Origin of the sequence: Vibrio sp. Isolate30 (assembly GCF_022397975.1) — a bacterium.
GTDB lineage: Bacteria > Pseudomonadota > Gammaproteobacteria > Enterobacterales > Vibrionaceae > Vibrio > Vibrio fortis.
Map to the genome: position 1 here is coordinate 1 of NZ_JAKEUS010000005.1, position 57,671 is coordinate 57,671.

Consider the following 57,671-nt stretch of genomic DNA (forward strand, 5'->3'; position numbering starts at 1 on the left):
CGCTCGACGCCGTTATCGTTCCCCGAAGGTTCAGATAACTCGTTTCCGCTCGACTTGCATGTGTTAGGCCTGCCGCCAGCGTTCAATCTGAGCCATGATCAAACTCTTCAATTTAAGATTTTGTCGACTCAATGAATACTGATTACATTACATAGTAATGTTGAATTGACTGTGCCGAATCTTACGATTCGAATTGGTCACTCAGTTCATTGAAATCAAKKTGAWWCCKAAGWWTCAWTTTTGATATTCATCAACGAGTGCCCACACAGATTGATAGGTTTAAATTGTTAAAGAGCTTACTTCTAAAGTTCCGCTTGGAGCCTCTCGAAGTGGACGGCCATTCTAGCGAATTAGCTTTCAGTGTCAAACACTTTTTAGCGCTAATTTTTCAAAGCATCTTAAATGCTTAATACCGTCTTAGTTGCTTCGTTCAAACCGCTTGGTTATCCCTGACAACGGAGGCGCATTATAGAGACAAATCCGATCTGCACAAGAGGTAAATCCAAATAAAATCACATTTCCGCTCCGTTCGAACACAAAGCAAACAAAACGCACAAAATAAAAGCGAACCAGCCCATTTTTCTTGGTTCGCTCTTTTAATTACTCTGATTTTTATTGATGAGCAACGATTCGATCGTTATGAACTAGAAGCTGGACTTTTTTATCCGGATTGACCTTTCCAGCCAATATTGCTTTCGCTAACGGGTTTTCAACACTCTGCTGAATCGCGCGTTTCAATGGTCTTGCACCGTAAACTGGGTCAAAGCCTACTTGAGCAATCAGATCTAGTGCTTTATCTGACACCTCAAGCTCATAGCCATTATCCTCCATTCGCTTACTCAAGTGTTTTAGCTGTATAGAGGCAATTGACTTAATGTGTTCTTGTCCTAGTGGATGGAACACCACACTTTCATCAACACGATTTAAGAACTCAGGACGGAAATGCTTACTCACCACTTCCATCACTTCATTCTTAATTCCTTGATAGTCCAACGCCGCAAAGTTTTCTTGGATTCGAGAAGAGCCTAGATTCGACGTCATAATGACAACTGTATTTCTAAAATCGACAGTTCGACCTTGTCCATCAGTTAAACGGCCATCATCAAGCACCTGAAGTAGAATATTGAATACATCAGGGTGCGCCTTTTCCACCTCATCTAGCAAAATCACCGAATATGGCTTACGTCTTACGGCTTCTGTTAAATAGCCACCTTCTTCATAACCCACATAACCGGGAGGAGCACCAACCAAACGAGCCACCGAGTGTTTCTCCATGAACTCAGACATATCAATCCGAACCATAGCGTCATCACTGTCGAACATAAAGTTAGCTAGAGTTTTACACAGCTCGGTTTTACCCACACCCGTTGGACCTAAGAATAGGAATGAGCCAATAGGTTTATTTGGATCAGACAGGCCTGCTCTGCTTCGACGAATCGCATTAGCTACCACTTCTACTGCTTCAGCCTGACCAATGACGCGCTTATGCAGTACTGACTCCATTTGCAGTAGCTTCTCTTTCTCAGCCTCAAGCATTTTGGAAACAGGAATACCGGTTTGCTTCGACAACACTTCGGCAATTTCAGTATCCGTAACTTTGTTTCTAAGAAGCGTCATTTCTTGCATTTCAGCTTGAGTAGCAAGATCTAACTGTTTCTCCAATTCAGGAATACGCCCGTACTGAAGTTCAGACATACGGTTCAAATCACCAGCACGACGAGCAAAGTCCATATCCATACGAGCCTGTTCTAGCTCTGACTTAATATGTTGGGTGCCAGATAGTGCTGCTTTTTCTGCATTCCAGACTTCTTCTAACTCAGCAAACTCGCGCTCTTTATCAAGCAATTCGTTTTCTAGAGTTTTCAGACGCTTTTCACTGGCATCATCATTCTCATTTGTCAGCGCCTGCTGTTCAATTTTAAGTTGGATGATTTTGCGTTCTAGCTTATCCAGAGATTCAGGCTTGGAGTCGATCTGCATACGGATACTTGATGCAGCTTCGTCAATCAGGTCGATAGCTTTATCCGGTAACTGGCGGTCCGAGACATAACGATGTGACAGACTTGCCGCTGCTACTATCGCAGGGTCAGTAATCTCAACATGGTGATGAAGCTCATAACGTTCTTTCAGACCACGTAAGATTGCCACTGTGTCTTCAACTGTTGGTTCATCCACCAGCACTTTTTGAAAACGACGCTCTAGTGCAGGATCTTTCTCAATATACTGGCGATACTCATCCAAGGTAGTTGCGCCAACACAGTGAAGCTCACCACGAGCTAATGCCGGTTTGAGCATGTTGCCGGCATCCATTGAGCCTTCGCCTTTGCCGGCACCAACCATGGTATGAATCTCATCAATAAAGAGGATGATGTTACCCTCTTCTTTCGATAACTCATTGAGAACCGACTTTAAGCGCTCTTCGAATTCACCACGATACTTAGCGCCAGCGACCAGCGAGCCCATATCAAGAGACAACACGCGACGACCACGCAGACCTTCAGGTACTTCATTATTAATGATGCGCTGAGCGAGACCTTCAACAATCGCTGTTTTACCAACACCTGGCTCACCGATGATGACTGGGTTGTTCTTGGTACGACGTTGCAGTACTTGAATGGTGCGACGAATTTCGTCATCACGACCAATGACAGGATCGAGCTTACCTTGCTCCGCGCGCTCAGTAAGGTCTACCGTAAACTTCTCCAAAGCTTGACGCTTATCTTCTGCGTTTGGATCATCCACTTTCTGACCACCGCGAATCTGCTCGATAGCTTGAGATAGCTTTTGCTCGGTTAAGCCAAGCTCTTTCAACAAACTACCCAGAGGGCCACGGTCTTCAATTGCTGCCAGTAGGAAGATCTCTGAAGAGATGTAGGTGTCTTGACGCTTTTGAGCTACCTTGTCACACATGTTAAACAAGGTACCCATTGCACTTGATAACTGTACATCACCACCAATGCCACTCACTTTTGGCACGCGGTCAAGGATCTCGCTCAATTTAGAGCGCAGCTGAACCACATCAATATTCAACATGGTAAGTAACGGACGAATCGCACTACCATCTTGATTTAACAACGACACCATTAGGTGTACAGGTTCGATATATTGGTGATCACGACCTAATGCGAGAGACTGAGCATCAGATATCGCAATTTGAAATTTACTGGTGAATCGATCGAGACGCATTCCAACCTTCCTACTTATAGATATGTTTATCTTATGAATAGAAGATGGATACGGTATCGGTCATTTTCAAGGGGAAAGGAGTGAACTATCACGCAGAAAGTTCACTGTTTTTAAATCAATCTAACCAGATGAAGGTGGCTTGACGACCTGTTACTCCATCGCGGCGATAAGAGTAAAAGTTATCAGGGTCAGCAAAGGTACATAGGTTACTATCAAATACTTGTGACACACCAACATTCGCAAGGCGTTGGGTTGCTAAGTGAGACATATTAGCCAGCCACTTCTGCGTATTTGGTTTTGCACGAAACGCCTGTTCAGCCTTTGCATCGAAACCAACAAACGCTTCCAGAACATCTTGCCCCACTTCGAAGGCGTCTTGACCAATTGCAGGCCCTAACCAAGCCAATACAGGATTGCTGTCATCAATATTTGTGAACTTCGCTACGGCGTTTTCGACAATCCCACCAGCTAAACCACGCCAACCGGCATGAACCGCAGCAACTTGTGTACCCTTACTGTCAGTTAACAATACTGGCAGACAGTCCGCAGTCATCGCAGATAACACCACACCTTGTTGAGTTGTAAAACTGCCATCTGCATCAAGCACCTCAGATGTTGGCTCAAAGACTGACACAACATCCGTTGAATGAGTCTGGTTAAGCCAAATAGGTGCGCTAGGCATCTTAGATTGTTGCTGTAACCAGTCTCTATTCTTATTTACCAAGTTAATGTCATCCCCAACGTGGCTGCCCAAGTTCAGACCTTGGTACTGAGCTTGTGAAAAGCCATTGACTCGAGTTGAGGCAAAGGCTTTTACATTATTAGGCGCATTCCAATTCGGGATAATCATCGTCATGGTTAGATGTCGTCTTCTTTGTTGTCTCTTGCGTCAACGCGCAGCGCTTCTGCCATCACAATCATATCTTGAGGAACAGGAGCGTGGAACTCCATCTCTTCACCTGTGATTGGGTGCTCAAAGCGAAGCATTACCGCGTGAAGTGCTTGACGATCGAATGAACGAATCATTTGAGTTAGCTCTTCAGATGCACCTTTTGGAATACGAGCACGGCCACCATAAGCAAGGTCACCAAGAAGTGGGTGCTGTAGGTAAGACATGTGTACACGGATTTGGTGAGTACGGCCTGTTTCTAGGCGTAGACGAATACGCGTGTGCTCACGGAAGTGCTCTGCAACACGGTAGTGAGTAATCGCAGGTTTACCCAACTCGTTCACTGCCATTAATGTACGTTTAGTTGAGTGGCGACCAATTGGCTTTTCAACCATACCACCAGCTGTCATTTTACCAATCGCAATCGCCTCGTATTCACGAGTAATGCGACGCTTTGATAGAGCACGAACTAAACGAGTCTGCGCTGGTACTGTTTTCGCAACCACCATTAGGCCAGTTGTGTCTTTATCAAGACGGTGAACAATACCGGCACGCGGCACTTCTGCGATTTGTGGGTAGTGGTGTAGGAGCGCGTTTAGCACGGTTCCATCCGGCGTACCTGCACCAGGGTGAACAACAAAATCACGTGGTTTGTTGATCACTAATAAATCGTCATCTTCGTAAACGATATCCAAAGGAATATCTTGTGCTTCCCAGCGCTCTTCATCTTCAAGTTCAGCTTGTAAGATGATCTCTTCGCCACCCATAACCTTGATTCGAGGTTTAGTAACAACTTCGCCATCCACTTGGATTTTGCCGTCAAGAAGCCACTCTTTAATACGAGAGCGAGAGAAATCGGTAAAGAGTTCAGCGACAGCTTGGTCTAAACGTTGACCTAACTGGCTGCTTTTTACTGTGTCTGTTAATGTGATCTGCTGAGCCATATCGAACTTTTTTAAAAACCGTGAGACTAATACCCATTAGTATGGATAAAATAGATTAATTGCATCATTGTATCTGTTACTGGTTAGAAAGTAACGGAAGCGAACAAAATATTTAAATTCAAGGAATCGACGCCTGACATGAAACACCTCACTTTATCGGGTCTATTGGCCGTATCACTGTTGGTTGGTTGTAGTAGCAGTGAAGAGATCGTCCCAGATGTACCGCCATCGGTTCTCTATTCTGATGCACAAGAATCTCTACAAAGTGGTAGCTGGTTATCTGCGATTGAGAAGCTAGAAGCTCTAGACTCCCGTTACCCATTCGGCGCGTACTCAGAACAAGTACAGCTGGATCTGATCTACGCCTACTACAAGAACGACGACCTAGCGCTAGGATTGGCGACTATTTCTCGATTCTTACGTTTAAACCCAACGCACGAAAAGCAAGACTGGGTTTTGTACATGCGTGGTCTAACACACATGGCACAAGATCGTAACTTCATGCACGACCTGTTCAACATCGATCGTAGCGATCGTGACCCTGAGCCTGTGAAGCTTGCTTTTGCTGACTTTAAAAAGCTACTAGAGCGCTTCCCAACAAGCCCTTATGCTGAAGACGCGCAGAAACGTATGTTTGCATTGAAAAACCGTCTGGCCGATTACGACTTGGCCACCGCTGATTTCTATCTGCGTCGCGAAGCGTGGATTGCAGCAATCAACCGTACACAAGAGCTACAGAAGACTTACCCTGATACAATTGCGGCACGCAAGTCTCTAGAGATTCAGCTAGAAGCGTATAAACAACTTGGTCTAGAAGACGCAGTAGCAAGAACAGAAAAATTGATTGAGCTAAATCCTCTTCCTTAATCAAATCTCAACGTTTGTTAGAAAAGCACATCCATTGCGATGTGCTTTTTTTTGGACTGCGTGTTGTAAATCTTGATGAATTAACCAGCGAAAGGTATCTTTAATAAATAACCATTAACAAAACATCAACATGGAGCGTGGATGTGAGCAGGTTGTTATTACTGATTTTGATGGTGGTCTATGTCCCCATCTCAAATGCCTTAGAATTATCTCCCTTGAGCAATGAGCCTTACCAAGGCGATCTAGATACGCTCAGCAATAAGGGAATGGTCCGAGTGCTGGTTGCCGCAGATTTAGGTTTCTATTTTATTGAAGATGGTAAGCCGAAAGGCATCATTGCAGAGATGCTTTATCACTTTGAAAAGAGCCTAAGAAAGAAGTACCCATATATTAATGTGCAGATCATTCCTGTTCAGCGCGATGATCTCCTTCCTTCTCTACAATCGGGGCACGGTGATGTGGCGGTTGCTAATCTCACCATCACCGAAAAAAGACTGCAAGTCATCGACTTCTCAGATCCCATGATCAAAGACGGTAAAGAGTTAGTGATCACTGGCAACAGCGAAACTCCCCTTAAAGAGCTATCTCAATTAAGCGGAAAAGAAGTGTGGATTAGGGCAAGTTCAAGTTACTTTGAAAGCGTTCAACGCGTGAATAAAGAGTTGGACGAGATGAATCTCCCACCACTGTATGTGCATTTTATCGAAGAGACACTGCAAGATTATGAGCTGATCGAAATGGTCAACCAAGGCTATATTCAAGCAACGATACTCGATAGCCACAAAGCCAAATTGTGGACTAACGTAATGGACAACATACAAGTCCATCATGACCTGCCGCTGCGTGAAAACAGCCAGATAGCTTGGGCACTGCGTAAAGAGAGCCCAATTCTTAAAAGGGAGCTCAACAAATATGTCCGCCAAGCCCGCAGTGGAACCTTATTGGGGAACGTAATCTATCAAAAATACATCGACAATACGCGCTGGTTAAGCCGAGCAATGAATCCAAACAAGGTTGACCGCGTAGCCAAGCTATCGGGCGTATTTGAAAAATACTCAAGTCGCTATGAGTTCGACCCATTGATGATGTCCGCACAAGGATTTCAAGAATCTGGGCTTGATCAAAGCCGTGTCTCTCACAAAGGCGCAATTGGCGTGATGCAAGTACTGCCTAGTACCGCGAGAGACAAAAACGTTAACATCAAGAACATTCATAAGGTCGACAATAATATCCATGCAGGCGTGAAATATATGCGCTTTATTAAAGATCGCTACTTCGATGACCCGGATATTTCACCCGATAATCAGCTCTACTTTACTCTAGCGGCCTATAACGCTGGCCCAGCGAAAATCCGTAAAATGCGCTATCTGGCTAAAAAACATGGCTACGACCCGAATGTCTGGTTTAACAACGTTGAGATCATGACGAGAAAATATGTTAGCCGTGAACCAGTAACCTATGTCACGAACATCAATCGTTACTTTGTTATCTATAAACAGCTAGAGGCGATTGGCGCAATACGCGGAATTGGCCCCACTGCCGCGAACAAGCCCAAATAGATAAAGATACCGATAATACGAAGTGAACTATCCTGCGTGTAAATTCGGTGTCGAAATGTTAACTCGTAAAAACGAAAAGCCGCTTGAGATGACACCCAAGCGGCTTTTTCAATTTGGCAGATTATCAAGGGAAAACCTTGGTGTGACCTTAATCACAAAAAACCAGTGTTCAATTATTCACCGCACACCTTTTAAAGGCTGTACGATTTCCCTAAAAACTGAAGTAATTTTTAGCGAACCCTTGGTTTCAATTTATCCTTTTTATTATTGATAACAAGCATTTTTCTCGAAAAATATAACAATTTATGCGTGAGATCACATTTGATTTTAATCCTAAAAAACGCCCACCAAAAGACGATCTATATCACATTTTTTCCCGTTTAAAAACGTAATCTGGAGTTAACCCATGAGGGATACAACAGAGGAAAACTTCTATGAAAATGAACATCACTGGTAAGAATATCGATATCACCTCTGCAATCCGTGAGCACATAGAAAGTAAATTTAAGAAGTTAGAAAAATGGCAAGTAGACATCATCGGCTGCCAAGCAAGCTTTAGTGAAGAGCCTAACAAGAAGAAGAAATTTGAAGCGGTCATTACCGTACCAAAAGGCAAGCTTGTTGCTTCATCCATCCACGATGACCTGTACGTTGCCGTTAATGAGGTAGAACAAAAATTAGAACGACAACTGAATAAGCTAAGACACAAACCTGAAGCTCGCCGAGCTGAAAAGCCTCAAATTGAAGAGCTAGAAGCTGAAGTAGAATAATAGAAATAAAAGGATTCGAAGATAGCGCCAATACGGCGCTATTTTTTTGCTTGACGCTGGTAGCTCGCTTGCTTATTGTGTTTAAACATTCAAAAAACAAACCATTTTTATGCATATTCAAACTCTGTTTATTTTTGACTTCTTTTTCCTTCCGTAAACCGGAGGCTAAGTCGTTTTAGAAAAACAAGTCAAAAACGAACAGAAAGCCTCCCACTCAAGGGAGGCTTTTTTATAAGGACACATTTATGACTGACCAACCCATTTCGCTTGATGAAATTCGCCTTCGCTTAAATGATCTTGATGATCAGCTGCTAAGCCTACTGTCTGAACGTCGCAAACTCAGCATTGAAGTGGCTAAAAGCAAGGTAGAGACATCAAAGCCAGTTCGAGATGCCGTTCGTGAACAACAGCTACTCGTTAAGCTGATCGGTAATGGAAAAGAAAAGTACGACCTTGATGCGCAATACATCACTAAATTGTTTCACACCATCATCGAGGACTCAGTACTCCTTCAGCAGTCTTATCTACAGAACCTTGCTAACCCGCAAAGTCGTAAACCTCTAGCGCGTGTTGCTTTCCTTGGTGCTAAAGGCTCATACTCGCACCTTGCAAGCCGTGAATACTTCAGCCGACGTAACACCGAACTCATCGAGCTCAACTGCAGCCATTTCAAAGAGGTCACATCGACGGTCGAATCTGGTCATGCTGACTATGGTGTGCTTCCTATTGAGAATACCAGTTCAGGCTCAATCAACGAGGTATACGACCTACTTCAGCACACAACGCTTTACATCGTGGGTGAGCTTTCACAACCGATTGAACACTGCTTAGTCGCCAAAAACGATATTCGTTTAGAAGACATTACGACCCTTTACTCACATCCACAGCCGCATCAGCAGTGCAGTGAGTTCTTAAGTCGCTTGAAAGGCGTCACGTTAGAGTCTTGTGCGAGCACGGCTGACGCTATGAAGAAGGTTAAAGACCTTGACGACGACACTGTGGCAGCGATAGGCAACTCTTCAAGTGGTAAACTTTATGGCCTTCAGCCAATTCAAGGCAACATCGCAAACCAAACTGAAAACCATACTCGCTTCATCGTAGTAGCACGTAAGCCTGTTGAAGTTTCAACTCAGATCCCAGCGAAAACAACGTTGATCATGTCGACGTCGCAAGAAGCTGGCTCTCTAGTGGAAACACTACTGATTCTACAGCGCTACGGTATCAACATGACCAAGCTAGAATCACGTCCTATTATGGGGAACCCTTGGGAAGAGATGTTCTATGTGGATCTAGAGGCACATCTAGACTCAGACAACATGCAACAGGCGATAACTGAACTAACAACCATTACGCGCCACCTGAAGGTTCTAGGTTGTTATCCAAGTGAGAATATTAAAGCGACACAAGTTAAGCTTCCGTAGCTTGTAAACCCAAGCTTGCAAACAGTAAGTTTGTGAACAATCAGCTTGTTAACAAAATGCGTATTTAGTTAAAAAATAGAATAAGTAACTACTGACTTATTAGTATAGAAACCGTACAATAACCTCATTACGAGGTGATGTATGCGCGTTCTGTCTTTATTAGTGAGTGGCTTACTTATTCTATCTTTGCCATCTTTTACACAGGCAAAGAGCAACCCGATCCTTACAATCTTCAATTGGCAATACTACCTTTCTGATCACGTCATCGAACTCTGGGAGAAAGAGACAGGTGTCACCATCAAATTGGTGTACTTCGACAGCGACACCAAACGCGACCGAGTCATCAACCAACTAACACGTAATGACATTGATATTGCGATTCTAGACGAAGTCTCCGCGCGCAACTTTTCTCGACAAAATAGACTCAATAAGCTCAGTGATAATCCCCTGATTACTAACCAGTCTTACATTCCTGAATTATGGCGCAATCAATGTGGTGAATATAGCATCCCTTACTTTTGGGGCACTATCGGTCTTATCTACCGTAAAGATGTCTTCCCCGAACCACCGACCAGCTGGAATGAAATCCTGATACCAAAGCCAGAACATCAAGGGCACTTGGTGATGCAAAGCGACTATATTGACTTGTTGCTGCCGTCACTGTTTGTGCGTGGCGTATCAGCCCATACCACCAATAAATCTGTGCTGAAAGAGGTTTATCAAGAGCTAGTAGCGCAAGTCCCTTATGTCAAAACTTATGAATATCTGCTGACCTACGTAGAGCAAGATCCGTCGAGAGCAAAAGACATCCACCTTTCAATGGGTTACAGCGGCGACGAAGCCACCTTGCAAACTTTTACTCCAGACTATGAATGGGGCTTCCATGTTCCCGATGAAGGGACGATTCTTTGGGTTGACTGTCTTGCCGTACTTAATAGTGCACCTAACCCTGAATTAGCAGCTCGATTCTTAAATTTCCTACATCGTCCAGATATCGCAGCGCTCAACGCTCTCGACTTATCAATGCCGACCACCAACAGCCAAGCTCATCAGCATGTGCCGCCCTACGAAAAGCAGCACTTAGCCCTCTACCCTGATCAAAGCTTGCTCCAAAAAGCGCAGTTCTACTCGACGTTGATTAACACATCAATGACCCTTCGTAATCGAATCAGTCATGCCGTTATCCAGCAACATAGGAAGCTTACACAAAGTGATTGATTGACCTAGCAATCAGTCTCATAGATTTTTTCTTAGATAAATAGCGCAAAACAAAGTGCTTGAGAAACCATGGAAATAACCGTTGAAGCCTGTTGTTTTTGTTTTGCTTTCTGAGTTCTATACTCAGGGCAACACACTGTTCCGTTCACAGGAAATCAATAACAATAGTGCAATTGATAGAAGGCTCACTCCAATTAACATAAACTTACTAACTAAAATCATTAATAATGTTGTGAAAAGTCATGAAGCTCAGCACTAAAATATTACTTCTCATAACGCCTGTTATTCTGTGTAGCGCAGCCGCGTCGAGTTACATTATTTATACTACGCAGAAAAATAGCTTCATTAAGCGTGAAGACAACGCTCTCCAGCTCAGTATGGAAAAGCTGGCTGGGCACTTTCGTCAATCTCGCTCTTTTCTTAATAGCTACTCTTACACTCTAACCAAAAGTGACATCATTAAACGCTACTTCTTGGTCGGTGATAATCCTTATCGTGAGCTTGAGCTTATCGATAACCTGCAGCAAACCATTCAACTGCTGCAAGATGGCAACGAGAGCTTTACCGGATTGGCCATACTAGACGGCAACCGTAACCTAAATTACTACGCCGAAAACAGCAGCGATCCATTTGCCGAAATGGATCCTAAAATCATCAAGTTTATCAACGACAAATACCTCGAAACCTCTGCGACATCCAACATCAGTTACACTCAAAACTCACAAGGTGAAGGGATGTTGGTGCGTTATGAGCTTCTCGATAAACGTACAATATCGACACCACTTAGCTACCAACTTGACGACGTATTTTTTGTGGTGGTGTCGGTCTCTCTAGACAAATTCAATGCACTGAGAAAGCAAATTGAGTTTGAGTATCAAACTAGCCTATTTTTTACATCCGCTCCTGTTGCACCGGAAAGTGATTTAACTCAGTCAGTGAAACTGGCACCAGGCCTCTATGTCACTGTAGACCCAGCCAAATTTTTGCTCGACAACAAGTTACGCTCTATATGGAATGAGATCAGTTTCTCTTTTGCTTTATCAGCCTTAGTTACCGTTATTCTGTTGCTTATGCTGCTATCTCGCAGTGTGACCAACCCGATCGCACGCTTAGATCGCCAACTACAACAAGTTGAAAAACGCCAACGGAAGAACATAGAGCCTCAAAGCAGTAATGATGAGATCGGTCGTCTGTCTGAGCGTTTTTACGATATGTATCAAGAACTAGACGATACATACCAGCAAACAAAAATACTGGCTGAGAATGATCCTTTAACTAAAATCGCTAATCGTCATCAATTTCAGTCATTCGTCGAACGAGCACTACCAGAGACCAATACCACCAGCAATACGTGGATTCTCTATCTGGATCTCGACAATTTTAAGTTCGTGAATGACAAGTATGGACATCAAATCGGAGACTCTATTCTGATCGCTTTTGCAGAGCGAATCACGGCGCTATGTCGCGAGTATCAGACACGCTATTTCGCCAGCTGCATGCCTGCTCGCCTGTCTGGCGATGAGTTCGTGGTTTTCATTAACGCCCCCGCTGTTTCAGGAGATATTGAACGCTCTTTCTCAGAACAACTGCTTACGCCCTTGCGACAAGGGTTCGTCACTCATTCTGGTAGTTTTCCGATTACGGTGAGCATTGGTGTTGCGACCTACCCTAATGACGGTATCAACATAGAGAAACTACTATCGAGTGCCGACACTGCGATGTATCAAGCCAAACGGGCGGGGAAAAATCAGTCGGCTTACTATTCACGTGATTTGGACGCGGTAATACAACGTCAGGCCAATATCGAACGAGCATTGCGTGAACAAAACTACAATGATGAGTTCAAGCTTGTCTATATGCCTTATGTGAGTGCGTTGGGTAACAAGGTGGTAGGCTTTGAGGTTCTACTTCGTTGGCATTCAAAGCAGCTTGGTTTTGTGCCACCAGATGAGTTCATCCCCATTGCTGAGCAAACCGGGTTATTTGAGCAAGTCGACAAATGGGTCATTGAGCACGCTTTTCGTGATTTTGAACAACTGCAATCCCAGTTTGAACATCCTGTGCAGCTATCAATCAATCTATCCTCTGCAGGCATTGCTAGCACACACTTGGCAGAGTTTATTGATTGTCATGCTGATGTGCACAATATACCTCCATACCTCATTGATTTTGAGATCACAGAAACATTCGAATCGGGTTCTCAAGAGTTCCCTCTACTCAACGAATTATCTCGAATGGGTTATATGTTGGCGATCGATGACTTCGGTTCCGGCTTTACTTCGATAACTCAGTTGGTTCAATACCCAACTCAGAAAATAAAACTGGATAAGGGCTTCTTGGAAACCTTGATTGAAACGGACAATCAGAACATAGTAAAACCTATTATTGAGTTGTGCCATGCGCAAGGTAAACAAGTAACGGCAGAAGGCATTGAAACCCAAGCCATGCACCAGTGGTTACTTGAAGCAGAGTGTGATCTACTGCAGGGCTACTATTTTGGTAAACCAATGCCTCTCGAAGAATTAGGAACTTGGTACAAGCATCATCAAGTTCAATATACGGCACTCTCACCACAACCATTGACAGAACCTAGATAAGAAAACTATGAAAACAGTCACTATCGCGTCACTCAACCCGGCTAAAATCAACGCGGTGAAAAGTGCTTTTGAAGCTGCTTTCCCGCAACAAGAATTTGACTTCAAGGGCGTTAGCGTCGCAAGCGGCGTTGCTGACCAGCCCATGAGCAACCAAGAGACTTATCAAGGCGCGATCAACCGAGTCCACAATGCTGCACAAGCTATCCCAAATAGCGATTTTTATGTCGGCTTAGAAGCGGGGATTGAAGACAATGTGACCTTCGCGTGGATGGTCATTGAGTCTAACGGCCAACGAGGAGAATCTCGTTCAGCGAGCCTAATGCTGCCACCTCAAGTCATTGAGAAACTTGCCCATGCCAATGAGCTAGGTGATGTTATGGATGAAGTATTTGGTACTGACAATATCAAACAGAAAGGTGGCGCTATTGGACTGCTTACGCACAACCAACTCACGCGCAGTTCGGTTTACCACCAAGCACTGATCTTGGCTCTCATCCCATTTGTAAACCCAGAACACTTCCCAAACCATTAAAGCTAAACTGGTAGTGTGAATAGCCAAATTGTAGAAAGTAAAAACGCTAGCCGAGGCTAGCGTTTTTTAGGTTGTGCTGACGGATAAATATCATTACTTCAGCAACAACTGAGCAATCTCTTGCTTCTCTTGTTCCGACTTAGCTTTAAGTTCATTCGAACCGCGAGTGATGGTAGCAACACCAACACCTAACATCTGGCTGATTTGTCGCTGCGAAAGATCGCCCTTCATTAATTCACAAAGGATGTTCACTCGAGCAACCAAAGCTTCACGCTCATCAGGGGTCATCATCATGGTCAGTAAGAGTTCATGCTGTTCGTTTTCAGCGGCAATCTTTACTAAATCCATCAACTCTTGCCAATTGCTGTACTCTGGTTGTGATGCCATATCCCTACACTTATCTCTTGTTGTCATTCTATTTAAACAAAGGCAGACGCGCTGCGACTGCCTTTTAATGTATACCGAAACCCTATAGTGAATCCAATTTAAAAAAGAACTCCAACTGATTTTGGCTTAGTGGTTAATACTTTGCGTCACGCTCATGAGCAGCCAAGAACTGCCCTTGCTCACCCAAAATATCTCGGTAGTAGGTTTCAAACATCAAGATATTTTGTACATAACCGCGCGTCTCCTTGAACGGAATCATCTCGATAAAAGCAAACACATCCAGTTTACCTTCACTACGAGAACGCCACTGCTTCACTCGATGAGGGCCCGCATTGTAAGCCGCAAGAGCAAAGATACGATTGTTGTCGTATTGATTCAGCAAGCCATCAAGGTAATGACTACCAATCTCGATATTCTTGCCAACATTATACAAATCATCGCGCCCTTGATACTTAAGCTTGTACTTTTTAGCCGTGTACTTAGCCGTTGCTGGCATAATCTGCATTATCCCGCGAGCGCCCACTGGAGATTGCGCCTCGCTATCCAATGCACTCTCTTGACGCGCTAACGACATCAAGGTCACCGGGTCAATGTCATGCTTCTCAGCGTAGAAGTTGAACCACCATTTATGAGCAACTGGGAAGCGCAGTTCCAAGTTATCCCACATCTTGGCAGAAATACTCGCAGTGACGGTGAGATGGTTCCAGCCTTGGCGAGAGGCATAGGCAGCCAGCATCGACTTCTGCTCTTTGTTTGCGTTTGCTAACAACCAGCGCCACTCACTCTTCGCGGCAGCGATTTTATCGCGCGTGATCAGCTCATCAATTCGCACCAAAGCGGTATCAAATGGCTTCACAACTTTCGCGTTGTACGTCAATGACGACGTTTCGTAGTGTACAGGTTTATTCAGCTGTTTTGCCGCGGCCACGCTGTAGAAGTTACGCTGACCAAGAATATCGGTGAGTCGTTGCGTTCCTTCTGCTTCTTGACCAGTAGCTAGCTCGGCGCGCCCACGCCAGTACTGCCAACGAATCGAATTTTGGTGGTTATCATCGAGCTTGCTAATCCAGTGTTGCAAACCAGTCCAATCTGCGTGTTGGATAGCAAGGCGAGCACGTCGCTCGATCAGTACCTGTTTGGAAGAAGTTTCTATTGCTTGATCTCGCCAAGCCATCATCTCTTCAGAGTCAGTATTGATTAGGCGAAACGCAAGATAATCAGCCAACTGCTGAGCTTGCTCTTTTGAGAACTTCTGGCCATCAATGACTTTATCAAAGGCCTTCTGTGCCGCTTTAGCATCTTTGCGTGCCAGTTTCTGGAAACCTAGCTCAGTCTGCTTTTGATAGAACTCGTTCACCTTGTGTTTTTTAGCAAAGTCCGCCACGCTCTCTGGCTTGCTAAAAAGGGCTTTCATCTCTTTGCCTTGCTTGGCTGCCTTGTCGCTATCAAACTGCTTTAAAAGATAATTCATTAGCTTGCCGTTGCGCTGCTCAAAAGCCAGCAACAACCTTTCAAGAATCAGCTCATCGCTGCGCAGGCCAGCTTCATCCCACGCTGAAAACAGTGGGTCACAACTATCGTCGATCCCCTTCCCGCTAAGCCAAAGCTGTTTTGCCCCCTTATAAGCCAAATCATTATTGCCTTGCTCATAATGGGCTCGGTAATAGATACATTGGTACTTTTCACCTACAGGCTCTTGCGTTTGAAATTCAAGAATCGTTGACCACTTTTCCTGAGACTCTAACGAAGCCAAGTAAGGGGCTCGAATCCGACTAGAAAACGGAAGCGCACGATTGTCGTCGATAAAGGCTTCGACCTCTTGCGGAGTTCGCTGTCCCAAATCAATCAGAAACGCTCGATAATCCGTGTATGGCGTTAACGGATACGTTTGAATTTTGGTGCGCAACTTGGCGTAAGCCTTAAGGTCACGCTTATCTAAAATATCTTGAGCTTGATCGTAAGTATCACGCTGCATTTCTAGCTCAGAAGCTCGGCTCGCCAAAGCTTCAGGAGCCAATAGAATAGAAGGCAAAATCACTGATGCAGCAACAGCAATTTTTCTATTGAAAAGTCGGAAAAACATTCGCTCTTTCCTTAGTGCGTGTTTGAATACGTGAAGGCTATTTACGCCCTACATCACATCAAATGTAAAGAGTTTGAGTGTAAATATTATTAAAGTTTAACACTTCACCTCAAAAGCGTTTGAAATCTGCTTTTAGTGAGAATTTTGACAATTAAAAGCCAAGATTTATCCCTGAAAAGCCTTTTCCTCTCGGGGAGTAACATCTTTGGACAGATTGGTATAAAATAATCGTTTATTTTGAACAATAAGTAGGAACGATCGGCAATGGCTGAATACGTATATACCATGTCGCGAGTGAGCAAAATTGTGCCACCAAAGCGTCAAATTCTGAAAGACATCTCTCTAAGCTTTTTCCCTGGTGCCAAAATTGGTGTTTTAGGTCTGAATGGTGCAGGTAAATCAACACTGCTACGTATCATGGCCGGTATTGATACAGACATCGATGGTGAAGCTCGTCCACAGCCTGGTCTAAACGTAGGTTACCTACCTCAAGAACCTGTTCTAGACGAATCTAAAACAGTTCGTGAAATCGTTGAAGAAGCGGTTTCAGACGTTGCTGGTGCAATGAAGCGCCTAGACGAAGTATACGCAGCGTACGCAGAACCAGACGCAGACTTCGACGCACTAGCAAAAGAGCAAGGTGAACTTGAATCTCTTATCCAAGCTAAAGACGGCCACAACCTAGAAAACGCACTAGAGCGTGCAGCCGATGCGCTTCGTCTACCTGAGTGGGATGCGAAAATCGAACACCTATCAGGTGGTGAACGTCGTCGTGTGGCGATCTGTCGCCTACTTCTAGAGAAGCCAGACATGCTTCTACTAGACGAACCAACCAACCACCTGGATGCTGAATCTGTAGCATGGCTTGAGCGCTTCCTAGTCGATTACAACGGTACTGTTGTGGCAATCACCCACGACCGTTACTTCCTAGATAACGCAGCTGGCTGGATCCTAGAACTTGACCGTGGTGAAGGTATTCCATGGGAAGGTAACTACACCTCTTGGCTAGAGCAAAAAGATGCGCGTCTACAACAAGAAGCGTCTCAAGAGAAAGCTCGCCAGAAGACTATCGAGAAAGAACTTGAGTGGGTTCGTCAAAACCCGAAAGGTCGTCAGTCTAAATCTAAAGCGCGTATGGCTCGCTTTGAAGAACTGCAAAGCGGCGACCGTCAGAAGCGTAACGAAACCAACGAACTATTCATCCCGCCAGGTGAGCGTCTAGGTGATAAAGTTATCGATGTGAAGAACCTAACCAAGTCTTTTGACGGCCGTGTTCTTATCGACGACCTATCATTCAGCATGCCTAAGGGTGCTATCGTGGGTATCATCGGTGCTAACGGCGCAGGTAAATCAACACTATTCAAGATGCTAAGCGGCACTGAACAACCTGACTCAGGTACTGTTGAGCTTGGTGAAACAGTGAAGCTGGCGTCAGTTGACCAATTCCGTGACAGCATGGATGACACGAAGACAGTATTCCAAGAGATCTCTGAAGGTGCTGATATCATTAAGATCAACAACTTCGAAATCCCTGCTCGTGCATACTGTTCTCGCTTCAACTTCAAAGGTTCAGACCAACAGAAGATCATCGGTGAGCTTTCTGGTGGTGAACGTAACCGTGTTCACCTTGCTAAGCTACTTAAAACTGGCGGCAACGTACTGCTACTCGATGAGCCAACCAACGACCTTGACGTTGAAACACTACGTGCACTAGAAGAAGCACTACTAGAATTCCCTGGCTGTGCAATGGTTATCTCGCACGACCGTTGGTTCTTAGACCGTATCGCTACGCATATCATTGACTATCGTGATGAAGGTCAAGTTAACTTCTACGAAGGTAACTACAATGAGTACATGGAATGGCTGAAGAAGACACTTGGTCCTGAAGCAGCTGAACCACACCGTATCAAGTACAAGCGTGTAACTAAGTAAGTTTCGCTTGTAATTTACTCTAAGGCCGCTAAATTAGCGGCCTTATATGATACGACATTCCAAACCAGTAGATGAGGAAGTCTCTATGATAGAAAGGCGTCGATTTTCAAGGATTGTTTATCAAGTCGCTACCAAATTAACCCAAGATACCTTAGTGGTTGATGGCACGATACAAGACTTGTCACTGCAAGGCTTATTGATAAATTGTGAAAACCACCATCAATTAAACCATCACTTGCCTGTTCAAATTAGCTTTCAATTAACAGACAGTGATATCGACATTCAATTAGAAGCCTCTATTGTCTCTACCATCAATACCTCAGTGCGTTTGCGCATAGAGCATTTAGATATTGATAGTATCAGCCACCTTAAGCGCCTTGTGGAACTTAACGTTGGTGATGATGAGTTACTTTATCGAGAAATAGAACATCTAACAGATTTAGGCGAAGAGTCAGCAGAATAAAAGCACGCTCTTCGAATTATTTTTATTTAATACGTCATCATGTCTCAGAAAATTTCGATTACTGTTCCTTCGAGCCAAGGGGAGCAGACATTTTACTTCGGCCGTAAAGCCGTACTCTTTTGTACCTCTGCAATACTATCCGTCCCTCTTTTAGTTGGCGGTGCCATCTACCTACACTACGATGGTCAGCAGAAGCTGTCCGCCTCGGAGCAGCATGCCTCAGTGCAAGCGCAAGATGCTCAGAAGCTGATCGAAACTTTGATTGTCGAGAAAGACAATATGGAGTTTATGTACGATGAACAGATTGAAACCAATCACTCGTTAGCACAAACCTTGACCGAAAAAGAAGGCACTATTCAGCTGCTTGGTAAGCGTGTATTCGATGTTGAATCGGTACTTGGCCTTGCGGATGAAGAGCTTGTTAACGATGAGACTTCTCTTGAAGAGCGAATTGACGCAGCAGCCATCGATTCGGCGGTACGTGCAACCATGTTCCGTTTGATCCCGAATGACAGCCCAATGGCCTATCAGCGTATCTCCTCATCTTACGGAAGCCGCATCAACCCAATCACAGGCAAACGTCATACCCACACAGGTATTGACCTTACGTGTAAGCGTGGTGAAGATATTCTTGCTCCAGCTGACGGCGTGATTGAAACGGTGCGCCCAAGTAAGAAAGGCTTTGGTAACTTCCTAACTATGCGCCACTCTTTTGGCTTCATGAGCTCTTACGCTCACCTACAGAAGTTTAAGGTGCGTAGCGGGCAGTTCGTGAGTAAAGGTGATGTTATTGCTAGCTGTGGCAACTCAGGAAACTCTACGGGGCCACATTTACACTACGAAGTACGCTTTCTTGGCCGCTCTTTGAATCCACAATACTTGATGGACTGGACACCAGAAAACTTCAATTACGTGTTTGAGAAAGAGAAGAAGGTTAAGTGGGGACCACTGGTTCAGCTGATCGATAACGTGGTGCGTCTGCAAATCAATCTGACTAATGTGCCTTACATCAACTCGTCGATTGAAACCGTATCGAGTGATGAGACCAAAGCAAAGCCAACACTAGCAACAAACTAATGCTTGATAGCTTTTGACCTATGATGATCTTTTTACCTACCACAGGCCAAAAGCTTTTAACCTCATGATAGTTAGATAAAAAAAGAGCCACCTATATTAGGTGGCTCTTTTTTTATCTGTTCAGTCACTCAATATAGTTGAGCTTACAGTAGTCCAGGTTAACCGCGATGAATCGAATCATGGGCTTGCTTAAGAAGGCTTTGGCTCTCTTGTAAGAACTGCTGAGAGTACTCGCCAAACCACTCGCTCACTTCGTTAAAGCTTTCAACAAATTGAGCCTTATCTTTGCCTTCCAGAATCTTCAGAGCTTCACCGAAACAGTGGTGGAAGCGGCGAATCATCGCAATGTTCTCGTCAGAAGAGAGAATAATATCGCCGTACAAATTCGGGTCTTGTGCAAATAGACGGCCGACCATCGCAATTTCAAGGCGGTAGATAGGCGAACTTAGCTGCAGCAGGCGATCAATGTTGGGATTCTCTTTGCTTAGGTGTAGGCCGTAAGCAAATGAAGTGAAGTGGCGCAGCGCTTGGATAAGCGTCATGCCGTGATCGTGCTCTTGCGCATCCATATTACATAGGCTTGCACCCCAGATACCAAGTTGCTCTAGTAGCCATTGGTAACTCTCTTGACCACGACCATCACTGTAAACAATTACCTGCTTCGCAAGGCTTGGTACATCCGGACCAAACATTGGGTGTAGACCAACAACAGGACCTTGGTGAACGGCCAGCATGCGCTGTAACGGTTTCGACTTGATTGACGTTAAGTCACATAAAATACAGTCGCTTGGCAGATTGTTCAGCTTATCAATCACACCTTCTGTCAGATGGATTGGAACAGTAACCACCACAAGGCCAGCGTCGTTCAGTAACTCATCAGCCTTGTCCCAATCCTTGCTACCCAGTACTTTTACATCGTAGCCAGATAGCTTGAACATACGTCCGAACAGACCACCAAGTTGACCATGACCACCGATAACAACAACTGAACGCAGCTCTGGGTTCAGACACTTAAAGCCCGAATCCTTTTCACTCGCGTATGACTCACGCATGGTACGACGCAGAATGTCTTCAATAAGCTGTGGCGGCACACCTAGTTTTTCAGCCTCAGCGCGGCGAGACGCAAGCATCGCAGCCTCACGCTCAGGCACATAAATCGGCAGACCGTGCTCGCTTTTCACCTCACCTACTTTCTCAACCAGTGCTAAGCGCTGGGCAAGAAGCTCTAACATCTGTTTATCGACAACGTCAATTTGGTCGCGTAATTCGTTCAGTTCAACGGCCATTCTTCTTCCTTTCTAATCCTTAAGCCTCGATTTGTGCCAGCACTAGCCTTTTAGACGATTTTCCAAGAATGGGACTAGTTCCGTGTGTGCACGCTTCAATAGTGCCTCAGTTGAATCCCAATTGATACACGCGTCGGTAATTGAAACGCCGTATTTCATCTGATCGAGAGGAATGTCAGAAGATTGGTTACCCTCGTTAAGGTGGCTTTCAATCATCAAGCCAATAATTGACTTGTTGCCTTCACGAATTTGGTGAATGACATCTTCTGCAACCAACGGTTGGCGGCGGAAGTCTTTGCGCGAGTTAGCATGGCTACAATCAACCATCAGCGCTGCCTCTAGACCCGCTTTCGATAGTTCTTCTTCACATTCATGTACTGAAACTGAATCGTAGTTGGTCTGCTTACCACCACGTAGGATTACATGACCATTCGGGTTGCCTTGAGTTGTCAGTAGCGCAACTTGACCTTCGCGGCTGATACCCATGAAACGGTGGCTTGAAGAAGCCGCTTGCATCGCGTTAATCGCAGTGCCTAGGTTGCCATCAGTGCCGTTTTTAAAGCCGATTGGCATCGATAGACCACTTGCCATCTCACGGTGAGTTTGAGATTCGGTAGTACGAGCACCGATCGCCGCCCAACTAAACGTGTCTGCTAGGTATTGTGGGCTGATAGGATCAAGTGCCTCAGTCGCCAGTGGGATTTCCATCTCAGCCAGCTCAACCAACAGCTCACGACCTACGTGAAGACCATGCTCGATATCAAATGTGCCGTCTAGATGTGGGTCATTGATTAGACCTTTCCAACCAACCGTTGTACGTGGTTTTTCGAAGTACACGCGCATTACGATGTACAGTTGGTCACTGAGTTCTTCAGAAAGTGCTTTTAGGCGTTTTGCGTACTCTTTTGCAGCTTCAACGTCATGAATCGAACAAGGACCACAAACCACTAGCATACGGTGATCTTTCTTGTGGATGATGTTGGCGATAGTTTGACGAGACTCTTGAATAAAACGACGAGCATTATCACTCAGAGGTAATTTGGCTTTTAACTCATCTGGAGTAATCAGTACCTGTTCGTCGATGATATTGACATTGCTTAATTCACTTTTCTGCATAACTCAACCTGTATTCTTTTCTTTACACCCAAATGTTCCGCATGGGCTAACAATCTTTGAAAACTAAAATAACAGCTATAGAAACGATTGCAAGTGTAAATAATAAAAAACATTTGATGTAAAAATAAATTTACACACAAACTTTATATTAAGAAAATCAGAAAAGAGTTAGAAATCAGTCTTTGTAGATACAAAAAAGGCGATATTTCTCATATCGCCTTAGCAAAACTTAAAAAGTGTCTATTTATCACCCATTATCTAAAACACGCTTCATCTGCTCAGAAGCCTCTTTCCATCGAGTATCTGACTGTAGCGTTGGGAGATCAAAGGTGTGCTTTTTCAATAAAGAGTGTGCTAGAGGAACACTTTGTATCTCTAGGTTATCTAAAGCCTCAATTTGTGCATCTCGTTTATTACACATCAACACCATGTTGCATCCAGCATCTAATGCGGCTTGCGCTCTTTGTGCAGGACCGCCCATGATCGCAGCACCTTCCATCGTCAAATCATCTGAAAAAACCAGCCCTTTAAATCCAAGCTGTTTTCTCAATACCTCTTGTAGCCAATAGCGTGAGCCGCTAGCAGGCTTGTCATCATAGTGAGAAAAAACCACATGCGCAGGCATCATTGCATCCAAAATACCCGCCTCAATTTGAGCCTTGAAAATCGCCATGTCGGTTTCAAAGATATCTTCTCTTGGGTCATATGGCGTCTCTAGGTGAGAATCGGCAATGACACCCCCATGGCCTGGGAAGTGTTTACCCGTCGTCGCCATTCCCACACTCTTCATGCCACGGATAAAGGCACTACTGTGACGAACAATAGTATCGATGTCCTCACCAAAGGCTCGATTGCCAATTGCTTTGCATTGATGACCTTTGTCCAATACCGGCGCGAAGCTCAAATCGATATCATGAGCGACCAACTCTGCAGCCATCAGCCAACCCGCTTGTTCGGCCAGCTGTTCACCGTTGTTGTGTTTAGCAAACTCTTGCGCAGCAGGAATAATTGAGAAGCCATCACGAAAGCGCTGCACGCGACCGCCCTCTTGGTCGACACCAATAAGAATCGGTCGTTTAGCCGCCTTACGGATCTCTTTGGTTAATGCCGCCAGTTGCTTGCTGTCATGATAGTTACGAGCAAAAAAGATCAATCCACCCACGGTTGGATGCTCAAGAATCTCTCTATCTTCGGTAGTGAGTTCGTAGCCTTCAACATCTACCCACAACGGTCCCATATTTATCCCTTACTAAGCCAAAATTGATAATCTTCACGAGGTTATTCCGTTTGAAATTGCATTACAATGTTTTTAATTCACGGTCAGAAGAGTTTAGGAATGGATCATAAAGAGCTATACATCGGGGTTATGTCTGGAACCAGTATGGACGGTATCGACACTGCTTTGGTCAGTATCGACAACCAACACATCGAGCTGATTGCCCACGACGAGTTCCCTATGCCTGAAGAGACAAAAAAGCACTTACTCGATGTGTGTATCGGCCAACAAACCAACCTGATCGCGATAGGTGAGCTCGACCACCAGCTTGGCCATCTATTTGCTGATGCGGTTCTAGAACTTCTATCCAAGCACAATATCTGCGCCTCTCAAATCACGGCGATTGGTAATCATGGCCAAACCGTTTTCCACCAGCCTAGTGGGAATCACCCATTTACTATGCAGTTAGGTGATGCCAATATCATTGCCACTAAAACCAATATTGACGTGGTCGCTGATTTTCGTCGCAAAGACATGGCGTTAGGAGGACAAGGCGCACCTTTGGTACCCGCATTTCATCGCACCATTTTTGAAGCCAAGCAGAGCAGTGTTGTGGTACTAAACATTGGTGGTATTGCTAATATTTCGGTGCTGCAGCCAGACCAACCGACACTGGGTTATGACACGGGGCCGGGCAACATGTTGATGGATGCTTGGGTGAGCAAGCACTGCGGGAAAAAGTATGACCAAGATGGTGCGTTTGCTCGCAGTGGTCAAGTAAGCTCCGCACTACTGAGTTTACTGCTTGAAGAAGGCTATCTTACCGAGCAACCACCAAAGAGTACTGGGCGAGAGTTGTTTAATCTGCCTTGGCTAGAAAGCAAGTTAAAGACACTGCCATTAATACCGGAGTCCGATGTACAGCGTACCTTGTGTGAATACAGCGCCATCACCATAGTAAATGAAGTCGTGAAATATCAATCTGGCTCATCCCCTGCCTTGTACGTGTGTGGCGGCGGCGTAAGAAACCCGCTTCTGATGGAGCGCCTTGCTGCGCTGTTACCAGATTGGCAAGTAAGCTCCACGTCAGCGAAAGGGGTCGATGCCGACTACATGGAAGCCATGGCATTTGCATGGCTGGCTCAACGTTATGTACACAAGCTACCGAGTAACCTTCCTGAGGTAACAGGAGCTTCAAAAAGCGCTTCTTTGGGTGTGCTCTACCGAGCATGACCATCACTAGAGATTAAATTTAAGGATACTTATGAGTAACGATGCTCTTATTTCAGCACTATCACACTTAGTCTCTGAGGGAAGAAACCCTGAAACCATGGACATTGATCTGCTCTCCTCTCTGGAAGTGGTGGAGAAGATCAACCAACAAGACAAACAGGTGCCACTCGCTATCGAGAGTGAGCTACCTCAGATAGCCAACGCGGTTGACCATATCGCGGACGCCTTTCGTAATGGTGGTCGCCTGATCTACATGGGCGCTGGCACTAGTGGCCGACTCGGTGTTCTCGACGCCTCAGAATGTCCACCTACATTCGGTGTGTCCGATCAGTTAGTAATAGGCCTGATTGCAGGTGGGCCAGAGGCAATACTAAAAGCGAAAGAGGGAGCAGAAGATTCGCTCACACTTGGTGTTGAAGACCTTAAAGCCATTCACTTTAATGCTAAAGATGTCGTTGTCGGCATTGCTGCAAGCGGTCGTACTCCATATGTAATTGGTGCTCTCAAATACGCTAATGAGATTGGAGCAACCACGGTATCACTCTCTTGCAATCCAGATTCACCTATTGCTCAATTAGCTAAGATTCCTATTAGCCCTGTGGTTGGGCCTGAGGCGCTCACGGGCTCCACTCGTCTCAAATCAGGCACTGCTCAAAAGCTAGTACTCAACATGCTGACCACTGCCAGTATGATCCGCATTGGTAAAAGCTATCAAAATCTGATGGTGGATGTGAAAGCGACCAATGAGAAGCTGGTGGCGCGCGCCGCCCGTATTGTTATGCAAGCGACAGATTGCGACAAAGCAGTAGCAAGAGAAACGCTTGAAAAGACCAGTTACGACGTGAAACTGGCGATCTTGATGATACTCACAGGGCTAGATCTTGAAGCCGCAGAGCAGCAGCTTAAAAACCAAGATGGGTTTCTTCGTAAAGCTGTTGAGCACAACCAGTCCAGCTAAACTCGACAAGGTCGCAGCCAGCTGAGTAACTCAACACACGCTCAATACAAAAAGCACCGACGAATCGGTGCTTTTTTCATGCTCTATCTGCCAACAGCCTGATTTGCTTTTCAGCAGATTAGTGGTCGTTTGAAAACTCGTCCCAGCCTCGTTGCCACTCCATGCGAAAACGCTGCGCATCTTCAGTACCCGAACAAACACCTTCATAGAACTGACCAGACAAGCCAATTTGATATGCGTGGTTCGGATTACAGTATTCGGTCACACCTTGATAGTAACCTTCGCTGTAGGCTGCTTGATCGACTGCCCCTAGCTTAGTCATCTCTGAATAAGAACGCTGTGAGTTACCTTTAACACCATCACGATAACCGATCTCTTTCCAATCACCTTCTGCCGCTAAGTCTTGCACGTTTGATGCACAGCCTGTCATACCTAGAGCCAATAGCAAGGCTGCGGTTATTTTCTTCATTTGAATCCCTTATCTTCTTATTATTCATTAGGTGCTATCGCTAGCTGACGTACCTAGATTCTCCGCTTAACCCACTAAAATGTCCACTGCTTCCCCCAAGTCACCGCTTAGTGCGAGACAAAACCATTTAACCTGTCCCCCAACCGCTCAACAAATCTGAAAACCACTCAATCAACCACAGCGCCACTTAAATCGCTATACGACCACTAACGGCTTAAGCACAAGCTTCTCGTCAACCGCTCGCTTATTATCCACCCTGACTTAATTAATACATTCAGGGATAACAAATTATGATGTGGTTTCTAACCTGTGTTGCGGCACTCATCGGCGGTTACTTTCTTTATGGTGCTTTCATCGAGAAAGTATTCGGCATAAACGAAAAACGCCAAACCCCAGCTCATACAAAGCAAGATGGTGTGGATTACGTTCCAATGTCGACACCAAAAGTTTACCTGGTTCAACTGCTTAACATCGCAGGTGTTGGCCCAATCTTTGGTCCTATTATGGGTGCCCTTTACGGTCCGGCAGCCATGCTTTGGATCGTGCTAGGTTGTATCTTCGCAGGTGCAGTACACGACTACTTCTCAGGTATGTTATCTATCCGTAATGGTGGCGCTTCGGTTCCAACCATCACAGGACGTTACCTAGGCAATGGCGCAAAACACTTTATGAATATCTTTGCCATTGTTCTACTGCTTCTCGTTGGTGTGGTATTCGTATCAGCTCCAGCAGGCATGATTACTAACCTAGTGAACGACCAAACTGATTTCGCGATGTCAGCAACAACTATGGTTGTGGTTATCTTCGCTTACTACATCATCGCAACGATTGTCCCTGTCGATAAAATCATTGGTCGCTTCTACCCACTGTTCGGCGCACTGCTTATCTTCATGTCTGTTGGCCTAATCACTGCGATTGGCTTCTCCGACGAACACCAAATCATGGGTGGCTTTGAGATCAGCGACATGTTCACTAACATGAACCCTAACGACCTACCACTTTGGCCTGCTCTATTCATCACTATCGCTTGTGGTGCTATCTCTGGCTTCCACGCAACTCAGTCTCCTCTAATGGCGCGTTGTATGGAAAACGAGAAGAACGGTCGCTTCGTATTCTATGGTGCAATGATTGGTGAAGGCATCATCGCTCTTATCTGGTGTGCACTTGCACTATCGTTCTTCGGCTCTGTTGAGTCTCTATCTGAAGCAGTAGCAAACGGCGGTCCAGGTAACGTAGTTTACAGCGCTTCATTTGGCCTACTGGGTGTATTTGGCGGTATCCTTGCTTTCCTTGGCGTGGTTATCCTACCAATCACTTCTGGTGACACTGCGTTCCGTTCAAGCCGTCTAATCCTTGCTGAATACTTCAACATGGAACAGAAGACACTACGTAACCGTCTACTAATGGCTCTACCGCTATTCGTTATCGGTGGCATTCTGACTCAAGTTGATTTCGGTATCATCTGGCGTTACTTCGGCTTCGCTAACCAATCAACAGCGGTAATGATGCTGTGGACAGCTTCTGCTTACCTATTACGTCACAACAAACTACACTGGGTAACAACGGTTCCAGCAATCTTCATGACGTCTGTGTGTATCACATTCATCCTGAACAACAGCCAGCTTGGTTTCGGCCTACCAATGCAAATCTCGACTATCGTCGGTGTGATTAGTGCCCTAGGTGTTGCGGCTTACGTAATCAAGATTTCAAAAGGCAAAGGCGAAACCGACCTTGCTGATGAAGAGAAAGAAGCTAAAGGCGTGACTAAAACAGCCTAGCTTATCGGGTGTTATCCCCTTCGCTTGCTCCACCTTGAATTAAGGTTGGAAACTCAACAAAGCCCATCCTAGTGATGGGCTTTGCGTTACTCGGTAAATGCCCTTTACACTATACCCATAACCCATGTGATATTGGCTGGTGTTTCAAGCTTACCGCGATCAGCCTTTACCTATGCAGAACTTTTTAATAGTGGATATATGGAACTGATTCTCTCGCTACTTCAACAAACCTGTGTCTATTTGGTACTGGCTTATATGATCAGTAAGACGCCGCTGATATTGCCATTACTGAGTATCTCTTCACGACTCAGTCATAAAGTGAGTTGTTATATCCTATTCTCACTGTTCTGTATCATGGGCACCTACTTCGGCTTGCAGATCAACGATGCCATTGCTAACACGCGAGCCATGGGAGCCGTCATGGGTGGTCTGTTTGGCGGGCCGGTGGTCGGCTTTGCAGTCGGCTTAACAGGCGGCATCCATCGCTACACCCTAGGCGGATTCACAGATCTAGCATGCGCGATATCGACCACAGCTGAGGGTTTAATTGGTGGTTTGCTGCATGTCTATCTAGTACGCAAGAACAAAGCGAGCCAGTTGTTTAACCCTATGGTGGTCTTTTCTGTCACCCTGTTCGCTGAAATCATTCAAATGCTGATCCTATTAGCGGTCGCTAAACCATTCGCCCAAGCCTACGCACTGGTTTCCGATATTGCTGCGCCAATGATCATCGCTAACTCGGTCGGTGCAGCTTTGTTTATGAGCATCATCCAAGATAGAAAAACCATCTTTGAAAAGTACTCCGCAACCTTTTCTCGTCGAGCTCTAACCATTGCCGAGCGCTCGGTGGGCATCCTTCACGGTGGCTTTAACTCCGACAACGCACAAAAGATTGTTCGCATCATTTATGAAGAGACCAATGTTGGCGCAGTCGCGATCACCGACCGAGAAAAAATTCTCGCGTTTGTCGGCATTGGCGATGAACACCATATCCCTAATACTCCAATCTCTTCTCAGAGTACGCTAACAGCGATGGAGAAGAACGACATCATCTACTTGGATGGCAAAGAAAATCCATATCAGTGTTCTCTCTCTGCAGACTGTAAGCTGGGTTCAGCATTGATTATTCCACTGCGTGCCGGTAACGAAGTTGTTGGGACAATCAAACTCTACGAGCCAAAGTTAAAGCTGTTTTCGACCATCAATATGTCGATGGGGGAAGGTATTGCTCAGCTGCTATCGAGCCAAATTCTGTTTAGCAACTACCAGCAGCAACAAACGCTGTTGACGCAGGCTGAAATCAAGTTGCTACACGCTCAGGTTAACCCGCACTTCTTGTTCAATGCCCTTAATACCATCAGTGCCGTCACTAGACGCGAACCAGACAAAGCGCGAGAGCTGATTCAGCATTTATCACACTTCTTTAGAAGTAACCTCAAACAGAACATCAACACCGTTAAGCTGAAAGATGAGTTGGCGCACGTGAATGCCTACCTAACGATTGAGAAGGCACGCTTTACTGATCGCTTGGAGATTGAGTGGGATATCGATCCTTTGCTTTACGAGGTAGAACTGCCAAGCTTTACCCTTCAGCCTCTGGTTGAGAACGCCATCAAGCACGGCATCTCTAACCTTCTTGAGGGCGGTAAAGTAAAGATCTATAGCGAACCGCATCAAGGCAACTACCGCATCACAGTAGAAGACAACGCAGGCAGTTATCAAAAGCCAAGCAGCGACCATGTAGGCTTAGGTATGGAGATCGTCGACAAGCGCCTAACCAATTTCTTTGGACAAGACTCAGCTCTAAAAATAGAATCTCAGCCACAGCAATTTACGCGCATGAGCTTTATCATTCCAAAGGCGCTATAACACGCGATACTAGATAGCAGCGTATACTGGAACAGAGACTTAACAGCAGATTGGAATTAAGGTAATGGGATGTTAAAGGCACTAGTCATAGATGATGAGCTGTTTGCTCGTGAAGAGTTAATTGAACTACTCACTGAAACGGAAAAAGTGGATGTGATAGGTCAAGCCAGCAATGCCATCGAAGGCCTTAAGCAGATCAATCACCTTAAGCCAGACGTCGTCTATTTAGATATTCAAATGCCGCAGATTACTGGTATCGAACTGCTGAGCATGCTTGACCCAGAGAACATGCCCTATGTGGTGTTCGTTACCGCTTATGATCAATATGCGATTCAAGCCTTTGAAGACAATGCCTTTGACTACCTACTCAAGCCAGTTGAACCATGTAGGCTCAACAAAAGCGTGTCGCGTTTATGTAAAGTGATTAAGCAGAGCCAACTGCCGCCAGAACAAGATATCAATGCTATTGCGCCGTCGCATCTTGAGCAGATCCCTTGTATCGGCCATAACCGCATTGTGATCATGGCGAGCCAAACGGTCGAGTGTGCCTATTCGGATCTAAGTGGTGTTCATGTTCGTAGCGCATCACAAACCGCCTCTTCGCAACTGACTCTTAAAGTCTTAGAAGAAAAGACCGATCTGATCCGTTGCCATCGCCAATATTTGATCAACATAAAAGCGATCCAAGAGATCAAGTTATTAGAAAATGGGCTTGCAGAGATCATCACTCTTACAGGTTTTGAAGTTCCTGTCAGCCGTCGCTACTTGAAGACACTCAAAGAGCAATTAGGTATTCACTAGCTTTACTATTCAGTCACATAGAACAAGATCAAAAAAGCCAACCGCAAAGGTTGGCTTTTTTGTTCAAAACTCTCGTCAAACGCAATGATTAATCAACTTGTTTAATCTGAAGCTCTTTTGGCACTTCGAAGAACATATTTTCTTCACGGCCTTGAATCTCTTCGATACCTTCAGCCCCTAGCTCGCGGATACGATCTAGAATTTGATTAACTAGCTCTTCTGGCGCCGAAGCACCTGCCGTGACACCGACTTTCTTCTTGCCTTCAACCCACTCAGGTTGAATGTCTTCAGGGCAATCCGTTAAGTAACCTGGCGTACCTAGCTTCTCAGCAAGCTCTTTCAAACGTGTTGAGTTTGAAGAGTTCTTAGAACCAACAACAATCACCACATCAACATCGTTCGCCATATCACGAACCGCATCTTGGCGGTTTTGAGTCGCGTAACAGATATCGTCTTTGCGCGGACCTTGGATTTCAGGGAACACGCGGCGTAGCTCTTCGATCACATCTGCAGTCTCATCAACCGACAATGTCGTTTGGCTTACGTAGTGAAGATTACTTGGATCTTTCACCACCAGCTTCTCGACATCTTCTGGCTTCTCAACCAAGTACATGCCACCGGCATCACTCGCATACTGCCCCATAGTGCCTTCAACTTCAGGGTGACCAGCATGACCAATCAAAACCACTTCCATATTTTTACGGCTCGCACGAGCCACTTCCATATGAACTTTGGTTACCAGAGGACAAGTCGCATCAAAAACCGTTAGGTCGCGCTCTTTCGCTTCTTTACGAACCGCTTGAGACACGCCGTGAGCAGAAAAGATAACAATGTTATCGTCTGGTACTTCATGAAGCTCTTCCACGAAAATCGCACCGCGCTGCTTCAAACCTTCAACAACAAAACGGTTATGCACCACTTCATGGCGAACATAAATCGGAGGTTGATACAATTCCAGTGCGCGTTCTACGATACTGATCGCTCGATCAACACCAGCACAAAAACCACGCGGGTTAGCTAACATTATTTTCATTTTATTGCTCAGTTCTTTTATTGCGAATCGCTTACAGCGCGACCAAGATCATTCTACAGTTCGCGTTTAGCGAAGCGGGCATTCTACAGGGAAGCGCAAAGACAGTGAAGCTTCGAATTGTTGGCAAAGATGAATCGCCGTCTATTCTACCGCTAAGATGTTAACGTCAAACGTCACGTCTTGGCCTGCTAGTGGATGGTTAAAGTCCACCGTAACAGAGTCGCCAGCAATGTCGGTTATGATGCCTGGGATTTCCATACCATCACGACCTGAAAAAGCCATGATAGTGCCGACTTCAATCTCAGTATCGCCAGCAAAACGTGCGCGATCCATGTGATGAACATTATCTGGGTTAGGCAAACCAAACGCATCTTCCGCTTTTAAATCAATCGACTTTTGCGTGCCGGCTTCTAGCCCCAATAGACACTGCTCAAAGTTCTCGCTCAAGCTACCATCGCCCATTACAAACTTAGCCGGTTTGCCCATATTTTCAGTACTGTCAGCAACGGAACCGTCTTTCATTTTAATCGTAAAATGAAGTGTTACTGCTGAGTCATTCTTAATTGCTGTCACGTTACTTTCCTTGGGTTGTATCAATTATTATTTTTCCTCACAGAGGATAAACAAAAAGCGCCGCCGGAATCAACCGACAGCGCTTAGGGCTATTACATTCTGTGAGTCATTAAGTGACTTGTAGAGCTTATTTGCTCTCATCCTTTTTGCGGAATCCATCTAAGATGATCATCGCCGCACCGATACAGATACCCATATCAGCAAGGTTAAATGCAGGCCAATGGTATGTACCCCAGTAGAAATCTAGATAGTCCACAACAAAGCCGTGAACAACTCGGTCAAATACATTACCGACTGCACCACCAATGATGATTGCATAAGCGATGTTATTCCACTTTTCTGTCGCCGGCAGTTTGCTCATCCAATAGGTCAACATACCTGTGACTACAAACGCAATTCCGGTAAACAACCAGCGCTGCCAACCACCTTGATCACTTAAGAAACTGAAAGCTGCACCGTAGTTATGAACATACAAGAAGTTAAAGAAAGGCAGAACTTCTATACGATTCGCCCAGCCATAACCCATGTTGTCCATCACAAACAACTTGATGCCAATGTCCGCAAGAAAGACCAATAAAGCCAGCCATAACCAACGTACGCCTGACTGCTTTAGTGAAAAATCACTCATGCTTATTCCTATAAATCTATGAACTTCTTTATTCTATACAGCGAGATGCAGACATGAAAGACCAAGATGAAAGCTTAACTGCCATCCGCTTTGATGTTGCGCGCCACTGCATAAAAATGACCAGCCATATTGCTAGGCATTTTATCCCAGCTAAAAATAACCCCAGTAGATACTGGGGCTATAAAAACTAAGCAAAGTTCAATTAATCACTGCTTTAGATTATGCGAACTTACGCACTTCACCTTCACCAGCAACGTTAGTCACACAGCGGCCACACACTTTCTCGTGACCTTCAATTGTGCCAACGTCTGGCGTGTGGTGCCAACAACGGTCACACTTCTCAGCTTCAGTTGCCGCTACTTCAACGAATAGACCTTCAAGGTCTGTCGCTTGTGCTGTATCACTCTTCTCGCTTAGAGGCTTAACAACAGCTGCTGAAGTTAGAAGAACAAAGCGTAGCTCGTCTTCCAGCTTATTGATTTTCGCTGCTAGTGCATCGTCTGCGTATAGAGTTACTTCAGCTTGCAGTGCACCACCGATTGTTTTCTCTTTACGAGCATCTTCAAGAAGCTTGTTCACTGCGCCACGAACAGACTGGATTTCAGCCCAGAATTCGTTGCTTAGCTCTTCGCCTTCTGCAAGACCGAATAGGCCTTCGAACCACTCGCCAGTGAATACGAACTTGTCGCGTTGACCTGGCATTTCGTTCCAGATTTCATCTGCAGTGAACGACATGATAGGCGCCATCCAACGAACTAGAGCTTCTACGATGTAGTAAAGCGCAGTCTGACAGCTACGTTGAGCGTGGCCGCCCTTCTTCGCTGTGTACTGACGGTCTTTGATTACGTCTAGGTAGAAAGAACCCATTTCGATAGAACAGAACTGCATTAGACGTTGAGTTACAGCGTGAGTGTTGTACTCGCCGTATGCTTTCACGATCTCTTCTTGTGCAGCTTGTGCTCGGCCTACAGCCCAGCGATCCAGTGCAACCATCTCTTCAGCAGGAACTAGGTCTGTTTCTGGGTTGAAACCGTTCAGGTTCGCTAGGAAGAAACGCGCGGTGTTACGAATACGACGGTAAGCATCAGCTGAACGCTTCAGGATCTCGTCAGAAACCGCAACTTCGCCAGTGTAGTCTGTAGAAGCTACCCATAGACGCAGGATATCTGCACCTAGCTTGTTAGTTACATCTTTAGGCGCAACCACGTTACCGATAGATTTAGACATCTTACGGCCGTTACCGTCTACTACGAAGCCGTGTGTTAGCACTTGCTTGTATGGCGCTTCGCCTTTCATCGCGATAGATGAAATTAGAGAAGACTGGAACCAACCACGGTGTTGGTCAGAACCTTCTAGGTAAAGGTCTGCAGAGTTACCGTTGTACTCTTCACGTGAGTCAACTACTGAGTAGTGTGTTACACCTGAATCGAACCATACGTCTAGCGTATCCAGTACTTTCTCGTACTTATCAGCATCTTCGCCAAGTAGGTCTGCAATTTCTACATCCCACCAAGCTTGAATGCCTTTTTGTTCAACAAGTTGAGCAACTTTTTCTACCAGCTCAATTGTGTTCGGGTGCAGCTCTGATGTCTCTTTGTGAACGAATAGAGCGATTGGCACGCCCCAAGTACGTTGACGAGAAATACACCATTCAGGGCGACCTTCAACCATACCTTCGATACGGCTTTGACCCCACTCAGGCATCCACTCAACACCTTTGATCGCTTCTAGTGCGTTTGCACGTAGACCTGCTTGGTCCATAGATACGAACCACTGTGGTGTTGCACGGAAGATGATTGGAGTTTTGTGTCTCCAACAGTGTGGGTAGCTGTGCTCGTATGCGTGATGGTGTAGAAGTGCACCTTTCTCTTTCAGTACTTCTAATACTGAATCGTTCGCTTTGAATACGTGCTGACCAGCGAATAGCTCTGTATCTGGCAGGTAAACGCCGTTTGAACCGACTGGGTTTGCTACTTCTAGGTCGTACTTTTTACCAACCGCGAAGTCTTCTTGACCGTGGCCTGGCGCTGTGTGAACCACACCAGTACCAGAATCAGTTGTAACGTGATCACCAAGGATCGCAGGAACAGTAAAATCGTAGAACGGGTGGTTGAACTGAGTTAGCTCAAGATCAGCACCGCTTGCAAAACCTAGGTTGTGGAAGTGCTCGATACCAGCACGATCCATTACGTCTTTAGCAAGCTCAGAAGCAACGATGATACGTTGAGCAGGCTGCTCGCCATGCGCTTCAACTTGGATAAGTACGTACTCTAGATCATCACGTAGACATACTGCGCGGTTTGCAGGCAGTGTCCATGGAGTTGTAGTCCAGATAACGATAGAGATATCGCCTTGGCCTTCGTGACCTTCTGCTAGAGAGAATTTCTCTAGAAGCGCTGCTTCATCTGCCGCTGTGAATTTCACATCGATAGATGGAGATACTTTATCTTTGTACTCAACTTCCGCTTCCGCTAGAGCCGAACCACAGTCTGTACACCAGTGAACAGGTTTGAAACCTTTCAGTAGGTGGCCATTGTCTGCGATTTTACCTAGAGCGCGGATGATGTTTGCTTCAGTACCGAAGTCCATAGTGCGGTATGGTTTGTCCCACTCGCCCATGATACCAAGACGCTTAAAGCTCTCTTTTTGACCTTCAACTTGGCCAGCCGCGTACTTACGACACTCTTCACGGAATTCAGCCGCAGAGATTTTCTGACCTGGTTTGCCTTTCTTCTTCTCAACCATTAGCTCGATTGGAAGACCGTGACAGTCCCAGCCTGGGATGTACGGAGCATCAAAACCAGACAGAGTCTTAGATTTAATAATAATGTCTTTAAGAATCTTGTTTAGCGCGTGACCAATATGAATATCGCCGTTCGCGTATGGAGGGCCATCATGCAGTACGAAAGATTTTTTACCTTTCTTCGCTTTACGGATTTCGCCGTAAAGATCTTCTTTGTACCAACGCTTAAGCATTTCTGGCTCACGATTTGCCAGATTGCCGCGCATTGGAAACCCTGTTTCAGGTAAGTTCAGGGTATCTTTATAATCACTCATCGATTCTTAATTCCGTTATATTGGGCGAAGTTAGACATTATGTTAATCGGTGGAATCAACCGATTAATTCTTTAGCTGACGCAGCCACACCCTTGCTGCTTCAGCATCCAATTCTATTTGATTCTTTAATGCGTCGAACGATTCAAACTTTTTCTCGTCGCGCAATTTATGCAAAAGACGTACTTCTAACTGTTTACCATATAAATTGGCTTTAAAGTCAAAAAAATGCACTTCTAGTTGCTGGCGTACCCCATTTACTGTTGGTCGTTGTCCGATATTTGCAACGCCACCGACGGGTGAACCATCGATGTCGACTGCTTCAACAACATACACCCCAGAGACTGGAGAAACACAACGTTTAAGTGGAATATTCGCCGTTGGGAAGCCTATGGTTCTCCCCAATTTACGCCCATGGGATACACGACCACTAATACTGTAATCACGCCCTAACATGGCTGCGCTAGAGGTTAAATCGTCAACCGCCAGAGCATTGCGTATTTCAGTGCTACTTACGCGCAGCTGGTTTAAGCAAAAGCTTTGGGTGCTCACCACCTCAAAACCATACTTTTCACCCGCTTCTTTAAGCATAGCGAAATTGCCGGTGCGACCTTTACCGAAGCAGAAGTCATCACCCACCACCAAAAACTTCACACCAAGTTTATCCACCAGCAGATCTTTAATAAAAGCATCTGCAGATAGGTTGGCAAAGTAGTGGTTAAAATTGACACACAATAAACGGCTAATATCCAGCTTACTCAGCTGCACGAACTTATCTCTTAAACGAGTTAATCGTGCAGGGGCTTTGTCACGAGCAAACAGTTCCATGGGCTGAGGTTCAAACGTCATAACGACAGAGGGTAAACCCAATGCCGTAGCTTGCTTGGATACCTGGCTCAACACTTCTTGATGTCCTAGATGTACACCATCAAAGTTGCCTATGGTTAATACACAGCCGTGATGCTGCGCTTTAATATTGTGAATGCCTCGGATTAGTTCCATTACGACCAGCTAAAATCTGTTATTTGCATCATTCATTGTGTGAAACCGACGGATTATATACTAATCAGTATTACTCTGTCGCTGCTTTTAAATGTTTTACTCGGATACCCAAAGCGAGCACAGAGACAATATAAGCAAAGCCGCCAAGTGCAATCAAGCCAGTTAGCATAAGCGCTCGGTAACTGAAGCTCCACTCAAGCCATTGTTGCATACTCTCTAGTTGCCATAAAATCACAGCAACCATTGCGCCACCCGCAAGTAAAAGCTTTCCGCTAAAGACCAAGGTTGTTTTGGTTAGGTGGTAAACGCCAGCTAAATGTAGGCCTCTATATAGCAGAGCCATATTGACAAAGGCCGACAGCGCAGTCGCTATCGCCAAACCAACATATCCATAGAAATAAGCAAAGATGGCATTAAACACCATATTGCTGACCATTGCGATAATGCCATACTTAACTGGCGTTTTCGTATCTTGGCGAGAGTAATAACCCGGCGCTAGCACCTTGATCAGCATAAAGTTAAGTAGGCCCGAAGCATAAGCGACCAGTGACATCGACGCTTGCTCTACATCATGAGGGCTAAACTCACCACGCATGAACAGCACCATTAGCATAGGTTTCGCCAGCACAATCAAACCGAACATAGCAGGAATACCGAGCAATAGAACCATACGCACACCCCAGTCCATCGTATGGGCGAAGCCCTCACCTTGTGCGTCAACATGTTTACGAGATAGCGCTGGTAGAATCACGGTCGCAATCGCAATACCGAACAAACCTAATGGGAACTCTAATAAACGGTCAGAATAATAGAGCCAACTGATGGAACCTGTGGCTAGGAAACTGGCAATAAAGGTATCGAACAGCAGGTTGATCTGGCTGACTGAGACGCCAAACAGAGCTGGAATCATCAAAGTACGTATCTTAACAACGCCAGGATCGCGCCAGCCCCACTTAGGCTTAACCAGAACACCCTCTTTAATTAAGAAAGGTAACTGGAATAAAAACTGAACCAAACCGCCCAAAAAGACACCGATTGCCAATCCAATTTCAGGTTGCTCTAGATTCGGAGCAATAAAAAGCGCAGAACCTATGATCATGACATTTAAGAACACCGGTGTAAAAGAGGACACCGCAAACTTTCCTAAGGTATTAAGGATCGCCCCAGATAAAGCGACAAAGGTAATGAACCATAAATAAGGAAAGGTGATTTTGAGCATCAGACTGGCTAACTCAAATTTATGCGCAGACGGACCACCATTGAGCCAGTCGATAAACCACCCCGCACCAAATAGCGCCGTAATCGCGCCAGAGCCGATCACACCAACTAAAGTAACAATAGAGACCAACACCCCAAGCGTACCCGAAACACGGGCTATTAATTCGCGAGTTTTGTCTTTATCTCCCGCGGCATGATACTCGGTTAGAACAGGAACAAAGGCTTGTGAGAAGGCGCCTTCAGCAAACAGGCGACGCAAGAAATTAGGGATCTTATTAGCGAAGAAAAAGACGTCGGCACTGGCTCCTGCCCCCATTAAATTGGCAACAACAACGTCGCGCACAAGTCCCAATACACGGGAAACAAAAGTCATCGCACTTACTATCATGCCTGACTTTAATAGTCGTTTACTCACAAAAACCTCTGACACTGATTGATTAGTTCTAAGCGAGGATAAATACTATCCGATCGTTAGAAGCATATTTATTAGCATTGGTCTAAAAATGCTGTTAGAATCCCCGCCATCTTAACCGCGATAACCTTTCCATTCCAAAATTTGTTTGGCTACGATTGGTTTTTGCACAAATCATTTGACAATTAAGCGCAAATGAGGGATAGTCCTCGCCCTTAAATTGTCACCGAACTAAGTTTTTGGGAGTTAGACCCTTGGCAAACAGTAAATCTGCTAAGAAGCGCGCTATCCAAGCTGAGAAACGTCGCCAGCACAACGCTAGCCGTCGTTCTATGATGCGCACTTACATGAAAAAAACTATCGCAGCTATCGCAGCTGGCGATAAAGAAGCTGCAACTGCTGCTTTCGTAGAAGTTACACCACTTCTAGACCGCATGGCGACTAAAGGCCTTATTCACAAGAATAAAGCTGCTCGTCATAAGTCTCGTTTCGCTGCTGCAATCAAAGCTCTTTAATAGATACTTGATTTCAAAGCAAAACGAAAAAAACCGGCCTTGGCCGGTTTTTTTATATCTGCGATTTGCCGTTTGGCTTTATTTGGCGTAATGACACACATCCATGTGCTCTGAAACTTACGCTCTACACACTACTACTTACAGTAAATTCCATGCAGTAACGTAATCATCGCTTTCACCTCTTCACTACTCAATGTGTAGTAAACCGTTTGAGCTTCTTTACGCGTTTCAACTAAACCATCTCGTCTTAACCATGCTAAGTGTTGAGACAAAGCCGACTGACTAAGCTCTAACTTATTGCATAACTCCCCTACCGATAACTCTGTACCATGCAACAAGCACAAAATCTGTAGACGGCGTTCATTAGCCATCGCTTTTAACAACACAACGGCTTGGGCCGAGTTTTTCTCCATCTCTTGCAAGTTCATAGTTTGGCTCCCTACTACCTTCAACGCCAACTACGGGCTATCAGTACTACTTACGGCATATTGTAGAGTTATGATAATCGATATCAATTCATTAACAAACTAACTCACTCGAACAAATTACTAAAATCTGCGTCACATACATTTTTTACTGCCGGATGTTGGATCATCCTCTCAGCAAAAATAACGTAATACTCTTCTTTTAGCTCCTCAATCCCGCCCAGCATCTGTAATGATGTATCTTCTTCAACTTCTGAAAGGTATAGAGTCGGAGCCAGGAAGATCGCATCATGGTGATAACGAGCAAAAGCCTTCATTAATGCGGCATCATCGAACTCGCCCAAAATATCGGGTTTTAGACCTTGCCTATCAAACCACTGTAATACCTTTCGCCCCATTGAGGTTCGGCTTCCGGGTATTAACAACTTTCTTTGCTCTAGCACCGCAGGGAAACTGACATTGTCGACTTTGCCAGTACAGAAGAAACTCATACCACTCTCACCTAACTTCTTACTGAATAACCCCGGGCTTTGGCTTGAATCCACAGGGCAATCCGACAGAATCATATCAAGCTTATGTTGCGACAGCTGTTCTAACAGCATTTCGTGAGTCGATTCAAAACAGCGCAAATGGATACTGTTATCTTCAGGGATAGTAGACATTAAGATCTTACTAACGAGCCTTTTTGACAGTGCATCTGCCACACCGACATCAAATAGAATATTGGAGTGCTGGCTGTAATTAACGATATCAAGCATCTCATAGCTCAGACCAAACATGCGATCGGCGTATTTAAATACCAATTGACCGAGCTCTGTTGGCTCTACACTTCGCCCATTGCGTTTAGTGAGTTTGCCATCCATCCGCTCTTCAAGAGCTTTAATTTGCCCCGTTACTGTTTGAGGGGTCAAAAATAGCGCTTCAGCCGCTTTCGTGATTGAGCCTTGCTTGCACACCATCCAGAAATAATAGAGGTGGTTGTAATTAAGATGCGACATGATTCAAGCCGTATAGAGTTATATGACATTCTTTTATAGCAAATATGACACCCCACCTCAATAACATCGGTTTTTGTATAAGTTAAACACCAAAACCAATACATTTACCGAAACATTCAGATTCACACTGTCATATTCAATGATAGAAAATCGATTTTTTTTCAATTTTCTTGATCATACCCGCAATAAACAAGAGGTCATTAATTACTTAAAATACAATCACTTACATCGATACAATCAGCTGTCAAAATATTTAAACAGCAAATCATCACAAAAAAAAGCCGCACCAATAAAAATGTAATATTACTGAAATATTTCCCCTCTAACATCACGCTCAGATTAACTAACAGACCAAACACAGACTTAAACGGTCCATGGAGATAACATTATGAACCAAGCTACTACTGCAGCAGCGCCAATCTCGAGCACTACTCGCTGGCTACGCTGGGCTAACTTGGCATTCATGCTTTACCTACTACTTCTTTCTGTATCAATGGTAGGTACTGGCTTTAAATGGGCAACAGGCGAACAAGCAAAAGTTCTTTTTGAATTTGCTTCACACCCAGTTGCAGGCTTAATGATCGGCTTGGTTGCAACAGCACTTATCCAATCATCAAGCACCGTGACATCTATTATCGTTGGCTTAGTTGCGGGTGGTTTACCTGTTGAAGTTGCTATCCCTATGATCATGGGTGCAAACATCGGTACAACCGTAACCAATACGCTTGTAAGTCTTGGCCACGTTCGTTGTAAAGATGAGTTTAAGCGTGCGTTTGCAAGTGCAACGATTCACGACTTCTTCAACCTACTCGCTGTAATGATCTTCCTACCGCTAGAGATGATGTTTGGTATTCTTGAGAAAGTCTCTCACTGGTTGGTATCGCCAATGCTTGCAACTGGCGACATGAGCATGAAAGGCCTGAACTTCATCAAACCAATCACTAAGCCTGTAGTAAGTGCAATCAAAGAGCCACTGTCTACATTCGGTGACACAGTAGGTGGTGTACTACTTATCGTTCTTGGTATCGCAACTATCTTCGTTGCTATCACAGTGATGGGTAAACTAATGAAGAGCCTAATGGTAGGCCGTGCTCGTGAAATTCTAAAGAACGCTATCGGTCGTGGTCCTCTGCACGGTATCGCTTCTGGCTCTATCGTTACTATCCTTGTTCAGTCATCTTCTACGACAACAAGCTTGATGGTTCCACTAGTAGGTTCAGGTGTTCTTAAAGTACGCGACGTTTACCCATTCACCCTAGGTGCAAACATCGGTACATGTATTACAGCACTACTAGCAGCAACAGCGGTATCAGGTGAGTTCGCAGTATTCGCTCTACAAATCGCTCTTGTACACCTAGTGTTCAACATCATGGCAACAGTATTCATCTTTGGTATTCCGTTCCTACGTGAACTACCAGTTAAAGCAGCAGACATGATTTCAGACATGGCTGTGAAGAACAAAGCAGTAGTAGCTGGTTACCTAATCGCTATCTTCCTAGTGCTACCAGGTTCTATCCTAGCGCTAACTGCTTAAGTAAAAAGTCCATCGCATAACCAAAGCCCGCAACGAAAGTTGCGGGCTTTTTCTTTTTTAAGAGCAGATGAGAGATTCGAGTAAACGAGTAGCGAAGAACAAAAAGCAGATTCGGGATACGAGTAAGCGAGTGGCGAAGAGCAAAAAGCAGATTCGGGATACGAGTAAGCGAGTGGCGAAGAACAAAAAGCAGATTCGGGATACGGGTAAACGAGTAACGAAAAGTACGAACTGTGGTTATCGTTTTTAGTCTCTAACGTATCTATCTGATTAAGCACGCTCTTTGTATCCCTAATCTTGTCTACTCGTATCCGCTCTTAGCTCTTCGCATCTCGAATCCCGTTTACTCTCATCTAAAACTCCGTCATTCCCTACAGCGAGGAACGAGCGTGATAGGGAATCTCGCAGACGTGCAACGAAAGAGATTCCCTACTCCTTCCTTCGTCAGTCTAGGGAATGACGGGTAAAAGCAGATTCGAGATACGGGTAAACGAGTAGCGAAAGGCACGAACTGTGGTTATCGTTCTTAGTCTCTAACGTATCTATCTGATTGAGCACGCTCTTCGTATCTCGAATCCCGCATCTCGCTTACTCGAATCTAATTACTACTCTTCAGATACAAAAAAGGCTGCACCATGGCAGCCTTTCAAATCAATGTGTGAGCATGTTATACCGAGAATGGGTATTTAATCGCTTCGTGGCACTCGTAGCCTTCTACCCAGAAGTCATCCAGTGTTACCCATGTCTCCAAGTCTTCTAGAGACTTAATCTCTGGGTTAATGTGGAAGGTTGCAGGCGCTAGAGGCTCACGCTTCAACTGAATGTCGCGCATTGGTGCCAGTTGGTCTTCGTAGATATGTGCATTCACGAGCTTATGATAAGCAACACCAGGCTTCTTGCCTGTGATTTGCGCCATAATCGCTAGGAATACGTAAACCTGAACCATATTAAAGTTAAGGCCTAGAGGGACATCACAAGAGCGCTGAGTGCTGTTCAAATACAGAGTATCACCCAGTAGAGAGAAGTGGTGACTGTACATGCACGGACGCAGACACCCCATGTGAAATTCACCTGGGTTGTAGAAGTTTAAGATCTCACCACGGTCATCAACACCACGTTTTAAGTCATCAACAATCTTCTTTAGCTGATCAATGTGGCCGCCATCCGGCTTTGCCCATGCACGCCCTTGAACACCATAAACACGGCCCATGTCATCTTCACCTTTACGATGAGGATTGTTCAGCCATGCTTCATTTAGGTTCGCATTCGCATCCCATGTTTTGGTACCCAACTTGCGGAAATCTTCAGCGTTGTCGTAGCCACGAATGTAACCGAGTAGCTCAGCGACTGCTGCTTTCCAGAAGCTCTTGCGCGTCGTAACTAGTGGGAATTGGTTGTTGCCAACATCGTAGGTAAGGTCTGCATTGATCACCGTTAGGCAACGTTTGCCTGTACGCTCGTTTTCAATCCACGTGCCTTCATCAACGATTCGCTGACAGAGTTCTAAATACTGCTTCACACCAATTCCTTACTTCGTTTGTTGTGGGACTTCATCTTTGTAGTGGCCGCGCTTGTAAGCCCAAACCACCATAAGAACACCGATGATAACCATAGGTAGAGATAGGATTTGACCCATTGAAATGAATCCACCAAACAGACCTAAGTGTGCATCAGGTTCGCGTACGTATTCTACTAGGAAACGGAAGCTTCCGTAACCCGCCAGGAACAAACCAGATACAGAACCCAGTGGACGAGGTTTCTTAATAAACCAATTCAAGATGAAGAACAGCACAATACCTTCAAGCGCCATCTCATACAGTTGAGACGGGTGTCGCGGCAGAGGGCCGCCATTCGGGAATACTACCGCCCATGGCACATCGGTCACTCGGCCCCACAATTCGCTGTTCATGAAGTTACCTAGACGCCCCATACCTAAACCAAATGGCACTAGTGGTGCGATCATGTCGGCTACGCCAAAGAAGGTTCGACCGTTCTTTTTCGCATACCAGAACATCGCTGTAATCACACCTAGCAGACCACCGTGGAATGACATTCCACCCGTCCACACTTTAAAGAGATACAGAGGATCGGCTAAGAAAAGGTCGAAGTTGTAGAACAGTACATAACCAACACGGCCACCAACAACCACACCCAAGAAACCGGCAAACAATAAATCTGAGACTTGCTCACGAGTCCAGCCGCTGTTTGGTTGATCTGCACGACGATTAGCCAGCCACATCGCAAAGACAAAACCGACAAGGTACATCAAGCCATACCAACGAACAGAAATAGGCCCTAGTTCAATCAGAACAGGATCGATATTTGGGAATTCGATAAAACCCTGAGACATATTTAGCTCTCTATCTAATATAAAAGAATTAGCCAACGGCTAAGAGGAATACACTACAGCAGCATGGTTGCAGCTATAAACATTAAAAAGACGGCGAACACTTTCTTTAACACTGGCGTTGGCAGTTGTGTCGCTAACTTAGCACCAATGCGAGTGGTTAACACCGAAGTACAAGAGATAGCCACCAGCGCAGGCACATAAACATAACCTAAGCTGTACGCAGGCAGGGATTCAACCGACGAACCGTGCCAAATAAAACCCATCATACCGGAAATAGCAATCACACAACCACAGACCGACGAAGAGCCGACCGCCTTGCGCATCTCTACGCCATGGTGATTCAGGAAAGGCACAGACAATGAACCGCCACCAATCCCAGCCAAACTGGAGATCACACCAATACCACCACCACACGCTACCGTTTTTGCAGGTGTTGGCATGGTCTTCTGACTGCGCGAACGTATCGACAGCAACATTTGTAGAGCCAATAACAACACGATAATGCCAAAGACTTTAGGTAGATATTGAGACGGAATAGAATCGGCAATGAAAGAGCCCATAAAGCCTCCAACAACCACGCCTGGCATCAACCATTTCACGACGAACATCTCGACATTACCTAGCTTTAAGTGGTTCAACGCCGAAGATCCAGAAGTCACGATGATAGTCGACAACGAGGTTGCTAGTGCCATTTGCATCGCAAACTCTTGTGCTATACCTGCTTTAGGCAATAAGAACAACAATGCAGGGACCACCAATAAGCCACCGCCAATGCCCAATAAGCCAGCCAATACACCAACGACGGCGCCGAGGCCCGCTAGCAAACCAATGAGTTCGTATGACACGTTTAATCCTATTTTTTGCCCGCTCTGATAAAGCCGGTAAATTCACGCTGTTCGAAATAGGACAGCATCATACTATAGATGTCACTGCCATACGGTTGTACAAGTGCATTATTTGCTAAATCTTGTAAATCACTCAATGAGGACTGACGTATCAAGTATTTGGTTCTTGCCACGTTTGACGTGTTCATACTCAAGGTTTGGTATCCAAGACCAATCAATAACAGCGCCCCCATCGGATCACCCGCTAGCTCACCACAAATACACACCGGCAGCTGATACTGCTTACAAGTATCGTGGATCTGCTTAAGCGCCATGATCACTGCAGGGTGCATGGATTCATAGACATCAGAGACGCGAGAATTGTTCCGGTCAACCGCCAATAAATATTGGGTCAGGTCATTGGTACCGACAGAAACGAAGTCGACACGGTCGGCGATCAATGGCAACAAGTAGAGCATTGAAGGCACTTCAAGCATGATCCCGATACGTGGCATACGAACACGGTCATCAAGTTCATGCACCTCTTCGTAAGCTTGTTCGATGAGCTGCAAGGCATCATCAAGCTCACGAGCACCAGAGATCATAGGCAGAAGAATACTGAGGTTTTGACTGCCACAGCTGGCTCTCAGCATGGCTCGAAGCTGAATAATGAAGATATCTGGGTGATCGAGCGTGAATCGAATACCGCGCCAGCCCAAGAATGGATTGTCCTCTTCAATCGGAAAGTAAGGCAGGGCCTTGTCACCACCGATATCCAGAGTACGCATGACCACTTGCTTGTCAGGATAACTCTCAAGAACAGATTGATACTGCTTAACTTGTTCATCTTCTGAAGGGAAACGTTGTTGCAGCAAGAAAGAGATCTCGGTTCGGTAAAGACCAACACCATCGACCCCTTGATTAAGCGCGATATTGGTATCGGCACTCAAACCCGCATTAAGTAGAATCTCAACTTGATGATCATCTTGCGTTTTGGCCGGTAGGTGGATATCACGATTCACCATTGAAGAGAGTTCTGTCTCTTCAAGAATCAACTCTCGATACTCTTTCAGTAGATTCAGGGTAGGCTCAATGAAGATCTCGCCACTGTAGCCATCCACAATCACCTGCTTGCCATTCACATTAGCAAGATTAAGCGTCACCCCCATCACCGATGGAATGCCTAACGCGCGTGACAAAATTGCAGCGTGAGAGTTAGCTGCACCTTCCAGCGAGATCACCGCCAGTAGTTTCTCTTTCGGGATCGAAGCCAAGACAGAGGCAGTCAACTCACGAACCACTAATACGATTGGCTTCTCAAGAGAGCGCTGCTCTTGTTCTGAATTGTGTAGGAAATAGAGCAGTCGTTGTCCAAGCTCTCGAATATCTTGCGCTCTTTCGCGCAGATACACGTCAGACATCCGAGCGAAACGATTCGAGTAGCTCTCCACCACTTGTCTCAGCGCCCAGTCTGCTTTGTCCCCTTTTTGCACCTGCGCCTTAAGATCTTTGCGCAGCATTGGATCATTTAAAAGGTGAGTAAATAGATCGAAGATTGCCAGAGCGTCTTTATTGATATCGCTGTCCAAACGCTTACGCATGCGCTTGAAATCATTCAGTGCATTCTCAACAGCAACGGCTAACAGCTCATGCTCGCGTTCTATATCAAGCGTAGAAGCAGGATAAACATCTGTTAATTCAGGTTGAGTGTTGTCCCACCACAGCTCACCAATAGCAACACCCGATGAGGCCGCGATGCCTTTGGTTGACGGTTGATCTTGATGCTCAAGCAGCCACAACCCTTGCGTTTGAGCATGGGCGACAATCACCGCTAACTGTGCAGACAAAGTAACGAGAAACGACTCTTCCATCTCGCTGAATAAGCGGGGTGATTTTTGCTGTATGACCAGTACCCCAAGCACTTGCTTGCGGTGAATAATAGGAGTACCTAGAAAAGAGTGATAAATGTCTTCCCCAAGTTCAGGAAAAAATTTATAGGCGGGGTGCGCAGAAGCTTGCGCTAGGTTAATAGGTTCAGCACTGCGTTTAACTAAGCCCACTAAGCCCTCGTTAAACCCTATATGAATGCTATTCCCTTCAAAAATGAGGCCTTGAGTTGCCATCAACTCAAGGCGCTGCATATCATTATTGGCTAAGTACACTGTGCAGCACTCGGTCTGCATCGCGCTGCACGTCTCTTTAACTAAAATATCCAATGCAGTTGAGACATCTTCAACTCTAGATACGTGTTCAACTATTTCCCTTAGTTGACTGAGCATGCTTAACCTCTACGCTGTTTGCGTTTTCCTTTTGTTTTTCGCTCTTTAAATGGCATAGCTAAAGAGGCGAACTCTTTCATCGCACGACGATAAACGTCTCGCTTGAAAGAAACAACTTGTCGAACTGGGTACCAGTAACTTACCCAACGCCAACCATCAAATTCAGGTGTACTTCCGCGCTGCATATTGATGCGTGACTCATCGCAGTCTAAACGCAGAAGAAACCACTTCTGTTTTTGTCCAATACAGACAGGTTTTGAATCCCATCGAACCAGTCGTTTGGGTAGCTTATAGCGTAACCAATGACGGCTAGTTGCGACGATCTTTACATCCTTTTTGGTAAGGCCAACCTCTTCATATAACTCGCGGTACATTGCCTGTTCCGGAGTTTCACCTTCATCGATTCCCCCTTGAGGGAATTGCCATGAATGTTGCCCGTATCGTTTAGCCCAGAAGACCTGACCATGGTTGTTACAGATTACAATACCAACATTTAATCGGTAACCATCGCCATCTATCACTGGCCAACCTCTATTTAAATTTTTAATTACACTGATTTTTCCACATATCCCCAAGCGGAGCAAACTTCGTGACGTGATTAGGGCGATATTTATGAATAATTTCTTAAAACTGGATAACTTTTGCTCATAAAATAGTTACCCACATAATAGTGAGACATAGACCACATTTATTCACCTTTTCTGTGAATAACTATGTGTAGAATTCACCGCAAACGTTTTTTTTAATCCATACTTTCATCAACAGCTAAAACAAACCCAAATCAACAAACAAAAATAAAACATCAAAATCAAAAACTTAAACAAAATCCAATGCTAAACAAAAATTATATTTTTCAAATGATCTTTTAAAAACTTAACATGGTCAAAGATCAACCACCCTTAGCTTTATCCACACTCATCATTAAAAGATTCATTTTGTACGCCATTTAGCAAGCATTTTATCCCCTTAAAACCCCTGTTTATTTATCCATTAGTTTGTTTTTATTGGATTTTGGCTCCTCAGCCTGTGGATAACCGTAGGATTGATCCACAAATCACCACTATGATCATTTATTAACCACACTGCATTTTCATTCCAATCTGATAAAATCGACGTTTTACCAACTCGAAGCCTTATGAAACCTGAACCACAAACTGAAGCTGAACTGCTAGAGCGAGCCTACGCGATTGCCGGAATGACCTTTCAAGAACTGGCAGACGAAGCAGAAATGACGATGCCTAAAGATCTTAAACGAGATAAAGGGTGGGTTGGGCAATTGCTAGAGTGGCACCTAGGTGCGCCTGCTGGAAGTAAACCAGAACAGGACTTCGCGCATTTAGGCATTGAACTCAAGAGTATCCCGATCAGTTATAGTGGCAAACCATTAGAGACCACCTTCGTGTGTGTCGCGCCTTTAATGGGCGTTCAAGGTCTCACTTGGGAAACCAGTCACGTCCGCAATAAACTGTCCAAAGTTTTATGGATCCCGGTTGAAGGAGAGCGCGAGATCCCTTTAGCAGATCGCCATGTAGGATCACCACTATTATGGACACCGAGTAAGGAAGAAGAAGAGATACTTCAAACAGATTGGGAAGAGCTGATGGAGCTGATCGTGTTAGGTAATGTCGAACAGATCACTGCACGCCATGGCGAAGCTCTGCACCTTCGCCCTAAAGCAGCAAACAGCCGTGTTCTAACAGAAGCGTACGGCGCGAGTGGCAAGCCAATTAAAACCAAACCGCGCGGCTTCTATCTAAGAACTCAATTTACTCATCAGTTACTGACAAAACATTACGCTTAATAACAAACAAGTCCCTTGTAATAACACCTTAATGCGGATTAAGTGCTAACTCTATGTCGCAATAACGCTGGCTTGGTTCACTACCAAACTCATCATAAGTGTTGTGGAGGCGTAAATAGGCCTTATCGAAACCAAGCCGAAGAAGCTCCTCTTTGACTTGATCAAGTGACCCAAAATGCACGGGCTCACCACCTTGTTTCACTGGCTCTAATTTATGCTTATATTCCACTGCTAATAGATACTCTGGGATATCTGAACACCCGATAACATAGACTTTGGGTGTTCGATAAGAGTCTTTGTGATCGCCATGCAACCACATATCTAGTTGATGCTTTTGCATACCTCACCTCCATCGATATCTTTAGCTTAGTAGAACTGCTTTTGTTTGCTAAATAACCTCTTAAAAAATATGAAAAGAGGAGCGTATAGCTCCTCATTTCAACGGTACTGATTCAGAAGATTTCCCTCCGACGCCATAACCAGCACCTATTTTATTATCCTAGGGAGTGACAGGTGCCATCACTCCCTCGGATTACGTCAGTATTCGCGCACTAAGGACACGACGGAGGTGACGGACTCGACGTTCAATAGTGACAGCTTCTGGCTCTGAGAATCCGATTGGTCGTCCATCTGCCTCTAGACCGATATCTTTCAGCAAGTGTGCATTTTCCCATGGAAGATCGTAAGCACTACGACGAACTTTCCGTTTCCAAACTCGTTCCTCATGACGAAGGTCGGCTCGAATAAGAACTGTGGCTAATTTTAGGTAAACTGAGTGACGCATAATGTATTCTCCAGTGGTGGAATTAAACTGGGGAAAAATAGCGTGAAATAAGAGATAGAGATGTCTTAGCTGCTATTTTTCCGCAGCCAAGTAAGGATACGGATTAATTAGTTACATTTATCTTGGGTGTTACGATCGGCCATCACTGATAGTCGTGGCATAGCAGCCACCAAGTCAGTGCTAGGATCAAACGACGCGCAAATGTGCTGAATAAAATCGAAATGTTTCATTTGCGCCTCCAAGCTAATTAATTAATCCAAAAAGATATGATTTGAATGCTTCCGGTCTGATACCAAACCATTGCTTTCACGGTTAAATTCTATCCAACTGAGAACATTATTCAACCACTAATCTGTTAACAATCTGAAAACAAAGCATTCACCCAAAATATTAGTTGCATATGACATTTAGCATAAGATATTCACTATGATTATATAAATTTATAGAGCTTATCTCTAATCTCGCTTTCTAATCAGATACAAAGGTCCCCCTCAAACAAAAAGCCACGCAGTGCGTGGCTTTTCAATAGTGATGGGTTATTTAAATTAACCCTTCAGATATCAGGCTGTGCTTATTGAGCAGGCGATACATCGTGGCTCGAGAGACACCCAACTCTTTCGCGGCTAATGATACCTGACCCGCATGCGACTCTAACACAACGATCAAAGCATCACGCTCTGAGCGTTCTCGTATGCTCTTCAAGCTGCGCTTCTCATCTTGTTGTTTTGGCAAATCAAGATGTTCTTCGTCAATGATGATCGAATCAGACATTAGCACCACGCGCTTAATTTGATTCATCAGTTCGCGCACATTCCCAGGCCAGTGGTAACGAGACAGTGCAGTGACCGCCGATTCTGAGAAGTTCTTAGCCTGCGCGTTGAATTCTTTAGAGTAATCATGCAGAAAGTGATTTGCTAAGATCGGGATATCGCTAACACGCTCCTTCAAACTAGGAACATGAATTCGCAATACATTAATATAGTGATAAAGCTCTTCATTAAAGTCCCCTTCAATCAAAGCTTTCTCGATATCCGAAGAGTTCGAGGCAAGAATACGCACATCAACAGAGCGTAAGCCTTTTGAAGTCTCAACCTTCCCGTCTTGCAAAAACTTAAGCAGGTTCATCTGCTGGGTTCTAGGCATTGCTAAGATATCATTAAACAGAATCGTTCCGCCGTCTGCTTCTTCGAGCATACAAGAGGTTTCTTCCGCTTTTCCTGCCAAGCCAAACAGTTCACGCTCGATTCGTGATTCTGAAAGCGCACGACAGTTCACAGTTAGAAAAGGGTGTTTTGCACGAGAAGAGTGCCTGTGAATTGAACGAGCTACAGTCTCTTTACCTGCCCCACTGTCTCCCGAGATCAAGATACTAACGTCCGTCGGACCAATACGCTTGACTTGGTCTCTCAGTCGTTTGACTGCTACAGAGTCCCCTAGCAGCCCCATATCACTGTTCAAACCGTAATTGGGCCACACCTTCTTCTCTAGCTTTAACATGCCTAGCTGGTGCCCTATCGTGCTAAGTAGCTGAGCATCCGGAATCGGAGTCGTGAAGAAGTCGATACAGAAATTCACGATAAACTGGCAGATAGTGTCTGAACTTAATTGTGATTCACGAATCAGCGCTAACCATCTTACCTGTTTGTTATTACTCACTAAATTAGCCACACCATTGAGACTAAACTCATCATGGCTGAGATCAACAATCCCGATACAAGGACCTGTTTCCGTAAACAGTGCATCTGCCTTTCGCAAGTCTGCACACTGAGTGCATTGCCAACCAACTTGTTCTAATACAGATAACCAAGGCTCGTACGCACCACCAACGACGATAAGAGAGCCTGGTAAGGAATCCATCTTAAATTGAGTTCCCATCCTTCTTCCTTATTCAATTTTCTATTTATTTGGCCGAGTACTAACTATTGCTCTTCCCTATATATGGGAAATTTACTGCGCAAGCAAGTTCATATTCACGCCAAAGACGTCTAGTAGTGAGACTATCTAAGATTCTTCGTCTCAATAGTAAGACTATGTCACAAATAATGATTTTTCGAACTCAGAGTGCGGTATGGGTAAGGTTTTGATACTCCTAAGAATAAAAAAGCCACCCGAAGGTGGCTTTTAGAATTCACGCTAAATGCGAAAGCGATAGATTACGCTTGAGGACGCATCGCTGGGAATAGAATCACGTCACGGATTGTGTGCGTGTTGGTAAATAGCATTGCTAGACGGTCGATACCGATACCTTGACCCGCTGTTGGCGGTAGGCCGTGCTCAAGTGCTGTGATGTAGTCTGCATCGTAGTACATTGCTTCGTCATCACCAGCATCTTTAGCATTAACTTGCGCTTTAAAACGCTCGTCTTGGTCTTGTGCATCGTTAAGCTCAGAGAAGCCGTTTGCTACTTCACGGCCACCGATGAAGAACTCAAAACGGTCTGTGAAGAACGGGTTGTCATCGCTACGACGAGCTAGAGGAGAGATGTCCGCTGGGTAGCCAGTGATGAAGGTTGGTTGAATCAGCTGAGGCTCAGCCGTTTCACCAAAGATCTCTTCTAGAAGCTGACCACATGTCCAGAATGTCTCTACTTCAACGTGTACAGATTTCGCGATTGCTACCATCTTCTCACGGTCTTGTAGATCGGCTTCTGTTAGCGCTTGAATCTCAGCGTGCTCAGGGTTGTAGTGTTTGATCGCGTCGAACATGCTCATGCGCGCGTACTTACCACCAAACTCAACAGTCTCATCACCGTAAGGCATTGAAGTTGAACCAAGAACGTCCATAGCCGCAGTGCTTAGCATCTCTTCTGTCAGATCCATCAGATCTTTGTAGTCAGAGTACGCTTGGTAGAATTCCATCATTGTGAATTCTGGGTTGTGACGTGGAGAAAGACCTTCGTTACGGAAGTTACGGTTGATCTCGAATACACGGTCAAAACCACCGACTACTAGACGCTTCAGGTAAAGCTCAGGTGCAACACGTAGGTACATGTCGATGTCTAGTGCGTTGTGATGCGTGATGAATGGACGAGCCGTCGCACCACCAGGAATAACGTGCATCATTGGCGTTTCAACTTCTAGGTAGCCTTTTGAGCTCATGAAGTTACGGATTGAAGATACTAGCTTAGAACGCACGATGAATGCGTTGCGAGAGTCTTCGTTCACGATTAGGTCAACGTAACGCTGACGGTAACGCATCTCTTGGTCAGTTAGACCGTGGAACTTCTCTGGAAGTGGACGAAGTGCCTTAGTTAGCAGCTCGTAAGACTCCATGTTCACGTAAAGGTCGCCTTTACCTGACTTGTGAAGCGCACCTTTCACACCGATGATGTCACCGATATCTAGGCCTTGGTACTTCTCTTTAAGCTCTTTTTGAACATCTTTTGCAGCGTATGCTTGGATACGGCCAGATGTTTCTTGAATTGCTAGGAATGGACCACGCTTAGCCATTACACGACCAGCGATTGCAACAACGTGGTTTAACTCTTCTAGCTCTTCTTTAGTCTTTTCACCGAATTCCGCTTGAAGATCGCCAGCTAGGTGCTCACGGCGGAAATCATTTGGGTGACCGTTTGCTTTGCAGCTCTTGCGGATGTGATCCAGCTTGCTACGGCGCTCAGCAATCAATTTGTTCTCTTCTTGTGCGTTTTCGTTTTGAACAGCATCAGTCATTTTCGATGTATCCTGTTTTTCGTTATTAACGAGTATTTTTCGGTGAAAAGCTTACAGACCTGATTTCAGGCTAGCTTCGATAAATTTGTCTAGGTCGCCATCAAGAACCGCTTGAGTATTGCGGTTTTCAACGCCAGTACGTAGGTCTTTGATGCGCGAGTCATCCAGTACGTAAGAGCGGATTTGGCTACCCCAACCGATGTCAGATTTTGCATCTTCGTTCGCTTGCTTCTCTGCGTTCTGTTTTTGAATCTCTAATTCAAACAGTTTTGCACGAAGCTGCTTCATCGCTTGGTCTTTGTTCTTATGCTGAGAACGGTCATTCTGACATTGAACCACAGTGTTGGTTGGCACGTGCGTAATACGAACCGCCGATTCCGTGGTGTTTACGTGCTGACCACCCGCGCCAGATGCACGGTATACGTCAATACGTAGATCAGAAGGGTTAATGTCGATATCAATGTTGTCATCAATCTCTGGGTAGATAAACGCAGAAGCAAATGAAGTATGACGACGACCACTTGAGTCAAACGGAGACTTACGAACCAGACGGTGAACACCAGTCTCTGTACGTAACCAACCGTAAGCGTACTCACCTGAGATACGAACCGTTGCCCCTTTCAGGCCAGCAACTTCACCCTCAGAAACTTCAATAACTTCGGTCTTAAAGCCTTTCGCTTCAGCCCAACGCAAGTACATGCGTAGCATCATTGAGGTCCAGTCTTGCGCTTCTGTACCGCCCGAACCTGATTGTAGGTCGATGTAGCAGTCTGATGCGTCGTGATCGCCCGCGAACATACGACGGAACTCTAGCTTCGCTAGCTTAGCTTCTAGCTCAGCCAGTTCAGGTTCGATCTCGTCAAATGTCTCTTGGTCTTCTTCTTCAACCGCCAGCTCCAGTAGACCTTCAACATCCTCAACACCTTGGTCAAGTTGGTCGATAGTTTCTACCACAGCTTCCAGTGATGCACGCTCTTTACCTAACGCTTGTGCGCGTTCAGGTTCGTTCCATACATCCGGCTGTTCTAGTTCTGCGTTTACTTCTTCTAGACGCTCTTGTTTAGCGTCATAGTCAAAGGTACCCCCTCAGGATATTTGTGCGCTCAGACACATCCTGCAGACGGTTTTTGATTGGATTGATTTCAAACATTTTAGCTCATCATTTATGAGTAGAATTTAACCGAAGAATTGTACTCAAAAGTGTGACGGAGATACAGGAATTTTTAGATAAGAAAGCCGAACTATCACTTGTGAATGCTCAAAAGGAAATCAACGATGATGGAATGGCGTTAACAGGAGGTTAAAATCAGCATTAACGCGCCCCAAAATAGACGGGGCACGTGCGAATTTCTGACGTTAAGGTAAACGAATCGTCACTACTTAGCCTCGATATTATCGATCATTAATTGCAGTGACTGATTACCGCGAAACTCGTTGATATCGAGCTTGTAGGCAAGGTGGACGGTTTTAACTGACGCATCCGGCCAGCGACGCAGATCAACGTTAAAAGCGATACCGTCGATCATCACATTGGTTGGGTGACCCTTGTAGAGTGGCTCTAGCATCAATTTCAGGTGCTTTTCGCCCACCAGCTTCTGATGAAGGACTTTAAATTCACCATCAAAGATAGGTTCTGGGAAGGCTTGTCCCCAAGGACCACCAGCACGCAAAAACTCAGCGGTGTGCATTGAGAACTCTTCTGGCAGAAGTTCACCATCCGACAAGATGATGCCTTTCAGCGCCGTTTCACCAAGATCTTGTTTTACCGCTTCATCAAACAGTTTGCTAAAGCGTTCAAAATCTTTTTCCATGATGGTTAAGCCTGCCGCCATTGCGTGGCCGCCAAACTTCACAATCAGACCTGGATTCTGCGTATCAATGCGATCCAGAGTATCACGCATGTGTAATCCAGGAATCGAGCGACAAGAACCTTTAATACTGCCCTCTCCGCCGTCAGCAAACGCAATAACGGGACGGTGATATTTATCTTTAATACGAGAAGCAAGGATACCAATCACCCCTTGATGCCAATCGCGCTGGAACAGTGCCAAACCACACGGCAAGTCTGCTTCACCGAATTCTAGGCGTTCACAGAAGGCGATTGCCTCTTGCTTCATGCCCTCTTCAATCTCTTTACGAGTTTGGTTGAGACCATCTAGCTCACTGGCCATACGGCGCGCTGCGTGGATGTTATTGCTCATTAGCAGCTCAACACCAAACGACATGTCATCAAGGCGACCTGCCGCATTGATGCGGGGGCCAAGAGCAAAACCAAAATCAGAAGCAACCAGACGGCGTGCATCGCGTTTGGCAACTTCAATCAGAGCCTGAATTCCCGGACGCGCTTTACCTGCGCGAATACGCTGCAAACCTTGGTGTACTAAGATCCGGTTATTCTCATCAAGCGGCACCACGTCAGCCACAGTCCCCAAAGCTACTAAGTCAATCAGCTCCATAAGCTTCGGCTCAGCCATACCTTGCTGGGCAAACCATCCCAGTTTTCGCATATGAACACACAATGCCATCATCAGATAGAAGGCAACGCCAACACCCGCTAGCGCCTTTGAGGGAAACGCACAACTCTCAAGGTTTGGGTTTACCATCGCATCCACCATCGGTAGCTCATGCCCCGGTAAGTGGTGGTCGGTAACAAGTACATCTAAGCCTTTCTCTTTTGCAAAGCGTACCCCTTCAATCGACGAGACACCGTTATCCACGGTCATGATCACTTCTGCGCCAATCTCGATTGCTTGCTCTACCACTTCAGGGCTCAAGCCATAACCATCTTCAAAACGGTTTGGTACCAAGTAGTCAACGTTATTGCTGCCAAGCATACGTAGGGCCAACACTGAAAGCGCAGAACTGGTCGCGCCATCAGCATCAAAATCGCCAACAACAATAATGCGTTTCTGTTGTTGAATAGCTTTGAATAGCAACTCAACCGCTGCATCGATCCCGCCGAGCTTTTGGTATGAGTGCAAGCCTTTGGCTGCTGTCTCTAGTTGAGCTGGGCTATTAATACCACGGCTTACGTAGATACGCTTGAGTAGCTCTGGTAAGTCTGCTGGAAGAACGGAGGTATCGACTTCGGGGCGGCGTTGTATCTCTATCATGACCTATTAGGCCCAAACTAAGTTGGGCCGTTCCTTATGTGTAAATTTGGAAATGCTTGTTGCTGAACTGCAGATTACTGCTCTAAGCGCTGGATAAGTTGTGCTGGAGGCAGGTAACCACTCACAAGCTCACCACTTGGTAAGAAGATAGCTGGCGTACCAGTAATGCCAAGCTCTCGGCCTAATTGATACTGCTTAGCAACCACAGATTTGGTCTCAGATGTTGCCTTCGCCGAGTCAGGCATTTGACGATTCACTTTCGCGTCATGCATCGCTGCTTTTGGATCATCTGAACCCCAGATTGCCGCCATCTGATTTGCTACTTGACCGGTCGCACCCTGACGAGGGTAAGCCATGTAACGAACCGTAATACCTAGGTCGTTATAACCTTGCATTTGACTGTGTAGGCGCACACAGTAACCACAGGTGATATCGGTAAAGACAGTGATCGCGTATTTCTCGTTGTCCGCTTTGTATTCAATCGCAGAATCCGCCATCTCTGCAATTTTAGCTGCATTGATTGGCGCCTGACGCTCCGCTAATACATCGCTAAATTTGCCATTCTCATCGAGTGAGTAAAGCGTACCTGCGATGAAGTGATCACCTGATGGCGACGAGAAAATGATACCGCTGTTGGTTTGAACCTCTAGCAGACCATCGATATCTGACGGCACAACGTCCGTCACTTTGACACCAATCTTTTCAAAACGCTGGGTCAGAGCTTTAACATCGTAAGCTTGAGTGGGTGCAGCCTCTACTGCAGTCTTAACCTGCTCAACATTGTCTTCAGATGCGTTACAAGCAGT

Annotated in this window: 49 protein-coding genes, 1 rRNA gene and 1 other annotated feature (1 of these 51 running past the window's edge); of the genes, 19 read left to right on the top strand and 31 right to left on the bottom strand. The window is 45.3% G+C overall.

Annotated elements, in window-relative coordinates:
- From L1D60_RS13575 to rluD, 4 genes are all read right to left on the bottom strand, one after another.
- Positions 1–114: ribosomal RNA gene (locus tag L1D60_RS13575) — 16S ribosomal RNA — on the bottom strand; the annotation flags it as partial.
- Positions 115–612: 498 nt separating this feature from the next.
- Positions 613–3,186: an ATP-dependent chaperone ClpB gene (gene clpB, locus L1D60_RS13580; RefSeq protein ID WP_239841516.1), complete on the bottom strand. Its 2,574-nt coding sequence runs from the start codon at positions 3,184–3,186 to the stop codon at positions 613–615.
- A gap of 115 nt (positions 3,187–3,301) precedes the next feature.
- Positions 3,302–4,042 (bottom strand): peptidoglycan editing factor PgeF, encoded by a 741-nt coding sequence (gene pgeF, locus L1D60_RS13585; protein WP_239841517.1) that lies wholly within the window; start codon positions 4,040–4,042, stop codon positions 3,302–3,304.
- 2 nt (positions 4,043–4,044) lie between these two features.
- Complete coding sequence (gene rluD, locus L1D60_RS13590; RefSeq protein WP_239841518.1) at positions 4,045–5,019, bottom strand: 23S rRNA pseudouridine(1911/1915/1917) synthase RluD; 975 nt, start codon at positions 5,017–5,019, stop codon at positions 4,045–4,047.
- A gap of 138 nt (positions 5,020–5,157) precedes the next feature.
- On the opposite strand from rluD, the gene L1D60_RS13595 reads away from it, so the two are divergent.
- The 7 genes from L1D60_RS13595 to yjjX all read left to right on the top strand — a co-directional run bounded on the left by L1D60_RS13595 (position 5,158) and on the right by yjjX (position 13,983).
- Positions 5,158–5,886, top strand: coding sequence for an outer membrane protein assembly factor BamD (locus L1D60_RS13595; protein ID WP_239841519.1), 729 nt, complete (start codon positions 5,158–5,160; stop codon positions 5,884–5,886).
- A 137-nt stretch (positions 5,887–6,023) separates the two neighbouring features.
- Complete coding sequence (locus tag L1D60_RS13600; RefSeq protein WP_239841520.1) at positions 6,024–7,445, top strand: lytic transglycosylase F; 1,422 nt, start codon at positions 6,024–6,026, stop codon at positions 7,443–7,445.
- A 434-nt stretch (positions 7,446–7,879) separates the two neighbouring features.
- Positions 7,880–8,215 carry a ribosome-associated translation inhibitor RaiA gene (raiA, locus tag L1D60_RS13605; RefSeq protein ID WP_032553202.1) on the top strand — a complete coding sequence of 112 codons (336 nt, stop codon included), beginning with the start codon at positions 7,880–7,882 and terminating at the stop codon, positions 8,213–8,215.
- A 111-nt stretch (positions 8,216–8,326) separates the two neighbouring features.
- Positions 8,327–8,448: a sequence feature (Phe leader region), on the top strand.
- Between the two features lie 12 nt (positions 8,449–8,460).
- A complete protein-coding gene (gene pheA, locus L1D60_RS13610) occupies positions 8,461–9,636 on the top strand; it encodes a prephenate dehydratase (RefSeq protein ID WP_239841521.1) in 1,176 nt (391 codons plus the stop codon).
- A gap of 141 nt (positions 9,637–9,777) precedes the next feature.
- Positions 9,778–10,854 (top strand): spermidine/putrescine ABC transporter substrate-binding protein, encoded by a 1,077-nt coding sequence (locus L1D60_RS13615; protein WP_239841522.1) that lies wholly within the window; start codon positions 9,778–9,780, stop codon positions 10,852–10,854.
- Between the two features lie 242 nt (positions 10,855–11,096).
- A complete protein-coding gene (locus L1D60_RS13620; RefSeq protein WP_239841523.1) occupies positions 11,097–13,451 on the top strand; it encodes an EAL domain-containing protein in 2,355 nt (784 codons plus the stop codon).
- A 7-nt stretch (positions 13,452–13,458) separates the two neighbouring features.
- Complete coding sequence (yjjX, locus tag L1D60_RS13625; protein ID WP_239841524.1) at positions 13,459–13,983, top strand: inosine/xanthosine triphosphatase; 525 nt, start codon at positions 13,459–13,461, stop codon at positions 13,981–13,983.
- Positions 13,984–14,076: 93 nt separating this feature from the next.
- Here the strand turns inward: yjjX and trpR are convergent, their stop codons facing one another.
- Both trpR and sltY read right to left on the bottom strand, forming a co-directional pair.
- Entirely contained in the window at positions 14,077–14,370 is a 294-nt protein-coding gene (trpR, locus tag L1D60_RS13630) for a trp operon repressor (RefSeq protein ID WP_239841525.1), read from the bottom strand.
- Positions 14,371–14,503: 133 nt separating this feature from the next.
- A complete protein-coding gene (sltY, locus tag L1D60_RS13635) occupies positions 14,504–16,453 on the bottom strand; it encodes a murein transglycosylase (RefSeq protein ID WP_239841526.1) in 1,950 nt (649 codons plus the stop codon).
- 264 nt (positions 16,454–16,717) lie between these two features.
- On the opposite strand from sltY, the gene ettA reads away from it, so the two are divergent.
- The 3 genes from ettA (at position 16,718) to L1D60_RS13650 (ending at position 19,925) form a co-directional block, all read left to right on the top strand.
- Positions 16,718–18,385, top strand: coding sequence for an energy-dependent translational throttle protein EttA (gene ettA, locus L1D60_RS13640; RefSeq protein WP_032553197.1), 1,668 nt, complete (start codon positions 16,718–16,720; stop codon positions 18,383–18,385).
- Positions 18,386–18,470: 85 nt separating this feature from the next.
- On the top strand, positions 18,471–18,848 hold the full coding sequence (locus tag L1D60_RS13645; RefSeq protein ID WP_239841527.1) for a PilZ domain-containing protein: 378 nt from the start codon (positions 18,471–18,473) through the stop codon (positions 18,846–18,848).
- Between the two features lie 39 nt (positions 18,849–18,887).
- A complete protein-coding gene (locus tag L1D60_RS13650) occupies positions 18,888–19,925 on the top strand; it encodes a M23 family metallopeptidase (RefSeq protein WP_239841528.1) in 1,038 nt (345 codons plus the stop codon).
- Positions 19,926–20,083: 158 nt separating this feature from the next.
- Here L1D60_RS13650 and tyrA read toward each other — a convergent pair whose 3' ends face one another.
- From tyrA to nagZ, 3 genes are all read right to left on the bottom strand, one after another.
- On the bottom strand, positions 20,084–21,211 hold the full coding sequence (gene tyrA, locus L1D60_RS13655) for a bifunctional chorismate mutase/prephenate dehydrogenase (protein ID WP_239841529.1): 1,128 nt from the start codon (positions 21,209–21,211) through the stop codon (positions 20,084–20,086).
- A gap of 42 nt (positions 21,212–21,253) precedes the next feature.
- Positions 21,254–22,327 carry a 3-deoxy-7-phosphoheptulonate synthase gene (locus tag L1D60_RS13660; protein ID WP_239841530.1) on the bottom strand — a complete coding sequence of 358 codons (1,074 nt, stop codon included), beginning with the start codon at positions 22,325–22,327 and terminating at the stop codon, positions 21,254–21,256.
- 247 nt (positions 22,328–22,574) lie between these two features.
- Complete coding sequence (gene nagZ / locus L1D60_RS13665) at positions 22,575–23,564, bottom strand: beta-N-acetylhexosaminidase (RefSeq protein ID WP_239841531.1); 990 nt, start codon at positions 23,562–23,564, stop codon at positions 22,575–22,577.
- 99 nt (positions 23,565–23,663) lie between these two features.
- Here nagZ and L1D60_RS13670 point away from each other — a divergent pair, with 99 nt between their 5' ends.
- Both L1D60_RS13670 and murQ read left to right on the top strand, forming a co-directional pair.
- The gene (locus L1D60_RS13670) at positions 23,664–24,776 is read left to right on the top strand and encodes an anhydro-N-acetylmuramic acid kinase (RefSeq protein ID WP_239841532.1); all 1,113 of its coding nucleotides are present in this window, start codon (positions 23,664–23,666) and stop codon (positions 24,774–24,776) included.
- Positions 24,777–24,807: 31 nt separating this feature from the next.
- Entirely contained in the window at positions 24,808–25,734 is a 927-nt protein-coding gene (gene murQ, locus L1D60_RS13675; protein WP_239841533.1) for an N-acetylmuramic acid 6-phosphate etherase, read from the top strand.
- A 118-nt stretch (positions 25,735–25,852) separates the two neighbouring features.
- Here the strand turns inward: murQ and L1D60_RS13680 are convergent, their stop codons facing one another.
- Positions 25,853–26,203 carry a DUF2799 domain-containing protein gene (locus tag L1D60_RS13680; protein WP_239841534.1) on the bottom strand — a complete coding sequence of 117 codons (351 nt, stop codon included), beginning with the start codon at positions 26,201–26,203 and terminating at the stop codon, positions 25,853–25,855.
- A 290-nt stretch (positions 26,204–26,493) separates the two neighbouring features.
- Between L1D60_RS13680 and L1D60_RS13685 the strand changes: the two genes are divergently transcribed.
- The 3 genes from L1D60_RS13685 to btsR all read left to right on the top strand — a co-directional run bounded on the left by L1D60_RS13685 (position 26,494) and on the right by btsR (position 30,651).
- On the top strand, positions 26,494–27,981 hold the full coding sequence (locus L1D60_RS13685; RefSeq protein ID WP_239841535.1) for a carbon starvation protein A: 1,488 nt from the start codon (positions 26,494–26,496) through the stop codon (positions 27,979–27,981).
- Positions 27,982–28,179: 198 nt separating this feature from the next.
- Positions 28,180–29,850 carry a sensor histidine kinase gene (locus L1D60_RS13690; RefSeq protein ID WP_239841536.1) on the top strand — a complete coding sequence of 557 codons (1,671 nt, stop codon included), beginning with the start codon at positions 28,180–28,182 and terminating at the stop codon, positions 29,848–29,850.
- Positions 29,851–29,919: 69 nt separating this feature from the next.
- Complete coding sequence (btsR, locus tag L1D60_RS13695; RefSeq protein ID WP_239841537.1) at positions 29,920–30,651, top strand: two-component system response regulator BtsR; 732 nt, start codon at positions 29,920–29,922, stop codon at positions 30,649–30,651.
- Positions 30,652–30,739: 88 nt separating this feature from the next.
- On the opposite strand, the gene ispH is transcribed toward btsR, so the two are convergent.
- The 3 genes from ispH to lspA form a co-directional block, all read right to left on the bottom strand.
- Positions 30,740–31,684, bottom strand: a complete 945-nt coding sequence (gene ispH / locus L1D60_RS13700; RefSeq protein WP_275665687.1) for a 4-hydroxy-3-methylbut-2-enyl diphosphate reductase — start codon at positions 31,682–31,684, stop codon at positions 30,740–30,742.
- Between the two features lie 141 nt (positions 31,685–31,825).
- Positions 31,826–32,257 (bottom strand): FKBP-type peptidyl-prolyl cis-trans isomerase, encoded by a 432-nt coding sequence (fkpB, locus tag L1D60_RS13705; protein ID WP_150895804.1) that lies wholly within the window; start codon positions 32,255–32,257, stop codon positions 31,826–31,828.
- Between the two features lie 127 nt (positions 32,258–32,384).
- Entirely contained in the window at positions 32,385–32,885 is a 501-nt protein-coding gene (gene lspA / locus L1D60_RS13710; protein WP_032553182.1) for a signal peptidase II, read from the bottom strand.
- Positions 32,886–32,938: 53 nt separating this feature from the next.
- Between lspA and L1D60_RS13715 the strand changes: the two genes are divergently transcribed.
- On the top strand, positions 32,939–33,076 hold the full coding sequence (locus tag L1D60_RS13715; protein WP_239841538.1) for a hypothetical protein: 138 nt from the start codon (positions 32,939–32,941) through the stop codon (positions 33,074–33,076).
- A 28-nt stretch (positions 33,077–33,104) separates the two neighbouring features.
- Here the strand turns inward: L1D60_RS13715 and ileS are convergent, their stop codons facing one another.
- The 3 genes from ileS to murJ all read right to left on the bottom strand — a co-directional run bounded on the left by ileS (position 33,105) and on the right by murJ (position 38,574).
- Positions 33,105–35,942 carry an isoleucine--tRNA ligase gene (gene ileS / locus L1D60_RS13720; RefSeq protein WP_239841539.1) on the bottom strand — a complete coding sequence of 946 codons (2,838 nt, stop codon included), beginning with the start codon at positions 35,940–35,942 and terminating at the stop codon, positions 33,105–33,107.
- A gap of 63 nt (positions 35,943–36,005) precedes the next feature.
- Positions 36,006–36,941: a bifunctional riboflavin kinase/FAD synthetase gene (gene ribF, locus L1D60_RS13725; protein ID WP_239841540.1), complete on the bottom strand. Its 936-nt coding sequence runs from the start codon at positions 36,939–36,941 to the stop codon at positions 36,006–36,008.
- 70 nt (positions 36,942–37,011) lie between these two features.
- On the bottom strand, positions 37,012–38,574 hold the full coding sequence (gene murJ, locus L1D60_RS13730; RefSeq protein WP_345772873.1) for a murein biosynthesis integral membrane protein MurJ: 1,563 nt from the start codon (positions 38,572–38,574) through the stop codon (positions 37,012–37,014).
- Positions 38,575–38,825: 251 nt separating this feature from the next.
- Here murJ and rpsT point away from each other — a divergent pair, with 251 nt between their 5' ends.
- Positions 38,826–39,086 (top strand): 30S ribosomal protein S20, encoded by a 261-nt coding sequence (gene rpsT / locus L1D60_RS13735; protein WP_032553178.1) that lies wholly within the window; start codon positions 38,826–38,828, stop codon positions 39,084–39,086.
- Between the two features lie 134 nt (positions 39,087–39,220).
- On the opposite strand, the gene L1D60_RS13740 is transcribed toward rpsT, so the two are convergent.
- Both L1D60_RS13740 and nhaR read right to left on the bottom strand, forming a co-directional pair.
- Entirely contained in the window at positions 39,221–39,514 is a 294-nt protein-coding gene (locus L1D60_RS13740) for a metalloregulator ArsR/SmtB family transcription factor (protein ID WP_239841541.1), read from the bottom strand.
- 104 nt (positions 39,515–39,618) lie between these two features.
- Positions 39,619–40,509 carry a transcriptional activator NhaR gene (nhaR, locus tag L1D60_RS13745; RefSeq protein ID WP_239841542.1) on the bottom strand — a complete coding sequence of 297 codons (891 nt, stop codon included), beginning with the start codon at positions 40,507–40,509 and terminating at the stop codon, positions 39,619–39,621.
- Between the two features lie 388 nt (positions 40,510–40,897).
- Here nhaR and L1D60_RS13750 point away from each other — a divergent pair, with 388 nt between their 5' ends.
- Positions 40,898–42,043, top strand: coding sequence for a Na/Pi symporter (locus L1D60_RS13750; RefSeq protein WP_239841543.1), 1,146 nt, complete (start codon positions 40,898–40,900; stop codon positions 42,041–42,043).
- Between the two features lie 667 nt (positions 42,044–42,710).
- Here L1D60_RS13750 and L1D60_RS13755 read toward each other — a convergent pair.
- Genes L1D60_RS13755 through rppH form a run of 5 tightly spaced genes read right to left on the bottom strand, consistent with a single transcriptional unit; the run spans position 42,711 to position 48,017 of the window.
- On the bottom strand, positions 42,711–43,562 hold the full coding sequence (locus L1D60_RS13755; RefSeq protein WP_239841544.1) for a thymidylate synthase: 852 nt from the start codon (positions 43,560–43,562) through the stop codon (positions 42,711–42,713).
- 9 nt (positions 43,563–43,571) lie between these two features.
- On the bottom strand, positions 43,572–44,393 hold the full coding sequence (gene lgt / locus L1D60_RS13760) for a prolipoprotein diacylglyceryl transferase (RefSeq protein WP_239841545.1): 822 nt from the start codon (positions 44,391–44,393) through the stop codon (positions 43,572–43,574).
- A gap of 53 nt (positions 44,394–44,446) precedes the next feature.
- Positions 44,447–45,238 carry a sulfite exporter TauE/SafE family protein gene (locus L1D60_RS13765; RefSeq protein ID WP_239841546.1) on the bottom strand — a complete coding sequence of 264 codons (792 nt, stop codon included), beginning with the start codon at positions 45,236–45,238 and terminating at the stop codon, positions 44,447–44,449.
- An 8-nt stretch (positions 45,239–45,246) separates the two neighbouring features.
- Positions 45,247–47,496 carry a phosphoenolpyruvate--protein phosphotransferase gene (ptsP, locus tag L1D60_RS13770; protein WP_239841547.1) on the bottom strand — a complete coding sequence of 750 codons (2,250 nt, stop codon included), beginning with the start codon at positions 47,494–47,496 and terminating at the stop codon, positions 45,247–45,249.
- A gap of 2 nt (positions 47,497–47,498) precedes the next feature.
- Entirely contained in the window at positions 47,499–48,017 is a 519-nt protein-coding gene (rppH, locus tag L1D60_RS13775; RefSeq protein ID WP_239841548.1) for an RNA pyrophosphohydrolase, read from the bottom strand.
- 614 nt (positions 48,018–48,631) lie between these two features.
- Between rppH and mutH the strand changes: the two genes are divergently transcribed.
- Positions 48,632–49,297 (top strand): DNA mismatch repair endonuclease MutH, encoded by a 666-nt coding sequence (gene mutH, locus L1D60_RS13780; protein ID WP_239841549.1) that lies wholly within the window; start codon positions 48,632–48,634, stop codon positions 49,295–49,297.
- Positions 49,298–49,325: 28 nt separating this feature from the next.
- Here mutH and L1D60_RS13785 read toward each other — a convergent pair whose 3' ends face one another.
- The 8 genes from L1D60_RS13785 to L1D60_RS13815 all read right to left on the bottom strand — a co-directional run.
- A complete protein-coding gene (locus L1D60_RS13785) occupies positions 49,326–49,637 on the bottom strand; it encodes a DUF6482 family protein (RefSeq protein WP_032553168.1) in 312 nt (103 codons plus the stop codon).
- Between the two features lie 192 nt (positions 49,638–49,829).
- Positions 49,830–50,081, bottom strand: coding sequence for a DUF1127 domain-containing protein (locus L1D60_RS13790; RefSeq protein WP_239841550.1), 252 nt, complete (start codon positions 50,079–50,081; stop codon positions 49,830–49,832).
- A 107-nt stretch (positions 50,082–50,188) separates the two neighbouring features.
- On the bottom strand, positions 50,189–50,311 hold the full coding sequence (locus L1D60_RS23550; protein WP_261903625.1) for a hypothetical protein: 123 nt from the start codon (positions 50,309–50,311) through the stop codon (positions 50,189–50,191).
- Between the two features lie 310 nt (positions 50,312–50,621).
- Positions 50,622–51,956, bottom strand: coding sequence for a cyclic-di-GMP-binding transcriptional regulator VpsR (gene vpsR, locus L1D60_RS13795; protein WP_239841551.1), 1,335 nt, complete (start codon positions 51,954–51,956; stop codon positions 50,622–50,624).
- Positions 51,957–52,234: 278 nt separating this feature from the next.
- Positions 52,235–53,752, bottom strand: coding sequence for a lysine--tRNA ligase (lysS, locus tag L1D60_RS13800; RefSeq protein WP_152468170.1), 1,518 nt, complete (start codon positions 53,750–53,752; stop codon positions 52,235–52,237).
- Between the two features lie 51 nt (positions 53,753–53,803).
- Positions 53,804–54,902 (bottom strand): peptide chain release factor 2 gene (prfB, locus tag L1D60_RS13805; protein WP_239841552.1). Its coding sequence is split into 2 segments (ribosomal slippage): positions 53,804–54,826 and positions 54,828–54,902, totalling 1,098 coding nucleotides; the frame shifts between segments, so codons are not numbered across the junction.
- Positions 54,903–55,128: 226 nt separating this feature from the next.
- Positions 55,129–56,865 (bottom strand): single-stranded-DNA-specific exonuclease RecJ, encoded by a 1,737-nt coding sequence (recJ, locus tag L1D60_RS13810; RefSeq protein ID WP_150895813.1) that lies wholly within the window; start codon positions 56,863–56,865, stop codon positions 55,129–55,131.
- Between the two features lie 74 nt (positions 56,866–56,939).
- On the bottom strand, positions 56,940–57,671 hold the 3' portion of the coding sequence (locus tag L1D60_RS13815) for a thioredoxin fold domain-containing protein (protein ID WP_239841553.1). 48 nt of this gene lie beyond the right edge of the window; 732 of the gene's 780 nt are visible here — the last part of the coding sequence; the start codon falls outside the window, past its right edge; the stop codon is at positions 56,940–56,942.

Excerpts from the sequence above, each read along its gene's own strand:
- L1D60_RS13645 (WP_239841527.1), top strand. The coding sequence starts at position 18,471 with ATGATAGAAAGGCGTCGATTTTCAAGGATTGTTTATCAAGTCGCTACC.
- recJ (WP_150895813.1), bottom strand. The coding sequence starts at position 56,865 with ATGATAGAGATACAACGCCGCCCCGAAGTCGATACCTCCGTTCTTCCA.
- ptsP (WP_239841547.1), bottom strand. The coding sequence starts at position 47,496 with ATGCTCAGTCAACTAAGGGAAATAGTTGAACACGTATCTAGAGTTGAA.
- yjjX (WP_239841524.1), top strand. The coding sequence starts at position 13,459 with ATGAAAACAGTCACTATCGCGTCACTCAACCCGGCTAAAATCAACGCG.
- murQ (WP_239841533.1), top strand. The coding sequence starts at position 24,808 with ATGAGTAACGATGCTCTTATTTCAGCACTATCACACTTAGTCTCTGAG.
- lysS (WP_152468170.1), bottom strand. The coding sequence starts at position 53,752 with ATGACTGATGCTGTTCAAAACGAAAACGCACAAGAAGAGAACAAATTG.
- ispH (WP_275665687.1), bottom strand. The coding sequence starts at position 31,684 with ATGAAAATAATGTTAGCTAACCCGCGTGGTTTTTGTGCTGGTGTTGAT.
- pgeF (WP_239841517.1), bottom strand. The coding sequence starts at position 4,042 with ATGACGATGATTATCCCGAATTGGAATGCGCCTAATAATGTAAAAGCC.
- L1D60_RS23550 (WP_261903625.1), bottom strand. The coding sequence starts at position 50,311 with ATGAAACATTTCGATTTTATTCAGCACATTTGCGCGTCGTTTGATCCT.
- trpR (WP_239841525.1), bottom strand. The coding sequence starts at position 14,370 with ATGGCATCACAACCAGAGTACAGCAATTGGCAAGAGTTGATGGATTTA.
- lspA (WP_032553182.1), bottom strand. The coding sequence starts at position 32,885 with ATGAGTGATTTTTCACTAAAGCAGTCAGGCGTACGTTGGTTATGGCTG.
- L1D60_RS13685 (WP_239841535.1), top strand. The coding sequence starts at position 26,494 with ATGATGTGGTTTCTAACCTGTGTTGCGGCACTCATCGGCGGTTACTTT.
- nhaR (WP_239841542.1), bottom strand. The coding sequence starts at position 40,509 with ATGTCGCATCTTAATTACAACCACCTCTATTATTTCTGGATGGTGTGC.
- L1D60_RS13595 (WP_239841519.1), top strand. The coding sequence starts at position 5,158 with ATGAAACACCTCACTTTATCGGGTCTATTGGCCGTATCACTGTTGGTT.
- rluD (WP_239841518.1), bottom strand. The coding sequence starts at position 5,019 with ATGGCTCAGCAGATCACATTAACAGACACAGTAAAAAGCAGCCAGTTA.
- ettA (WP_032553197.1), top strand. The coding sequence starts at position 16,718 with ATGGCTGAATACGTATATACCATGTCGCGAGTGAGCAAAATTGTGCCA.
- clpB (WP_239841516.1), bottom strand. The coding sequence starts at position 3,186 with ATGCGTCTCGATCGATTCACCAGTAAATTTCAAATTGCGATATCTGAT.
- pheA (WP_239841521.1), top strand. The coding sequence starts at position 8,461 with ATGACTGACCAACCCATTTCGCTTGATGAAATTCGCCTTCGCTTAAAT.
- btsR (WP_239841537.1), top strand. The coding sequence starts at position 29,920 with ATGTTAAAGGCACTAGTCATAGATGATGAGCTGTTTGCTCGTGAAGAG.
- lgt (WP_239841545.1), bottom strand. The coding sequence starts at position 44,393 with ATGTCTCAGGGTTTTATCGAATTCCCAAATATCGATCCTGTTCTGATT.
- tyrA (WP_239841529.1), bottom strand. The coding sequence starts at position 21,211 with ATGGCCGTTGAACTGAACGAATTACGCGACCAAATTGACGTTGTCGAT.
- L1D60_RS13670 (WP_239841532.1), top strand. The coding sequence starts at position 23,664 with ATGGATCATAAAGAGCTATACATCGGGGTTATGTCTGGAACCAGTATG.
- raiA (WP_032553202.1), top strand. The coding sequence starts at position 7,880 with ATGAAAATGAACATCACTGGTAAGAATATCGATATCACCTCTGCAATC.
- L1D60_RS13620 (WP_239841523.1), top strand. The coding sequence starts at position 11,097 with ATGAAGCTCAGCACTAAAATATTACTTCTCATAACGCCTGTTATTCTG.
- ribF (WP_239841540.1), bottom strand. The coding sequence starts at position 36,941 with ATGGAACTAATCCGAGGCATTCACAATATTAAAGCGCAGCATCACGGC.
- L1D60_RS13615 (WP_239841522.1), top strand. The coding sequence starts at position 9,778 with ATGCGCGTTCTGTCTTTATTAGTGAGTGGCTTACTTATTCTATCTTTG.
- L1D60_RS13785 (WP_032553168.1), bottom strand. The coding sequence starts at position 49,637 with ATGCAAAAGCATCAACTAGATATGTGGTTGCATGGCGATCACAAAGAC.
- L1D60_RS13690 (WP_239841536.1), top strand. The coding sequence starts at position 28,180 with ATGGAACTGATTCTCTCGCTACTTCAACAAACCTGTGTCTATTTGGTA.
- L1D60_RS13750 (WP_239841543.1), top strand. The coding sequence starts at position 40,898 with ATGAACCAAGCTACTACTGCAGCAGCGCCAATCTCGAGCACTACTCGC.
- sltY (WP_239841526.1), bottom strand. The coding sequence starts at position 16,453 with ATGTTTTTCCGACTTTTCAATAGAAAAATTGCTGTTGCTGCATCAGTG.
- L1D60_RS13660 (WP_239841530.1), bottom strand. The coding sequence starts at position 22,327 with ATGCAGAAAAGTGAATTAAGCAATGTCAATATCATCGACGAACAGGTA.
- L1D60_RS13790 (WP_239841550.1), bottom strand. The coding sequence starts at position 50,081 with ATGCGTCACTCAGTTTACCTAAAATTAGCCACAGTTCTTATTCGAGCC.
- L1D60_RS13740 (WP_239841541.1), bottom strand. The coding sequence starts at position 39,514 with ATGAACTTGCAAGAGATGGAGAAAAACTCGGCCCAAGCCGTTGTGTTG.
- vpsR (WP_239841551.1), bottom strand. The coding sequence starts at position 51,956 with ATGGGAACTCAATTTAAGATGGATTCCTTACCAGGCTCTCTTATCGTC.
- L1D60_RS13680 (WP_239841534.1), bottom strand. The coding sequence starts at position 26,203 with ATGAAGAAAATAACCGCAGCCTTGCTATTGGCTCTAGGTATGACAGGC.
- mutH (WP_239841549.1), top strand. The coding sequence starts at position 48,632 with ATGAAACCTGAACCACAAACTGAAGCTGAACTGCTAGAGCGAGCCTAC.
- nagZ (WP_239841531.1), bottom strand. The coding sequence starts at position 23,564 with ATGGGACCGTTGTGGGTAGATGTTGAAGGCTACGAACTCACTACCGAA.
- L1D60_RS13715 (WP_239841538.1), top strand. The coding sequence starts at position 32,939 with ATGAAAGACCAAGATGAAAGCTTAACTGCCATCCGCTTTGATGTTGCG.
- ileS (WP_239841539.1), bottom strand. The coding sequence starts at position 35,942 with ATGAGTGATTATAAAGATACCCTGAACTTACCTGAAACAGGGTTTCCA.
- L1D60_RS13650 (WP_239841528.1), top strand. The coding sequence starts at position 18,888 with ATGTCTCAGAAAATTTCGATTACTGTTCCTTCGAGCCAAGGGGAGCAG.